The following is a 57,671-nucleotide window of genomic DNA, read 5'->3' as shown; positions in this document are numbered from 1 at the left end:
AGTAGTACGAAAAAGGCGATAATGATAAAGGTAAAGTTTAAAACACTTAAACTCATAACAGAAAATAGTGCGGTTATCATATTTTTAAAGCTTCGTTTATTATCAGCATTGCTGATTGCATAGGAAACAGTAAGTTCTTTCGCGATCGTTTTAGGGTTTCCTAGTTTTCTAGCAATTTCTTCTTCACATATCCCATCTTGTTTACCACTGATAAAATGAGTTTCGTACTCTGAGATAATATCTTTCTTTTCTACATTAGGCATATTCCGCAGAGAAGAACTAAGTTGTTCCAAAAATTCACTTTTGTTCATAACAATCACTTCCTTTATAAAATGATGAATGAAAGCTGAGAATCCTATCTTTTGAAAGGGAGGATACGAAATACAAAACGCGTTCCAATTAATGGGTATTCCAATATTTACTAATATATCATTTGCTAGTGTTCTTTGCAAGGTACTGTGAAGTTTTTAATACTGTGATGAGATGAAAGTTTTCCGTGTATTTTTAGAGTAGATATAAAAATATTATTTTAGGATAAATAAAGGGTTGTAAGCGCATTCCTTATTGTTTGTCAAAATACTGTCAAATTCATATTCTTGGAAAAATAATGCATTTGTACTATAATGATAAACAATACTTCACCACATTAATTAACTAGGTGAAATTAAAAATCTTTATTACACACATTATGAAATAAAGGGATGATTAGTTTGAGTACAGGTGTAAAAGCAAACGACGTGAAGACAAAAACAAAAGGAGCAGATCTTGTTGTTGATTGCTTAATTAAACAAGGTGTTACACATGTTTTCGGTATTCCAGGAGCGAAGATTGACTCTGTATTTGATGTACTGCAAGAAAGAGGACCAGAGTTAATTGTTTGTCGTCATGAACAAAATGCAGCATTTATGGCAGCTGCTATTGGTAGATTAACAGGGAAACCGGGTGTATGTCTTGTAACTTCAGGACCAGGGACATCAAATTTAGCGACAGGTCTTGTTACTGCGAATGCGGAGAGTGATCCCGTTGTTGCTTTAGCTGGTGCAGTTCCGCGTACAGATCGATTAAAACGTACGCATCAATCTATGGATAATGCTGCACTATTCGAACCAATCACAAAATATAGCGTAGAAGTAGAGCATCCTGATAATGTGCCAGAAGCATTAAGTAATGCATTCCGAAGTGCGACTTCCACAAATCCAGGAGCTACTTTAGTAAGTCTTCCGCAAGACGTTATGACTGCGGAAACGACTGTAGAGTCTATCGGTGCGCTTTCTAAGCCACAGCTTGGAATCGCTCCCACACATGAAATTACATATGTAGTAGAAAAAATAAAGTCAGCGAAATTACCGGTTATTTTACTCGGTATGAGAGCGAGCACAAATGAAGTGACGAAAGCTGTTCGTGAATTAATTGCGGATACAGAACTTCCTGTCGTTGAAACATATCAAGCAGCTGGTGCAATTTCGCGTGAGTTAGAAGATCATTTCTTCGGTCGCGTTGGATTATTCCGTAACCAACCAGGTGATATTTTATTAGAAGAAGCAGACCTTGTTATTTCGATCGGTTATGACCCAATTGAGTATGATCCGAAATTCTGGAATAAGCTTGGGGACAGAACGATTATTCATCTTGATGACCATCAAGCAGATATCGACCACGATTACCAACCAGAACGCGAATTAATTGGTGATATTGCTTTAACAGTAAATAGCATCGCGGAGAAATTACCGAAACTTGTATTAAGTACGAAATCAGAAGCAGTGCTGGAACGATTACGCGTGAAATTATCAGAACAAGCAGAAGTTCCGAACCGTGCGTCAGAAGGTGTTACACATCCGCTTCAAGTGATTCGTACACTGCGTTCTTTAATTAGTGACGATACAACCGTTACATGTGACATCGGTTCACATTCTATTTGGATGGCAAGATGTTTCCGTTCTTATGAACCACGTAGATTATTATTTAGTAACGGTATGCAAACGTTAGGTGTTGCACTTCCTTGGGCAATTGCCGCTACTTTAGTTGAACCGGGCAAGAAAGTTGTTTCCGTGTCAGGTGATGGTGGTTTCTTATTCTCTTCGATGGAATTAGAAACAGCGGTACGTTTAAATTCTCCAATCGTCCATCTTGTTTGGAGAGACGGCACATATGATATGGTTGCATTCCAACAAATGATGAAATATGGCAGAACATCAGCTACAGAGTTTGGCGATGTTGATCTTGTGAAATATGCGGAAAGTTTCGGGGCGTTAGGTCTTCGTGTTAACAAGCCTGATGAATTAGAAGGTGTATTAAAAGAAGCACTAGCAGCAGACGGCCCTGTCATCATTGATATTCCAATCGATTACCGTGATAACATTAAATTAAGCGAAAAATTATTACCAAACCAATTAAACTAATGGAGGCAGATTTGAGATGACTGTTGCGCAATTAATCGATATTGATGCAAAAAGAATGAAAACGAGTAATGAAGTATATCAAACATCTACAATGCTTGCGCTATTAGATGGTATATATGATGGTGTGATCAGCTTTGAGGAATTGAAAGAACGTGGTGATTTCGGCATCGGCACATTTGATCAATTAGATGGTGAAATGATTGCATTTGATAACGAATTTTATCATTTACGTTCAGACGGTTCAGCAGAAAAAGTAGAGCCAGAAGAAACAACACCGTTTGCTACAGTAACGTTTTTTGAAAAAGAGATGAGTTATACAGTAGAGCGTCCGATGAACCGTGAAGAAGTTGAGGCGTTATTACATGAATTAATGCCAAGTAAAAACTTATTTTACGCGATTCGAATGGACGGTACATTCCGTGAAGTAAGAACGAGAACGGTTCCAAAACAAGAAAAACCGTATACACCGCTCGTTGAAGTGACGAAATCACAGCCGATTTTTTCATTTAAACATACAGAAGGTACACTCGCTGGATTTTGGACACCAGATTACGCACAAGGCATTGGTGTAGCTGGTTTCCACTTACATTACATTGACGATGCAAGAAGCGGAGGCGGGCATGTTTTCGATTATGTTGTTGAAAACTGTACGATCCAAATTTGCCAAAAAGCTCATATGCATTTAGCACTTCCAGAAACAGCTGACTTTATGACGGCTGAATTATCAAGAGAGAACTTAGAGGATAATATTGCGACTGCGGAAGGTGCGGAGTAAAAGGGAGAGACTGTTCTATTGTGGAACAGTCTTCTTTTATTTGCTGTGTCGTTAGTATCGTTTATTTCTTTGAAACGAACGGATGCCCCTCATAATAAAAACGCCACGGATAATGTACAGCTTCTTCTGCATAGTCGATGTTAATACGAGGTCCTGCTGTTATTTTATATTGTGATGATAGGTGTTCTTCTTCTGGGACGAGTTCAATATGTAATATGTTACTTTGTAAGGATACGCCTCGTTCTTCTAACGTAATTCCGAGTGCACGGCATAGTTTGCCAGGGCCGTTCGTTAAATTTTTATACTGTGGCTTCGTAACGTCTGTTTTGTTGTAGCGCGCGAGCTTTATTTCTTCAATCCCGTCTACCGGTTCAAGTGCTCGAATGAGAACGCCTTGCGGGGTGCCAACTGGTGCTGTAATGACGTTAAAACAATGATACATACCATAAATTAAATATACGTAAGCATGTCCTGGTGCGCCAAACATGACTTCTGTACGGTCTGTTCGTCTCCCGCCGTAACTATGCGCGGCTTTATCATCGGGACCTTTATATGCTTCTACTTCTACAATAATTCCGCTTCGTTTTATTCCATCTACAATATGTACAAGTTTCTGTCCGAGTAATTTCTTTGCGACTTCTAACGTATCGCCTTCATAAAAGGAAGGGGGTGCTTGCATTGTACTATCTCCTTTACTGAGTGTATATGTATATAGTAAACCAAATTTTCAGTAGTAATTCTAACTCGTTCTATTTGCTACATTTATTTCATAAATTATGGATAGAGTACAACAGCGAAGAGGGGGAGTGCGACATGATTTATCGCTTACTAGCTCTTAATATAGATGGGACACTACTATACAACAACGGAAAAATTGCAAAAGGATTACGAGAAACGATTGAATTTGTGAAGAGAAAAGATGTATACGTTACATTATTTACGAGCCGTAATTTTCAATCCGCTTATAAGGTAGCAAAGGCGTTAAAATTAGATTCTATATTAGTAACACATGGCGGTGCTTTCGTTTCAGCAACGTTAGATAAGCCGTACGTTCAAAGAAGATTATCGGAAGAGAAGACGTTTAATATTGTGCAAGTGTTAGAGCACTTCGATTGTAACGTCCGCATTTCTCATGAACGGTTTTCAATCGGAAATCGTGAGAGAAATACACCAAACTTAATTGCGCGTACTGTATTATCAAGTGCAGATCCGTTATTTTATCCGGTTCAGTTTGTAGACTCGTTAGGTGATGCGCTTCGTGATCATCCAGTAGCGGCACCAAAAATTGATGTGATTTTCCAAAGTAAAGGTGAAAAAGAACGAGGGCTAAATACATTACGAAAAGCATTCCAAGATATAGAGTATGTTGAGTGTGATTCAAAACGAATAGAAATTTTGCCGCAAAATGTATCAAAATTACGTGGATTACAATTGCTTGGAGAGCATTTAAATATTTCGCTAAACGAAATGGTTGCGATTGGAGATAGTTTAGAAGACCTAGAAGTAATTGAAAATGTTGGCCTTGGTGTAGCGATGGGGAACTCGCCTGTAGAATTAAAGCAAGCAGCCGATTGGATTACACGTTCAAATAGTGAGAACGGTGTAGAGTATATGATTAAAGAACATTTCCGTAAGCAATTCCCGCTTCCGTTTTTGAAGAATCATAAAAATACACCGAAACGATGAAAGAAAAACGTAGCTTTTTGGCTACGTTTTTTTGTTGAACGTATTAAAAAGAATGAAAACGTTTTAGATTATGAATTGTTTATGAAATCTATACAATTTACTTGAATACTCTGGGAAACTATTGTAGAGTGAGTGATGTTGCCAAAATAGTTACACCATATGAAATATTCTCCAGATTAATGTTATTGAGCTCCGTATGCAAAAAATACTTCCGCATGTTAGTTTCGTTTACGTATTATTTCAAAAATGAATTGTAGTAATTTTATTAAGCGGTTGTAGAGTTTCTTGTTTTTATTTAAATGGATGATTTTAGGTAATTGTGAGTAAGGCTGGGTACATATGAAAGATGCTTTTTGTTTGGTTTTAGGAAGTTTAAAAGGGGGAATGAATTTCTTGAGGAAATCATTTAATCAAAAAATAAAAAAATTTAGTAGTAGTTTTATAGTTGTATTACTAGTATGTATGAATTTTTTAATCCATTTACCGTATAAAGCAGAGGCAGCTACAACAGAATTAAAAGGTTTAGGTGATGTATCTTATTACAATGCAATCATTTTTGGAGATCATAGTGCAACGAGTGCGGATATTGAGGGTGCGATGGCTGTTCAAAAAAATATGAATGCATCAAGTTATACAGTCGTAGCGGCTGCAACTGGAGCGAATAATTTAGCTGGAGCGACATGGGTAGATGAAGGATATCCGTCATTATTACTAGGTGGCCAATTTACGAAAGCGGGAACAGGACAAGTAATTATCCAAGATGGAACAGTGGCTATGACAAAAGATGGTGACCCAGAAGGGGCAATGAAATCATCGTATGACCGTATCTCGTATAAAGAGCAAGCGGAGATTGATGCTAAATTTAAAGAGTTTAGAAAAGACGTTGATAGCGTAATTGAGGATGCGGGTCAATTACACACTGATAAACCAAAATCGGGTATGACCTTTGGAATCGGTGAAGATGTAAATAATCCTAATATTTATGTCTCTTCAGGATTAGAAGGGCAAGAACCATTCAATGTAAAGGATGTTTATCTTCCAAATGTAAGTAACAAAGATTTTATTGTTATTCATTCAGATGCAGAAGAAGTTAATTTTGGTGGCGGTGCAATCCTGTATGATACGACAGATAAGGGCGGGTTCACATTAGTTAATACCTCTCAAGCATATGACCCTAATTCCTTCTTTACTGAGTTAGCTAGTAAAGTCATTTGGGTGTTCCCTAATGCTAAAAAGATAACAACTAAAGGATATGGTGTAGTAGGAAGTGTATTTGCACCTAATGCAGTTGTAGATACAAAGGGTGGCTCTATTAACGGACAAGCCTATGTTGGTGGATTACACCAAAGAGATGGATTTGAGGTTCATAATTTTAAATTTAACTGGCCAAAGTGGAAAAAGCCGGCAGCTGAAAAAGGAAATTTACAAATTAAAAAAGTTGATGAAAACGATGAAAACATTGTTTTAAAAGACGCAAAATTTGATGTTATAGACAAAGATAATCATGTTGTGGCTACTGTTACAACAAACGAAAAGGGTATTGCAGAAGTTAAAGATTTACCATTTGGTGATTATTTTGTAAAAGAAATTAGTGCACCAGAGGGATATATAAAAGTTGATACACCAGTAAAAGTAACAATTGATAATACAAACATAATTGAATTTGTTATGAAGAATACGAAAAAAGTAGAAAATGGTCAATTTAAATTATTGAAAAAAGATAGTGAATCTGGTCAACTTTTACCAGGTGCAAAATTTGATGTTATAGATAAAGATGGGAACGTTGTCGAAACAATTATTACAGATGGTAAAGGTGAAGCTTTATCAAAACAACTTCCAGTTGGAACATATACATTAAAAGAAGTTGAAGCACCAAAAGGTTACGAACTATCATCTAGCTTAGTTCATGTTGATGTAGCTGCTAATAATACAGTGACTATAGATGTGTTGAATAAAAAGATCGTTGAAAAAGTAACAGGTCAATTTGAAATTGTAAAAGTAGATGCAGAAGATAAAGCGAAAGTATTGTCAGACGCAGAATTTGAAGTGTACAAAAATGGTAAAAAAGTAGAGACGTTACGAACAGATAAAACAGGTAAAGTAATCTCTCAGAAATTAGAGCCAGGAACATACACATTAAAAGAAACGAAAGCACCACAAGGATATAAGTTGTTAAAAGAAGAAATTGAAGTCGTTGTGGAAGCAAACAAAGTAGTACAAGTACAAGTAGAAAACGCAAAAGAACTAGGAAGCTTACAAGTAATCAAAAAGGATGCAGAGAGTGGAAAAGTTCTAGAAGGTGCAGAATTTAAGCTGAAAAATGAAACTGGTCAAGTAGTTGGAGAAGCGAAAACAACGAATAAAGATGGCGTAGTAACATTCGAAAACTTAGTGCCAGGAAAGTATACGTTAGAAGAAACGAAAGCGCCGGAAGGTTATAAAGCGTTAGAAGTGACGGTAGAAGTAAATGTTGTTGCAAATACAGTAATAAAGCAAGAAGTATTAAATGAAAAAGTGAAAGAAAAGATTAAAGGTCAAGTAGAAATTACAAAGGTAGATGCTAATGATAAAGATAAAAAATTAGCAGGCGCAGTGTTTGAAATTTTGAAAGATGGAACAAAAATAGACACATTAACATCAGATGAAAATGGTAAAGCAACTTCGAAAGAACTAGAGCCAGGAGATTATATTTTAAAAGAAGTTCAAGCGCCAGAAGGTTATGAGTTATCTGATAAGGAAATTGAATTTACGATTTCTAATCAAAAATTTGAAGTTGTAAAACTTCAAATTACAAATGAAACAGAAACACCAGGTGGAGAAACAGAAACACCAGGTGGAGAGACAGAAACACCAGGTGGAGAGACAGAAACACCAGGTGGAGAGACAGAAACACCAGGTGGAGAGACAGAAACACCAGGTGAAGAAACAGAGAAACCAGGTGAAGAAACAGAAAAGCCAGGCGAAGAAACAGAAAAGCCAGGTGAAGAAGTAGGAGCGCCTAACTTACCAGAAAAAGAGCAAGGTAGTTCCAATAATCAAAAACTTCCAGCTACAGGTCATAATACAAACTACCTTCCATTTATAGGGGTAATTCTTTTGTTAATAGGAATGCGTTTAAGATTTATGACTAAAAATAGCTAATAGGCTTATAAAAGGCAGAAGAGAATGTCATCTTTTCTGCCTTTAAGTTTTTAAATAGAAGAAATAAGGTAAAACCTTCTGTATTGACCTACAAACGCCCTTCAAGTAAACTAAAGAGAGTTTGCAAATGAAAAGGTGATAATGTTGTTAATTTCAATTAAAACGTTACAAGATGATCGTTTTTTACGTCCGCTGCAAAATATTGGCGGCTTATTTTTTGAAGATAGTACGATTGGATTTGAACAAGAGGAAGCAAATCTTATCGTTGATATACACATTGAAGAGAATGTAAAAGCATCTGCTCGTTTAACAGATGTTGCTACTGGAAATGTGTATGAAGAAACATTCGCAAAAGATTTATCTGCTTTCACAGATGAGAAAGAGCGTATGAAGCAAGTGAAGCACGTTGTTTCTTATGTATATCTTTCTGTTCTTCAGCAGTTAACTGGTCTTGAACAAAGCTGGGGCATTTTAACAGGAGTTCGTCCGACGAAACTTCTTCATAAAATGCTTCAAAGTGGTATGTCAAAAGAAGAGGCACACCAAGAACTTCGTGAAAGCTATTTAATTCATGAAGAGAAAATTGAACTTCTTCAGCGTATTGTGGATTGCCAATTAGCGGTAGTTCCGGATTTATACCGTTTGAAAGAGGAAGTAAGTATTTATATCGGTATTCCATTCTGCCCAACAAAATGTGCATATTGTACATTCCCGGCGTATGCAATTAACGGACGTCAAGGCTCTGTTGATTCATTCTTAGGTGGTTTACATTATGAAGTTCGTGAAATTGGTAAGTTTTTAAAAGAAAAAGGTGTAACAGTTACAACGATTTATTACGGCGGCGGTACACCGACAAGTATTACAGCAGAAGAGATGGATATGCTGTATGAAGAAATGTATGAAGCGTTCCCAGATGTGAAAAATGTGCGTGAAGTAACAGTTGAGGCAGGTCGCCCCGATACAATTACGCCAGCTAAGCTAGAAGTGTTAAATAAATGGAATATTGACCGTATTAGTATTAATCCGCAGTCATACCATCAAGAGACATTAAAAGCAATTGGGCGTCATCATACTGTAGAAGAAACAATTGAGAAGTATCACTTAGCTCGTGAAATGGGAATGAACAATATTAATATGGACTTAATTATTGGTCTTCCTGGTGAAGGGCTAGATATTTTCAAGCATACGTTAGATGAAACAGAAAAGTTAATGCCAGAATCATTAACAGTTCATACGTTATCATTTAAACGTGCTTCTGAAATGACGCAAAACAAACGTAAATATAAAGTAGCTGGTCGCGAAGAAATTACAGCGATGATGCACGAAGCAGAAGAGTGGACGCAAAAGCATAATTACGTACCATATTACCTATATCGTCAAAAGAATATTTTAGGTAACTTAGAGAACGTTGGTTATGCAATGCCGACGCAAGAAAGCATTTATAACATTGTTATTATGGAAGAAGTTCAATCAATTATCGGACTTGGCTGTGGTGCATCAAGTAAATTTGTTCATCCGAAGACAGGTGCAATTACGCACTTCGCAAATCCGAAAGATCCAAAATCATATAACGATGGCTTCGTAAAATATACAGAAGATAAACTGAAAATTTTAGAAGAGTTATTTGTATAAGAAGAAAGAGGTTGTTCCGATTTGGAATAGCCTCTTTTTTATTCCGCTATTTGTGGGTTGATTCAAGTTGTGGTTGGTATAATTTCATTTACTGATAAACGGCACTGTTTGTAAAACTATGTCGATAATAATCAGAAAAATTAGTCAAATCATTGGAGGACAATGTCTACTTATGGACGAAATGATAGATTTATGAAAGAGAAAAGGGGGAAATTGTTGGCATGTACATGACGATAGGGAGAATATTTGATTTAGCGGTTGGTAAGTATCCGAATAAAGAGGCGTTAGTAGAACCGGAAAAAAATATTCGCTGGACATATAAACAGTGGGATGAGCAAATAAATAAAACGGCGCAAGCTCTGTTGGAAGAAGGGGTAAGAAAGGGAGATACTGTATCTGTTTACTTATATAATTGCCGTGAATTTGTAAACGTTTACTTAGCCTGTGCGAAAATTGGGGCAATCTTTAACCCGATTAACTTCCGTTTAAAAGCAAAAGAATTATCGTATATCCTCCAAGATGCAGCCTCAAAAGTAGTAGTCTTTGAAAAAGCAGTTGAATCAACTGTTGCTATCATTGAACGAGATTTTCCAAATTCGTCTTTTTGGTATGTAGAAGACGATACACCTTCCTATGCGAGTTCTTACCATGAAAAAGTAAATGAAGCATCAGCTGAAAAAGTAGATATTGAAGTCGATGAAATGGATTATTGTTCTATGTTATATACGAGCGGTACGACTGGTCATCCGAAAGGCGTACTACATCGCCATCGTGAAATGACAGAGCATAGTATGATTTGTACGTATTTTATAAAATATAATAGAGATAGTGCCGGACTTGTTGTAGCACCTTTATACCATTGTGGCGAGTTAAATGCTGGGATTATTCCGCGCATTCAAGTTGGTGGAAAGAATGTAATTTTACATCACTTTGATACGGATAGAGTATTACATACGATTCAAGACGAGAAGATTACGACGTTTTTTGCAGCACCGACGATGTGGAATATGTTACTGCAAAAAGATTTAACACAGTACGATTTAACTTCGATGAAGATTGGTGTTTATGGAGGAGCGGCGATGGCTCCAGCACTAGTGAAGGAATGTAAAGAACGTCTTTATATTGATCTTGTCCAAATTTACGGAATGACAGAAATGGGACCAGTTGTTGCGTTTCTCGTAGAAGAAGATCAAATTACGAAAGCAGGCTCAGCGGGAACACCTTGCTTTAGTCATGAAATCCGCATTGTAAAACCGAACGAAGACGCACCAGCAGAGCCAGATGATGTATTGCCCCCTTATGAAGTTGGGGAGATTATTTTGCGCGGCCCAACTATGATGGCTGGTTATCATAACCGAGAAGAAGCAAATGCAAAATCGATGTATAAAGGATGGTATCACTCTGGTGATTTAGGTTATTTCGATAAAGATGGCTATTTATTCGTCGCAGATCGTGTGGATGATATGGTGATTAGCGGTGGCGTTAATATTTATCCACGTGAAATTGAAGATTTCCTTCATAGTCATCCTGGTGTATTAGATGTTGCGGTGCTTGGTGAACCGGATGAATTATGGGGAGAACGTGTTGTGGCTGTCGTTGTAAAGAAAGATGAAGCGATTACAGAAGAAGACTTAGAAATATATTGTAAAGAAAGTGATGAATTAGCAGATTATAAACGTCCGCGTCATTATTTATTTGTGGATGAACTGCCTCGTAATGCGAGTGGAAAATTACAAAAATTTGTCCTGAGAGAATCGTTGAAAGGCGCGAAAAAATAGGGTGTAGAGCAGTCGTCTATACAAATAAAGCTATCTTTTTTAATAAGAAAAGATAGCTTTATTTTTTTTGAAAACGATTGGAAAAATGGCATGTATTTTCTATGTAAACTCTCTTTTGTTATTATATAAAAATATTTTTTTGGGGATTACATTTTGCTTATTAAGTATTGTTTAATTAATGCGTTTTAAAATCATATGCTTTATGTTTTTACGAAATCGGGTGATTAGCGCAATGATAATTATGCCGAAGAGAATTTTCCATATGTGTTGCCCGAGTATTTGGAAGATCGCATCTAAATTTTCACCTAACCAATAACCGCCGATCAAGAAGAAGGATACCCAAAATAGAGCCCCGGAATAAATTGTCATCGCAAAGCGGCGAAATGGTAAGTTGATAATGCCTGCAAAGTACCCTGTGAAATGACGGACACCTGGGATGAAAAAGGCGATAAAGATTAGAAAGTAGCCGTATTTATCGAACCACATTTTTGTTAAATTAATTTTCTTTTGAGTTAAAAATACATATTTCCCGTACTTCTGAATGAAGGGCATGCCTAGTTTATTTCCTACAAAGTATTGGAAGGTCATACCTACGCTTGTCCCAATAAAAGATAACAGAATTAAAATTGGCAAGCTTAAATCTCCTTGGTGTGATAAAAATCCTGCATAGGCTAATGTAGGCTCCCCTGGAAACGGAAGCGTAATATATTCTAAAAGTAAACCGATAAGTACTACATAATACCCATATTGCTGAAATAATTCTTGAATCCATTCCATATTGTGCGCTCCTTTTTAAGTGATTTTTCTCTATTTGAATCGACTTGAGGCCATACTCAATATAGCTCTTTGCTAAGTAGCAAAGAGCATTGAAGTGTACATGTTACTATGAGTTAAAGTTATAGCGGTACAAAAATACGTTGAAATCTTCTTCTTTTGGACCAAAATTAACGGCTTTTTCTTGTATGCGTTGGAAGTTTTGTCTGTCATAAAATTCATAGTTGCATTCGTTATCGGTATATAAATATAAAGATGTTACGTCTTCTTTTTTCATGTATTGGAATAGATGACTTAGTAAAGACTTTCCAACTCCAAGACCTCTTGATTCTTCGGATACGATGAACAATTGTATGCAGCCTTGAAATTGATCTTCTTTTCCTTGAATGAGTTCTTTATATGTTTTTTGTACTTGTATAAATGCTTTTAAAAATTCTCTATTCTCTTTATTCGTTATGAATAGCTTTAGCGTGTTAAAGGCAAAGCTAATAGTGTTATGGAATCTCTTTAAACGGTTTTTATCTTTTTCAGAATCGCCTAAAATGACACCGATCACTTTATTATCTTTTTCAGCTACTTTACTGAAGGAACTCCCTAAAATGCAACTGTGTAAATAAAAGTTTAATACTGAGTTTAAGAAGTTTTTATCTGTAATGAATTCATTAAATCCAAATGCTTCACCGATTAAATGTTTTATAGGCTCATAGTCTTCCTTAACAAGACTTCTATATTTTACTGTGTTCATAATTGTATACTCCTTTTATTAATGTAAATGACTTATTATAAATAGTAAGGTCTCCTCTAAGGGGAGAGTCAATGGTTGTATGCGAAAAAATATAAGGGAAGAGATACAAATGAAGAAGTTATTTTCTATTGGAGAAGTTGCAAAAATAAAGGATATTACGATAAAAGCGCTAAGATACTATCATAAGATGGGGATTCTTATTCCAAAACATGTTGAGGAATCAACTGGGTATAGATATTATTCGATAGATCAATTTATTCACATTGATATTATAAAAAGCTGTCGAGAGTTGAACACGAGCATAGTAGAGCTGCAAGAGATTTTTAAGGAATGTAACACGGATAAATTGCTACAATTTTTACAATTGAAGAGAGAAGAAGCGGAAGAGCATATAAAGAAAATGAAAGAGGTAATGGAAACGATTGATGACTTACATGCGAAAGTAGTGAGTTCACAGGAAATATTAAAGAATGATGAAATCTCTATTGAATTTTTTGACCAGCGTTATGTCGTTGTTGCGCCTTGTAAAGAAGTAGGGAGTTTACAGGAGTTACTGTATTATTCTGATTTAGAGAAAATCGTGCAAGATTATGAAGAGAAGATGGAAATGGAGATGGGGATTCTCTACAACGTAAATGCAAATTGGGATGTAGAACCGAAGTATGTATTTAATAAGGTACGAGATGGTGTACATATGGAAGAGATGCAAAATATAAAAGTATTACCGGGCGGAAAATATATAACGTTAGCGTATAGTAAAGAGAATGAGGAAGAATGTCGAAATACCATAATGAAATACGTAAAAGAAAATAGTATAGAAGTAGAGAGTTTTATTGAAGTGGAGTTAGTTAGTGATATTTTTAATGCGGAGACGTATAGTTGTCAAATTCAAATTTTGATAGGGGATAGTGAGAATAAGAAGTTTTGATGCTATACATTTAGGGGGACGCCTACTTATTAATAAGAAAGACCATCCCTAAAAAATGGGATGGTCTCCTTAAATCGTATTATTTACGTGAAAATCCTTCTTCATCAAGGTATTCCGCTGCTTCTGGATAAGAGTTGAATGTACCGTCTAAGTTTACACCAGCGTACACGTTCCACATATCATCCTCTTGAATAAGAGTTAGGATATGACCGTCTTCGTTCTTCCATTCTTCTTCAGCAGCAGGTTCCATTGGTGCTACAATTTCCTCTGGCTCTTGTGATAGACGTTCAATTACTTTTTCAATTAATGAACGTAGTTCTTCTTCTGAAAACTCACGGATGTTAATCATACCTTTATCATCTGTTTTATAACCTTTAATGAAGTTTGCATATACAAATCCGTTTCCATTTGGGTGTAAATGATATACAACGTTCTTTTTATCTAAACGACTTTCTTCAAAGTGAAAGTTTACGCGTTTTAGTGATACGTTCTTTCTTTCTAATTCAGGGAAAGATTCAATAATCGATAATTTTTCTTCAAAAGTTAGCATAGTGCCTCCAAATATATAATAAAAGATTTAATTTATCTATTATAGCATAGTTATAATAGTTTCCAAAGATGCGGTGGGAACTTACAATTGAATGCGTTTACGTCACGATACTGTAAAAAGTGGACTAACGAATATATTCTTTTAGGTGTACAATGGAACGTGGACTTAATGTGAAGGTGGTTATTTATATGTTTCAAAAAATAGCAAAGGAATGTTTAGCTGGTTTTACTGTTGCGATTGTTGCGTTGCCACTTGCCATTGCATTTGGTATTGCTGCAACGGGAACGTCTGAGGGAGCACTAGTTGGATTGTATGGTGCGATTTTTGCAGGTTTATTTGCGGCGTTGTTCGGTGGTACACCGGGTCAGGTTACAGGGCCAACTGGACCGATTACTGTTATCGCAACAGGAGTTATTGCGACGCACGGATTAGAGGCGAGTTTTATAGCCTTTATGATAGCGGGACTGTTTCAAATTTTATTCGGTGTATGTAAGCTTGGTTCTTACGTTCGATATATTCCGTATCCTGTCGTTTCAGGATTTATGAACGGAATCGCATTAATTATTATTTTAGGTGAAATGAAGCATGTGCAAAATAGTTTTCTACTTGTAGTATTAACGATTATTGTAATGATTGTTTCTGGAAAATGGATTAAGGCTATTCCATCTAGTTTAGTTGCATTAGTTGGTGTGACTGCTTTGCTTCCTTTATTTTCTTCTGCGTTAGAAGGACTTACAGTGAAGTTACCGATTATCGGCAATCTGTCATTAAATAAGGTGATTGAGAAGATCGGGACGATTCCAGAAGCGATGCCGACGCTTCATATTCCATCTTTAAGTGGAACAGGCATCGCAGAACTTATTTTACCAGCGCTTAGTATTGCTTTATTAGGATCGATTGACTCGTTGTTAACATCGGTTGTAATGGATAATGTGACGGGTACACGTCATAAAAGTAATAAAGAACTGGTCGGACAAGGTATCGGTAATATGATGAGTGGATTGTTTGGCGGATTGGCAGGAGCAGGTGCGACTGTACGGTCTATCGTTAATATAAGAAGCGGTGGTAAAACGGCGCTTTCAGCAAGTATGCATAGTGTTATATTATTTATTTTCATTATGGGACTTGGATCAGTCGTGCAATACATTCCGCTTGCTGTATTATCAGGTATTTTAATTTTAACTGGTATTGGCATGTTTGATTGGGAAAGCATGAAGAAAATGCATGTAGCACCAAAAGGTGATGTCATTGTTATGCTCGTAACAATGGTTGTCACAGTGAAGTTTGATTTAATGATTGCTGTTGCGTTCGGAATTATTCTTTCATTCATTATATACATGGTGAAATGTAAAGAACGTAAAGCTTCTATTGTAAAAGAAAAGGAAGCGACGTATAAAATTAAAGGCCCACTTTCTTTCCTAACAGTGGATCGTATTTTTTATGCTTTACAAGACGTGAAGTCTCCGGTTGTTTTACGTATGAAAGATGTGCGCTATATGGATGTATCAGGAGCTATGGCATTGTTGAACTTTGTTGAGCAATCGGATAAAGTAGGTGCGAGTGTGAAACTAGAACAAGTGCCTGCTCATATTGAAAACACGATAGTAACGATGGCGAGTAATGAGCAGAAAGATAAATTACAGTTTGTAAAAGCTGAGTCTATATAAGAAAATGCTCTCGTATGTGAAGTGACCCCCGAAAATGGGACACCAATCAAAACACCTAAACCACTTTTTCGAAATACATTTCGTACAAAAAAACGACATATTTATTATATATTCTTTTTTATCCCGCGTTAACGGAAAGTAAAACTCCCACCTCAAAATTCAGTTGGAGCAAAGAAGTTAGGTGGGAGATCAAATGTCCGTAAACGTCCGATTGGTGAGGGCTGATAATCAGTGGGGGATGAACAAAACCCCCACTGATTAAAGTTTCACTTTATAATAGCGCTTTTAATATTTTAGCATGTTAATAATTCGATTAAAATAATTATTCCATATGAATAGTTTCTAATTTCATACGTAAAAAAAAGAGGACAATTAAGTGTTGTTTTATGTTGAATGTAGAGGCGGTAAAGGAGTGGGATAGAAAAGAAGCAGCATCCAAATAGATGCTGCTTCTTTTTTATTCTATTTCTAAATCAACAATTAAGTAAGCGAGTATCACAACAAAGAAAATACTAACGGCTGGTGCTGTTAAGACGTGTCCAGACATAAAGCCGATACCGAGCGATAAGACGAGTGTGCTAGCTAGTAGCGTATGTTTTACGCTAAATAGTTTCCTGAAGTTTGTGATCAAGCGAATGAATATTTTTATTCCGAAATAAAGAAGTGGTAATACGTACATAAGGAAGCCGACAATTCCGAATGCAAAGAATAGGTCGTAGAAATCCATTTCGACTAACTTCATATTCGTCGTATAGTTACCAGCATAGCCCATTCCAAATAGGTTTTGAGATAGTGGTGCTTCTTTATAGTATTGTTTATATACTTTTAAAAACTTGTCACGATCACTATAAATTAAACTTTTCATTTCAGAGTCTTTTAGTTCGCCTTGCTTATGTTCTTCTTCTTTAACTACTTTTCCTTCTTTTCGGTCTTTCTCGTCTTGTACTGATTTTTTGTATTCATATATTTGTAAATGGATACTCATATTTTTGGCAATAGGGGTTTGCGGTGTAATAACGATAGCACCATAGCCTACTTTCGTTCCGATCATAATGCTTGCATACATCGCAAGTACAGTTGGAATCCAGTAATATACTTTTGAGAAAGAAGTTGTTTTATGAACCGAGTATAAGACAACGATTGGGAACATAATTGCAAAAATGGAACTTAAATCATTTCCAGCAAAGAACCATCCTCTTGAACCGATCTTTGAGTTCGGATAGCTTTGGAAATCTGTACCAGTTGCCATAGCCGCGATGATTGAAATACTTAAAATTAACGTTGCATATAAGAAATATGTAATGATTTTATGAAATACATATTCGTTATTTTTTAATTCTTTTAGTGCGATGATATATCCAAACATTATTATAATTAGATATACACTTTTCAAAATAAATTCACTTCTTCTCCAAATGAAACTGGAGATTTGACCATTAAATTATTCATAAGGCTGATTGCGAGCACGATGCCAAAGAGACATAAGTAGAGACGCACCTTGTTGTTTATGGTGAAGGAGTAGATAGCCTAATGCAAGAAGCATAAAGGCGAAACGGACTACGATTCCGACTGTTGCACTCATGTGTAATACATAGATTGAAAAAGACGTTAATAAATCTAAGATTGGTTGAAACACAATGAATAGCAGTAGGAAATGCGAGAAGGAATTATCCGTCTGTTTTAACTTAGTAACCATATGTTCCTCCATTTCTTCATTCCTTTATTTCAGAACCTCTATATAAATAGGAAGGAGAATGAATTTCTATATTTAGTTTTTATATCAGACTTAAGGATACACTATTTCATTTTAATGGTAAATAGATGAGAAGAGGCGATAAACCGACTTTAATTGCTATATTTTTTAACGGAATTGTATGTTTTATACGAGGCTATATACAAATTACGAGATTATTAGACAGAAAATTAAGAAAAAAGAAGGGTTTTTCACCTGCTTTCTATAATTATATAAGTATAATCTTTATGTAGAAAAGAGGGGTATATATAATGGAAGTAACAAGTAAAACAGAATCTGTCATTGTGAAATATGAAGGGCACGTTGCAACGGTTATGGTCAATCGCCCAGAGGTGTTAAATGCATTAGATGAGCCAACGTTAAAAGAACTATTACAAAAACTGAAAGAAGTTGCGGAGAGTTCAGCGCATATTGTGGTGCTATGCGGGAACGGCCGCGGTTTTTCTGCGGGTGGAGATATTAAATCGATGCTTTCAAGTAATGATGAAAGCAAGTTTGATGGTATTATGAATACTATCTCTGAAGTTGTCGTGACTTTATATACGATGCCGAAGCTTGTTATTAGTGCGATTCATGGACCAACTGCTGGTCTTGGATTAAGCATTGCATTAACAGCTGACTATGTGATGGCGGATATTTCATCCATTATTGCAATGAACTTTATTGGAATCGCTTTAATTCCAGATGGTGGCGGCCATTTCTTCCTTCAAAAGCGTGTCGGTGAAAATATGACGAAGCAAATTATTTGGGAAGGAAAGAAATTATCAGCAACAGAAGCGCTTGATATTGGCTTAATTGATGAAGTAATCGGCGAGGATTTCCAAACGGCTGTGAAGCAAAAAATTAATGAGTGGTCACAAAAGCCGATCAAAGCGATGGTTCAAACGAAGCAAATTTTATGTGAAGTAAATCGTTCTAATTTAGAACAAACGTTGCAACTTGAAAAACGCGGCCAATATGCGATGAGACAAACAGCGGATCATAAAGAAGGCATTGCTGCATTTTTAGAAAAACGTTTGCCAGCATTTAAAGGGGAATAAAGTGAAATTTGAATAAATGGCGGTTTTACTGCCGGTTAATTTAAGGTAAAGGGGAGAAAGTGCTAACACATTTTAGTATAATTGTGTTAGCACTTTTTTTTAGGAGTAATATATGAAGAAAATTATCGGTGTTGTCGGCATAATTGTAATAGCATATTATGCTTTGCATAGTACACCATCTATGGCGGTGCGAACTGCTTTGTTTTTTGAAGGACATCCAAGCGTTGCGTTTTCTGGCGAGGTGACGAAAGAAAAAGATGTGAAAAAAGAAGCAATTCCTGCTGAGTACCAAACTTTATATAGTAAGGAAGAAGAATCAGAGCACTATTTCTTTCCGCACGTAAGAGCACATGGATCAGGAATTGATATGCTTAGTGCGTGCGTGAAGAAAAAATGGTTTTTCTATAAAGCAGAGCTCGGATGTTATTAAACATAGGAGGATGAATGATGTCAGCATATAACAAGTTAGTAAGAGACCGTGTTCCAGAGAAGATTTTGATGTCTGGAAAAACATATACAGCACAAAAATTAACAGGACACGCATACATACAAGCTTTAGCGAAAATTGGAACGGAAGAAATTCGTGAATTTGCTTCCATGAAAGAGCGTGAACATGCGCTTGATTCTCTTGCGGATGCACTGGAAGTGATCATCTCATTAGCGCGTGCAGAAGGTGCAACAATTGAAGATGTAGAACGTCTTCGTAAGCAAAAAGAAATAGAGCGCGGTGGATTTGAAAGAGGCATTTATTTATTAGATGTTTCAGAAGAATAGTTTGATAGGGAAAGCATAGTGTTTATGAATAACGCTATGTTTTTTTGTTAAAGTGAATTTTAATATAATTTAGAAAATTGAACTATATGAGTAGAGGATTTATAGTAAATTCGGTATACTAAATAATAGGGAAAATGAGGAGGAAACGACAATGGCACATCATGCAAAAGAAACGATGGAATTGATTAAGGAGCTTGTCTCTATTCCAAGTCCGTCTGGAAATACAGAGAAAATCATTCGTTTTATTGAAAACTATGTAAGTGAGTGGAATGTAGAAACGAAGCGTAACAATAAAGGCGCTCTTATTTTAACGGTAAAAGGGAAAAATGATGCACAGCACCGTTTATTAACAGCACACGTTGATACGTTAGGTGCGATGGTGAAAGAAATTAAGCCTGAAGGTCGTCTAAGTCTTTCTATGATTGGTGGATTTCGCTGGAACTCTGTAGAAGGGGAATATTGCGAAATTGAAACATCAAGTGGTAAGACGTATACAGGGACGATTTTAATGCATCAAACATCTGTGCATGTATATAAAGATGCAGGTGAAGCGAAACGCGATGAGAAAAATATTGAGGTTCGTATTGATGAGCGTGTCTCTTCAGCTGATGAAGTACGCGAATTAGGAATTGAAGTAGGAGACTTCGTTTCATTCGATCCGCGCGTTCAAATTACAGAGAGTGGATACATAAAATCACGTCATTTAGATGATAAAGTAAGTGTTGCGATTTTATTAAAATTAATTAAGAGATTACAAGATGAAAACGTAACATTACCATATACAACTCATTTCTTAATTTCTAATAATGAAGAGATTGGATACGGTGGTAACTCTAACATTCCAGAAGAAACGGTTGAGTATTTAGCGGTTGATATGGGAGCGTTAGGTGATGGACAAGCATCTGACGAATATACTGTATCTATTTGTGCAAAAGACTCTAGTGGTCCGTATCATTATGCGCTACGTAAACATTTAGTAGAGCTTGCGAAAACGAACAATATTGAATATAAAGTAGATATTTATCCGTACTATGGATCGGATGCATCAGCTGCGATTCACGCTGGATTTGATGTGAAACATGCATTAATTGGAGCGGGTATTGATTCTTCTCATGCATTTGAGCGTACACATGAAAGTTCGATTGCACATACAGAAGCACTGGTTTATGCATATGTATTATCAGAGATGATTGCGGAATAAGAAAAAATAGGCTGCCAGAGGTAGCCTATTTTTTTGTAGAGAAAGGGACATAGGTGTATGGATTTAAAACTATCTTCAACAAAAAGTAAATGAAATGTATTTTATTCTACAATATTAAGAAAGTAGGTTTACTACATAATTCGAGTATTATGAAATAATAGAGATGCACTAATTTTTTTGTTTGCATTTGTAAGAATTTTTATATTAAGCTTATGTGTTATTTATACGAAACAACGGGTAAAGATGTATCTTCTTTCTGTTAATACATCAAAAGAGATTGTCAATGGTAGTCTCTTTTATTTATTAACGTTTCTCTTTATTTCAAGCATGTGATATCATTTAATTTTATATGAAAAAGTATTGTAATTATAACGATATAGAGGATGATAATAGATTGAATAATCATAGTAAAACACCTGCATGTATATATACGTATGCATTTCGTGAGGAGGAGCGTGCTTTATGTTATTTGGAAATGCGCTCGTTTTTTGGAATGGAGTCTCATGTTAATATTTTGAAAAGTGATGTCAAAATTGACCCAAGTAGAAGTGCGTTTATGAAAGAGCGCGTTGAGGTTATGTATGAAGGGGACGACTTAGAAAGTATTTTAAAACAAGTAGAACAAATTGATTTGGCGGGGGCGTCATTTAAAGTGATCTTCGTTAAAATTAATGATCTTGGGAAAGAAAATAAAATTGAATATGGGGAAAGACGTCTTATTGAACGCGACCTTGGCATGCATATTGAAGGAGAAGCTGATGTTCGTAATCCAGAGCGTGTATTCGGGATTGTTCCTCTTGGAGGACGCTGGTACTTCGGACACTATGTAGAAAGTGAGCCAGTTTGGTATCATCACATAAAAAAACCGCATAGTTATTCGACATCTCTTAGCACACGTGTTGCGAGATCAGTTGCAAATATTGCTGTACCAAATCCAGATGGAGTACGAGCAATTGACCCGTGCTGCGGTATTGGAACAGTAGTAGTAGAAGCACTTTCTATGGGAATTAACATCGTTGGTAGAGATATAAATCCACTTGTAGTTCTTGGAACGAGAAAAAACATCGCACATTTCGGGTTTGAAGGAACAGTAACAAAAGGTCCAATCGAGGAAATTATGGAGAACTACGACGTTGCTATTATCGATATGCCGTACGACCTATTTACGCATGCCACACCAGAAGACCAGTTCTCTATTCTTTCAAGTGCGCGCCGCATCGCTAAAAAGGTAATCGTTGTCACGATGGAAACAATGGACGACATGATCCATGAAGCAGGATTTGAAATTACAGATCGCTGTATTACAAGAAAAGGATCATTTACTAGACAAATTCTTGTTTGTGAATAAGAAAAGAAGGTCACCCGTTTGGGTGACCTTTTTTTCTTTGGATTGGTGTGTGATTGGTTGGTAGTTTAGGTGGAATTTGTCGGTAAGCCGATATCCTATGTCGAATCGTCGATATCGCTACATTAGTATATTACTGTTCTTTTAATTTCTCTTGTTGTGCGATGAGTAAATTGCGTAAGACATGCCCGCGGTAACTTTCTAGTTTTCTTCCTTCATGGTAACGCACGCCTAATTTTTTTAATTCAGCTACGTACCAGCCTTTTGTTCCGTAATACATGGGATCACTTCCTTTTTGCTTTTGAACAGTATATGTGGCGTGGGGAAAGAATTTTCTTTTTTATTCAGCATTAGGGCAACAAAATTGAAAAAACATGTTAGGGGAATATGATATCACTTCTATTTCTAGTTTATTAAAATAGGCTTTATAGTAGGAATTTCGAAAAATATAAAGGGGGAATATGCTTTGTTTCCAGGTACTTTATATGAAACACATGTTAAAACTAGAAATTTAGAAGTAGCAAAAGAGTTTTATACGAAACTTGGATTATTTCATGCTCGTACAATTGAAGAACGCCGTGTCGCATTCTTTTGGTTTGATAAAGATAATAAGAAGGAACAAATGCTAGGCATTTGGGAGGTATCAGAAGAGGCGTTTCATACAAGTCACTTTGCATTCAAGGTTAACTATGAAGAAATCATTCATGCAAGAGAATGGCTTCTTAATAAAGGAATAAAACCAAGGGCCGCTTTCGGTCTTGAACCGTCTGAGCCTATGGTCCAGACGTGGACACCTACTGCAAATCTTTATTTTTATGATCCTGACGGTAATTCTTTAGAATTTCTATGTTTACTTCCTGAAAAGAAAAACGTAAAACAAGATGTCATGCATTTAAGTGAGTGGGAAAAATTGCCGAGTGACATATAAAGTGAAACTTTAATCAGTGGGGGTCTTACTGCCCGTTACATGCGGGATAAATTCGATTTTGGCTCCAATCCCGCAAAATAATTAAAAAAGGAGTCATAACTTTGCTCAAATGGTGAGGTTATGACTTTTTTGTTTTGTGTGGCTAATAATCACCCATTGTCTACTGTATAAAAATATAGACAGTAGTGTATGCTTTTTTACACAATGTATACAAATTTATACCCTATGCGTTGGCATGATATTTGCAATGGAAATAGTATCAACATATAGGGGAGAGATAGAAATGAAGGTTAGTAAGGTGTACACGACAATTGATGCTCACGTAGCTGGGGAGCCGCTTCGAATTATTACAGGCGGCGTGCCAGAAATAAAAGGAGAAACACAGTTAGAAAGACGCGCATACTGCATGGAACATTTGGATCATCTTCGCGAAATTCTTATGTATGAACCGAGAGGACATCACGGCATGTACGGTTGTATCATTACGCCGCCTGCAAGTGCTCATGCTGATTTTGGCGTATTATTTATGCACAATGAAGGCTGGAGTACGATGTGTGGTCATGGTATTATTGCTGTTATTACAGTCGGAATTGAAACAGGTATGTTTGAAGTGACAGGTGGGAAACAAAAGTTCATTATTGATAGCCCTGCCGGGGAAGTTATTGCGTACGCAACCTATAACGGGAGCGAAGTAGAGTCCGTATCATTTGAAAATGTTCCTTCATTTGTGTACAAAAAAGACGTTCCTATTAAAATAGATGACTATGAATTTCAAGTAGATATCGCGTTTGGCGGAGCTTTTTATGCTGTGGTGGATAGTAAAGAATTTGGTTTGAAAGTCGATTTTAAAGACTTAGCTGCTATTCAAACGTGGGGCGGTAAAATTAAGCACTACATCGAGAGCAAAATGGAAGTAAAGCATCCACTTGAAGAAGGGTTAAAAGGAATATACGGCGTTATTTTCTCAGATGAACCGAAAGGGGAAGACGCAACTTTACGAAATGTAACGATTTTCGCTGATGGGCAAGTAGATCGTTCTCCTTGCGGCACAGGAACTTCCGCAAGAATCGCAACGCTTTTTGAAAGAGATGTCCTACAAAAGGGAGAGATTTTCGTCCATGAATGCATTACTGACGGGAAATTCGAGGGGGAAGTATTATCGGTAACCGCAGTAGATACATATGAAGCTGTCGTTCCAAAAGTAACAGGGCATGCCTTTATTACAGGATTCCATCAGTTCGTTGTAGACCCGAGAGATGATTTGAACCGGGGATTTTTGTTAGGATAGAAGATAGAAGGAGGAGATGAACAAATATGCTAGTCATAAGCGCGAACGAACAACGAAACTTAGTAAATATGAACGAAGTCATTGAATACGCGGCGCTTGCTTTAAAAGAATTTTCCGCAGAAAGAACGATCACGCCAATTCGCGGCTCATTACCATTTGCGAACGAGAAAAATACGGCATTAATTATGCCTTCAGTAGCGGAAGGGTTTGAGGCACTTGGCTTAAAAGTAGTAACAGTAGTCCCTGAGAACAAAAAGATAGGAAAGAAAACGATAAACGGGATTGTGATGCTATCAGACTTTCAAACGGGAGAACCGCTCGCACTTTTAGAAGGATCCTACTTAACGATGATTCGAACAGGAGCCTTGTCAGGAGTAGCGACAAAACATTTAGCTCGCCATAACGCAAAAACGTTATGCATCATTGGGACAGGAGAACAGGCGAAGGGAATTGCTGAAGCTGTATTTGCGGTAAGAGATATTGAAAAAGTCATTTTATACAATCGAACAGAAGAAAAAGCATATGCATTCTCGCAATATATACAAGAGAGATTCAATAAACCTGCATATGTTCACACAAATGCAAATGAAGCAATAAGCGAAGCAGACATTATCGTCACAACTACGAACGCATCCACACCAGTCTTCTCAGAAAAACTACAAAAAGGCGTCCACATAAACGCCGTCGGCTCATTCAAACCGAACATGCAAGAACTACCATCCCACGCCATCGCGGGCGCAAATAAAGTAGTAGTCGAATCAAAAGAAGCAGCACTAGAAGAAACAGGTGACCTTCAAGTTCCAGTGCGAGAAGGTTTATTTGAAGCGAGCGACATCCACGCTGAACTTGGACAAATCGTAAGCGGAGAAAAAGTTGGCCGCGAAAACGATGAAGAGATTACTATTTTCAAATCAGTTGGTTTGGCAGTAGTAGATATTATTGTTGCGAAGTATTTGTATGAGAAAGCGGTGGAGCGAGGGGGTGGGAATAGGATTGAGTTTTGAGGGGCTGCCTTTTGGTGGTCTTTTTTTGTTTATAATGCGCGTAGGCATCTTAAATGTGATGTATCATATATTCTGTTAAAATTAAACAAAAATGCAGGTGAGAAACTTTGGATTTCGTTCGAAAATTAACTCATATTTATGGCTTAGGGCTTTGCTGTGGGTTGTGGAGTAAAGCTGAAGTAATTCAATGGTGTGATAAATTGATTGAAGCAAGTGAAAATCCGCCATATGAATTAATTGAGATATCCTTAATGTCTAAAGCAAAGATAGATGATATGGAAGGGAAGTTATTTGAGTTTAGTAGCACGGTTGATGAAGAATACACTGTTAAATTAATTCTTTCCGTCATTCATGAAAAACTAAAAGAACATGAACTGACGATTGAAGAATCAATTAAATGCACCACTAGACTTTTAGTCAACAGGGGGGTGCATTGGGAGGCGGAATACTTTGAATTGTATAGTCTAGACGATAGCTATGACTTAGCTAAAGATGGTGTTCATTTTGATTTAAGTCAAGTCATTCATACATATATTGAAATGTTAAGTATTTATAGTAAGTATTTTAGTGGATTTGAAAAACTGTATTTTAAAGTAATGGGAAATGAGTGGAGATTTTAATATATATCAGTATTTGATTATCTTTGTTTGTCCCTTATTTTCCAATTGGAGAATAAGGGACAAATTTTTATGAAGGAGTAAATGCAGTTTTTTTACCATTCCCGCCATTCTTCTGTTATATCTTCTTCGGATTCTAAGCCAGCTATTCGTGCAGCTGCATCGATAAATTCATAGAGATCTTCTCTTTCCATAGTTTCGATAAAATGGTCATGTTCGATATTTAGTTCATTTAATTTCATAACGACCTCTTTAACAGCTTGCATGACTTCGACTTCGGTTGGGTTCTCCCCTAATTGCTGTAAATTGTTAATGTAAGTGTCAAGAACCGTATTTGTTGCACCCATATTTTCTTCAGTGAAAAATTCCCCATCTTCATCATACTCAACCCATGAGGTTGTTGGTTTGTTTTTTTTCAATTCATCAAATGTCATAATAACCTCCTAAATGTGTTTTTTGTCTTTAATTTCATTCTACATTTTCGATCATATATAACAATCATTTTAGAGGGATTTTCTATAGGCTACTAGTTTTTTAACTCATTTTATGTAAAAATAATTGATTGTTCTTAATTGTTCGACAAGATGCAACAATTTAAGATTATATTTTTTGCTATGATAAGTAAGAAATTTACATATTGTGTTATTGGGGGATAAAAAGAGATGTTGAAAAAATTTACTACATGTATTTTAGGTGGCGCTTTAGTATTCAATTTATCTGGTTGCGGCAATACATCCGACAAAACTTCTTCAGAATCTAAAGAAACCAATTCTAAACAAGAAGAAAAGAAAGTACAAACAACTGATGAGGCGAAAACGAAAGAGAATACAAAGCAGAAAAATACAGAACAAACAAAAGAGAAATCAAAAATAAAAGAAAAAGAGTATGCTGTAAACAAGGATTTTCATACACCTACATTTGATGTAACTGTAAAAAGAGTTGTAGAAAGAGATAAGGTTGGTAAAGAGAGTATAGGATTCCAAAAACCTGAAGATGGACATGTCTTTATTGTTGTAGAAGCAGAAGGGAAAAATATTACAAACGAATCGATGAAATTAGCTATTTTACCATCAGTGGATTTAGTGGATGAAAATGATAATGCTTACCAAAGTGATGTGTGGGCAGCTAGTAGTTATGAGGTTGAAAAAGGTGAGACCTCTAGTATTACTAAGGAATTAAAACCAGGGGAGGTAAGGAGACAAAATAAAGTTTACGTGATTAATAAGGAAAAATTTGATACAGGAAAATGGTATGTAATTGTTAACCGTGAGTATAAGGAACAAATTAAATAGTGATTATTTATGAAGAGGAGATGGCTCCTCTTTTTTTGCATGAAATTTTGTAAAGCAAGAAAAAATAGAATATTAATATTCTAATATTCAATAGAAAGATAAAATGTTTAAAAGTTCAAAATAATACATTATAATATATTTAGTAAAATTAACCAAAATATATTTTGCTTATTATGTATTAAAGGGGAAATGAAAATGGCTGGACAAATTCGTATGTCACCAGAGGAGCTTAAATCGAAAGCGGCTCGATATGGACAAGGTGCAAATCAAATTGAGGACATTTTAAGTCAACTACAAAACTTACAAAATGAATTAAGAGGAGAATGGGAAGGTCGTGCTTTCGAAGGTTTTGATCAACAGTTCAATCAATTAAAGCCAAAAGTACAAAACTTCGCACAGCTATTACAAGAAATTAATATGCAACTTAATAAAACTGCAGAGGCTGTTGCTTCTCATGATGAAGAATTATCACGTAATTTCGGTTTGAAATAAAAATTGTTTTACTCTATATAACAAGCATTTTTAATGAGCCATACAGCTTATAGTGTATGGCTCATTTGATTGAATTCCTAGAGCGAGTGATATTGATAGGGATATATATAATGAGATTTCTTTAATGCATTTGGAAAATTTATAGAAAGGATTTGAAAGAATGGGACAATTTCAAAGTGATTTACAAAAAGCAACGCAAATTGCTACGAAAATGGGATCAGCCTCTGATAGAATTCAAAGTGCAACCAGTCGTTCTATAACAAAGGCGACGCGTACAACGTTGTCTGTTAACTTCAAATCACAAGAAGCGAATCAGCAAGTTTTAGACTTGACGAAACAATTTTCCGCTGCCTTTCAACAAGCGGTTGATAATATTCATTTGGTATCTAACGAGTTTGAGAGAATGGATAATGAACTTCATAATACCTTTCGCTAATGTGACAACCTACGTAAAGTAAAATAGTAGGAGGAATATGATGAGTCAAGATATTGAAAAACAAATTAATCAAGTAAATCAAAAGTTACGAAGTGTATTTGAAGAGCAGGACCGAAATCAATCTGCGATTCAAAAACAGGAAAAAGTAGAAGAAGATTTTCATGCATGGAAGAATCAAAACCATCGTTTGTTTGATCGTATTTTAGGAACTTGGCATAAAGATAGAGAAATGTCATTGTTTTTTATGGATATGCGTCAAGAAGCACAATACATAGAACGAAAACTTACATTTGAATTGGAAAGCCAAAAAGAAACATTGTTTAAAGAGAAACGAGATCTTAGTGACTTAGAAAATGATCTTTCATATCAGCAACAACAATTAGTAAAGGAGGCTAATTCATGAGTTTAAATATGTATTTGGGAGAAGTACAAAACCAAACTCAAAGTATGAATGCTGTATGTACCGCTACCATTCAAGGTATGGAACAAGCCATTCAGTCGATTGATGCTTTTGCAACTGATACTGTGTTACAGGGGCAAACATATAGCAGTGCAAAATCATTTTTTGTACAAACTTTTCGGCCTCTAGCGCAAGGAATTATTTACTTATGTGAAGAACTAATTCGTCAGAATAATGCTTTTCCAAGTGACTTTCAATCACAAGTAGCTTCGACAGATGTAATTGAACATGAGATATTAGAACAAATTCGAGAAATTGACCGAATGAAAACAAGTATGGAAGCTGTCAATCAAGCTATGCCAATGCCAGGTATGGATGCCATGGTAAATCTTTTTATTGTTATGAGGCAAAAACTGCAAGAAAAGCTGGATCATTTGTATCAATTCAATCAGACCTCTAGTAATAATTATAGTACAGCACTTCAATTAGCAGCTAGTATTGCTGCAGGTCTTGCGGAAGTTCAAAGTGGGAAAGGGTTTAGTGTTGTCAGCGGTACATTTAGTACACAAGGATTGAATATGGATTGGACGGGGCCTATTCAAAAAATTACAGCAGATAAAGCTCGTGAAGTTGAAAGGTTAAATAAGGATTCTGAATCTGGTGAAGTAGACAAAAAAGAGTCATTTTTAGGTATGACTGGCTTTGATCCAATGGTACCATTGGATGGAGTGGGGAATACATTTGGAACACTTACAGGTGCAGCTGCAGTAGGGAATACAGTTTATAAAGTAAGGAATGGTTATGAGGTAAAAAAAGAATTTGATAGAAAAAACAAACGAGTTCTTATAAGAGAGAGTTATGATTCTGTTAAAGATAATAAAAAAGTTAATGGGCGGCATAGAGATCATAAGATTTACTATGTAAATGATATCGAAAAGAAAATCGAAAATGGAACTGCTACTCCTAAGATAAAAGAAATAGAAGCTATGATAAAAAAAGGAAGCGCAGCCAAAATGGCCTTAAAGGATAAGCTTGGATGGGCTAGTGTAGCTATAGATTCATATACGGATACGAGTGAGAATATCAAAAATAATGCCTCGAATGATAAAATTGCAGGAGATATTATTGGTAATGTTGTAGTGGGAGGAGCAACAACTGTAGGGGCTGCGGTTCTGACTGTTGCAGTTCTTCCTGCTGCTGCGCCAGTTTTGGCAGTTGCAGCAGCAGGATTCGGTATTTCAGTAGGATTAACATACTTAACAGAAGGTGTAAAATGGGATGTTGATGTAGATGGTGATGGTGAAGATGATAGTATTAAGGATATGGTGAAAACTGGTGCGAAAAAAACTTGGTCAACAGTAGCAGGGTGGTTTAATTAACATGAAAAGAAATACAGATTTTAATAAAAAAGTTTTTGAATATTATATGGCTCTTTATGCTGTAAATGATATAAGGTCGACTATAATTACTCTTGTGATTGGGATAGCAGATATATTTGTGCTTTTACCTGTTTTTGCGAATCCTGTTCAACCGATATATATGTACATAATAGTTCCACCAGTTGCTTTTTTAAATGTATGGGCAATATGGATTGTTATAAATCCTAGGAAACGGCAATTACAATACACTCTATTTCGTGGGGTATTTGGCATCGTATGTTCAGTAGGATTATTAGTTATAACCCAAAAGTTTGCATATGGAATGTTAGGATTACAAACTCCTATCTATTTTATTTTTTCGGTTGGTTTGTATATTTTTGCTTTGAATTATTATTATAAAAATCATATAACAAAACTTCAGGAGCCAATCAAAAAATCAAAATCATCGAAAAAAAACTCTGGTTTTGGAGTAGTGGCTTTTATAGGATTGGGTCAACTCGTTGCTAATATCAGTCTTGGTTTTGCAACACAAAAGATGGTAGCAATTGTATTAATGTGTGTATACTCCATGCTTTCGTTTATTTTGTTTCATTTCATTATGGAACTCCATAGGTATTATTATTTAAGGAAGCATATAGAAGATGGAGGTAGAACACATGAAACCTTTTAAAGAGTCTGTATTGAATATTAAGTATATAATCGCGGTTCTCCTATAGTCAGTAAAGACTATGGAAAAGGGAGAAGTAAGATCATGAATATAGAATTACATTTAGATAAAGGAAGGATGGGGGATTATGCCATTTTCTAAAGAAAAGTTTTTACCAAATGGTTCTATTGTTCTATTAAAAGGTGGGACGAAGAAAATTGTGATTTATGGAAGAAAACAAAAACTTATGGTTAAAGAACCTGTGATGTATGACTATATTGGCTGTTTTTATCCAGAAGGATACATTAATCCTGAGTATACATTTGTATTTAATCATGAGGATATCGAAGAAATTATATTTGTAGGTTTTATAGATGAGGAAGAAGAGGCATTTGTAGGATTGCTTAATTGAATGTGATTTAGAAACAGGTGACCTTCAAATTCCGATAAAACTAGCAATCTCCACGCCGAACTTGGACAAATCATAAGCGGGGAAAAAACCGGACGCGAAAACGACGAAGAGATTACTATTTTCAAATCAGTTGGTTTGGCAGTAGTAGACATTATCGTTGCGAAGTATTTGTATGAAAAAGCGGTGGAGAGTGGAGTTGGGAATAGGATTGAGTTTTGAGAGACTGCCTTTTGGTGGTCTTTTTTTGTTTGGTTTGTCGGTCCATATATTTTGGCACATGAAAGTATATTGAGATTGTGGCGTTCTTTTTGTTTATAATGCCTGTATGCATCTCAAATGTGATGTATCATATATTCTGTTGAAATTAAACAAAAATGCAGGTGAGAAACTTTGGATTTAGTTCGAAAATTAACTCATATTTATGGCTTAGGACTTTGCTGTGGGTTGTGGAGTAAAGCTGAAGTAACACTAAAAGAAGCAGACTTCAAAAAATCTAGACCAACACATGATAGAATATGCAGTAAGGCATTATATGAACAAATAATGAAAGATCCTAAATTGGCTTCAAAATTCACAGAAGAAGAAATAGAATTATTTAAACATGGGGAGGTACCTGATGCATTTACATGGCATCACTACCAAGACACAGGACGAATGCAACTCGTAGATTATGAGTTGCGTAGAAAAACTGGTCATACTAGCGGATATAAAGTTTGGGGCAAAGATAGTGATAAATAAGGGGACTATATATGAATAATGTTACTTGGATTGGGGTAAATAAAAAAGAAATTACAGATGAACATATTCAACAAGTAGAACAATATTTGGGTGTTAAATTTCCTATTGATTTTATTGAATGTGTGAAAAAATATGATGGTGGTTATCCACGCCCTAAAATATTTGATATACCTAATCAAGATGAAAATGTGTTTAGTAAACTTTTAACTTTTGATTTAGAAAGTAGAAATTCCATTATTCAAGTATATGAAGATATAAAAGATAGATTAGTAGATAAGGTATATCCTTTTGGCAAAGATTCGTTTGGAAATCACTTATGCTTTGATTATCGGAATAATTCTCAATCACCAACTATTGTATTTTGGGAACATGAGGAAGAAGAGATAGAAAAAGAAATTTATCCTGTTTGTTCATCTTTTACGGAATTGCTTAATAGCTTACGTGATTATGAAGACGAGGACGAATAATTAATTATGAGTAACAAAGGTAAGACTTATGTGTATTACGCATGAGTCTTTTTAATATTATCTCAAAGTTAAGAAGAAGTTTTTATTGTTTTTATAGTAATTAATATGTACTCTGATTCGTATACAGCATCTAAAGTATTACATGAAGAACTTAAGGATGCAGGGATTGGACCACCCCCATATTCTAATGCAGCACATCATCTAACACCTTGGAACGATAGTAGGGCAGAAAAGGCACAAAAATTATTAAAGGAATTTGGGATAGACCATGATTCGGCGGCTAATGGAGTATTTTTACCTTATAAGGTTAATGAATACGTGACTACTGAAGTCTTACACATAGGAAAGCATAGTTCAGAGTACATACTTGAAGTAGAGAGAGTATTAAGTCTTGTTAAGAAACGGGGCGGTACTCAAGAAGATGCTGTTGACGCCTTACATGATATAAGAGAACGTTTATTGAATGGTGAATTAAAATTAAATAAACCGAAGAAAGAGTAATCTTATAATAGAAAAATAACAAAGGAGAGTAAAAATGAAAATTTGGGAATTAAAGAGTTCATTTGATGACTATGAATCCTTTCAACTATTGAATTTAGAAGAAGATTCTAAAAAGTATTTTAAAGGAAAAATTGACTCGGCAGTAAAAGCATCTGATTCATGGGGAGAAATACGTATTAAATGTGTAGAAGAAGGAAATCAAAGTGATTTGCCTCATTTTTGAGGAGAAGTTGGTACACCGATGGTTAGTGGGAAAGCTAAAAAATTCTTAGAGTCTATACTTGGTGATAATGTAGAATTTCTTCCCCTAATTCATGATGTGACGGGAGAAGTGTATTATATAATTAATGTTTTAAATGTAATAGATGCTATTGACTATGAGAAAGCTATACTAAAGAAACTACGTTCTGGCTTAGTAATAGATTTCAAAAAATACGCATTCTTACCTAATATGGTTAAGAACCAAACGATATTTAAAGTTTACTTAAATGAAATATTACATATTCCTTCCGTTTTTGTATCAGATGAATTTAGAAATACAGTGTTAGAAAGTGATTTAAAAGGTTTTGAATTTATCGAGGTATGGGATTCAGAAGCAAACATGTAAAAGAAAGTCCTAAAATAATTGATAGGAGTTAGTGACATGGATGCAAAGGATTTAGAAATTCTAAGAATGTTAAACAATTATGAGGGAAATGAAAAAGAAATTTTTGAACTGATTCAAGCTGAAGAAATGGTGAAATTTATATGTGGAAAAATATGATTTTGGAAATTGAAAAAATAGAGAAAAGTTTTAATGATAAACTGAATACACCAGCAACAGATAGTGAAGTTAAGAAATTAAGAGAACGCATGAAAGAGAGTTTTAATGTTGACCTACCGAGTGAATATGAGGAGTTTCTTAAAACTGTAAATGGATTAGATTTTAACGGGCTAGTACTTTATGGAGTCGACTCTTATTTGTTAGATACAGAAAGGGACGAATCAATTTGCGGGCTTATAGAAACCAATGAGATTTGGTATGAAAATGAATTTCAAAAAGAGTATCTTTTCCTTGGAGATTCAAATATAGCATGGTTTTGTAAAAACATATCTGAAAGTACTTACTTAGAACTTGATAAACCATCTGGTACAGTGATGGAAACATATAATGATTTCAATACAATGCTTGAGGAAGCATTGAAACCAACTCTTCTTTAGTAAGGAGGTAGTAAAAATTATGTTTAACTTTTTGAAAAAATATGTTGTAGCAGACAAGAGTGTTAAATCTAATCAAACACCTATTTTTTATCCTTTACCAAAAGAAGAGATAGCAGAAGCAGAAGATTTGTTGAAAATGCAGTTTCCAAAAGAACTAAAGCGTTTCTATGAGGAAATTGGCTATGGATTTTTAAAGACTAATAAGACTCTTATTAACAGATTTATGGACCCATTTTCTGTTGTAGATTTTCGTTTAAGACAAGATATTTATGAATATAATCCTAATTTGGACGATGTCGATGATGAAGAATCACTAGTATTTTTTGAAGTATCAGAGATTAGCTTTTTAACAATTAAATTTAAGCAGGAAAATGAATTAGGTCAATGTCCTATTTACTCTGAGGATGAGAAAATAGCGGATTCTTTAGAAGAATTTTTAATAAAAATGGAAGGAAATCCTGATTATTATATTTAATAGATATCAATTCTCTTTTTTAGAGTGGTGCATTATTGGTTTGTCCTTTTGAGAAGTATTTTCTAGCTTATGTGATTACAAAGACAAATAATAATTAATTATGAGTAACAAAAGTAAGACTTATGTGAATTACGCATAAGTCTTTTTAATATTATCTCAAAGTTAAGAAGATTGAGGGGGGAAATTCTCATGAATCTAGGGGGCTAGTTTAAAAGAAATTAAATATACCTAGATTTCAACACCCGATTAGTCAAAAAATGGTACCATTAACAGATAGTAATGGTAAAAGGATATTAAATGATAATAAACAGCCTATTTTAACATTTCGGGGTTAAATAAGGAATGTAAAAAGGCCATCTGAAACGTTGATAGTATTGCAAACATATAAAGCAAAATTAAGATACCTGATTATATACCTGTATTAGGTGATTATGATAGAAGTGTCAAAGGTGAGATTATAATAGGTGGGTATGGTTATAGATTCCGCAGGAGTTTCATTTAAGTTTGAGAAGGAAGCGAGATAATAGAATGCAAAAATTTTCAAAAATAGTTATATGTGTTGGTGCGTTAATAATGATTATACTGGGCATGATTGTACATGATACATGGAAGGATAGGATTTATTTTTCTTTAGCTGTACTTTTTGTTACCGTACTTTCTTTACTATGGAATATAGTTGCTCATAATATTATGGATAAATTTTGAAAAAAGGAGAATAAATAGCTATGAAACTTTTACCGATTGGAACAATAGCGGGGTGGTTTAATTAACATGAAAAAAAATACAGATTTTAATAAGAAAGCTTTTGCACATTATATGGCTCTTTATCCTGTAAATGAAATAAGGGTCCACGTAATTGGTCTTGTCCTTTTGGGGGCAGATGTGTTCGTTCTTTTGCCTGCGTTTGCGAATCCTTTTCGATTACTCTATGTATATATAGTAACTCCTCCAGTTGTTTTTTTAAATTTGTGGGCGATATGGATTGCTATCAACCCTCGGAAACGACAATTACAATATACTCTATTTCGGGGAGTATATGGCATCATATGTTCAGTCGGATTATTGGTTATAACGCAAAAATATGCTTATGAAGTGTTACAATTACAAACTCCCATCTATTTTATTCTTTCATTTGGTTTGTATGGTTTTGCTTTGTATTATTTTTATAAAAATCATATTGAAAAACTTCAGGAACCAAGAAAAAAATCAAAATCATCGAAAGGAACTGGTGGTGTAAAAGTAGTAGCTATTGCAGCGGGATCGGGGCAGTTAATTGCTAATATAATTCTTAGCATTGCAACACAACAGATGGGGGCAATTGTATTTATGTCTGCATGCACAGTGTTTTCGTTTGTTTTGTTTTATATGATTATAGAACTCCATAAGTATTATTATTTACGGAAGCATATAGAAGATGGAGGGAAAATACGTATAGGCTTTTAAAGGGGATTTGTTGTATTTCAAGTATATAATGCATTCTTCTTATGGAAGCCATTCACGAAGCTTATAGCAATAAAAGATGTATAAGTGGAAGATGATATTCTAAGCTTGTTCTTATTAATGATAAAATTATAACTGTTTATCCAATGTATTAAAGAATGTGAGGTACTCAAAATTGAAAGTAACTACTCAGCCCATAGTTAAAAATGCAAGATAATATAGAGGGAATTGTTAAGAAGCACTCCCCCTAAGTTCAGATGAAATGAAATGATTGAATATTTACATTTAAATAATCGACTATTTATGCTTTAATATTTATATGTACATAATTGGGATAATTAGGGATTTATATTTAATATGTTTTAAGAAAGGGGAATGTTTTTTTTATGGAAACTCCAGAAAATCAATTTAAACGTGTACTTAATCCTTGGTTCTCCATTTGGACAAAACCACGTGATACAATGAAAGAAATTTTTATATCCAAACCTAAGAATGTGTTTTTACTCATTTTATTAGGCTCATTCGTACAGACTTTAGATCGAGCATCTTCTAAAAATGTGGGGGATTCAATAAGTAGTCCAGTTTCAATAATCTCAATGGTTATATTTGGTACCTTCGTTGCTTTCTTAATTTATTATTTTTTGCTACCAGCGTTATTTAATTGGGTGGCAAAAAAACTTGGTGGACAAGGTACATTTGAAAAAACACGTTACGCAGTTGCCTATTCTTATATCCCTTACGTTTATTCTCTTATATTAGTTTGGGTGCCTTCATTTTTCTTGTTTGGGATAGAAAACTTTACGAGTGAGACACCGAAAATGGAGAGTAGCATAACTTTAACGATTTTGTTTCTTATTTTTGCCATAATTGATATAGTTATTGGAATTTGGACAATCATTATTTCCTTAAAATGTTTAGGAGAAGCACACCAATTTTCAGCATGGAAAGCATTATTAACAATAATAGTGTCCTTTATGATTATCATTCTTCCATTAGTAATAATAGTATTTCTTATAGTAGGGGTTACAATCTTTTAATCATTAATTTGCTTCTTATTTATCCAAACGTTTTCTACTTGCTGTTAGTAATTGTTACAGGGTGAACAACCACATGATTTGGATGTTCCACTTGGCGAAGCGTATGACCTTTATGATCAAATTGATCGCCCGTTTTACGGCCTGTTTTTCTTATTATCAGTGCTAACAGGAATTTGTAAAGGCAAACTTGAAAATCAAAATATTAAACCATTAAAATCTTAGGGTAGCTGAGTAGTTACAAATGAAAAATATATAAAGTGACAAAAAATGATGATCTAGATTCTTTAAAAATATAATTATCAAAAGAACTAGAAATTGTAGCAACATTTTTAGAAAACGATATCCAAGGGATTCCAGTTAAATGATGGTTACAAAAAATTGATGAAGTATTAAATAATTTAAAAGAATATAATGAATTTCAAGGTACATTATGTGCAATTCAAGTAAAAAAGGATGAAACTATACTTGGAGATTTATATTCTATCCATAATCCTAATATATGTAAGATTGAAATCACGGAACTTAGAAATTTAATTGAGATTTGGGACAAGAACAAAAAATGTATAAAAATGATAACTTAAAAATTAACTTTTATAAAAACATTTAAATTAAAATTCTCCTTAAGCGTGAGCCCAATAGCTCACGCTTTTTATTTTGGGTGACTATAATATTTATTTTTAAAATTTATAATCATACTATTTGTTACGAGCGAACTATCAAAGAATCCATTGGTTTTAGAGCTAATTGAAGGTGCTTTTTCTTTTGCGCGGGAAGGAGTGTGGGATTGTTCTGGTTGCCCGTTCAAAAAGTATTTAAAAGTAAAAAAAGGTCGTCAACCTCATCACAATCGGTATATGAAGAATTAAAAGAAAAACATGGAGTTTGCTCGGAAGAAAGATTATAAATCTAGACCAAGTGAAAATTGAAAAATAACACCCCTCAAAGAGAGAAAATTCTCTTTGAGGGGTGTTATATAAAGAAGTCATCCTGCTCAAGGTGATTTTATTATTTTGAACTAGTCCCATTCTTCAAGCTATCCCCACCACCAAGCTCCGCCTCAATCTGCGAAGTCTTCGATGACTCATCCATACGCCAATACGTGATAAAGCTGATTGCGATACATCCGGCTACGTAGAAGTAGAATAGTGATTCCATTCCGATACTCTTTAGCCATAATGCGATGAATTCTGCTGTTCCACCGAATATCGCAACTGTTAACGCATACGGTAAACCTACGCCAAGTGCGCGAATTTCAGTTGGGAAGAGTTCGGCTTTTACAATCGCGTTAATGGAAGTATAACCGGTAACGATAATGAGACCGACCATCATGAGTAAGAATGCTACCATTGGTTCTGTCGTTTTTTCCATGAAGAAGAAGATTGGTGCTGTTAGTAAGGTTCCGAGAATACCGAAAGCCATTAATAGTGAGCGGCGTCCAATTTTATCGGATAGTAGCCCCGCAATTGGTTGAAGTACGACGAAAATAAGTAGTGCGGCAAAGTTAATCCAGCTTACAACTTCTTTTGGAAGACCGACTGTGTTTACCATGAACTTTTGTAAATATGTTGTGTACGTATAGAATGCAACAGTGCCTCCTAATGTTAGGCCGACTACTGTTAATACTGCTTTCGGATGTTTCATAAGCGCGCGAACGGTTCCTGCATTTTCGCGTTTTTGTGATTTTATGTTTGAGAATTGCTCCGATTCATCCATTGTACGGCGAAGCCATAATACAGCTACTGCGCCCATCGCTCCAATAATGAACGGAATGCGCCAACCCCAAGCTTTCATATCTGGTTCGCTTAGCAATTGCTGAAGAACAATTTGAACGCCTAACGCAACCATTTGCCCAGCAACGAGCGTTACATATTGGAAACTTGAATAAAAGCCTCGGCGACCACTACTAGCCATTTCAGATAAATACGTTGCCGAAGTTCCGTACTCTCCGCCGAGTGATAATCCTTGCAGTAAACGGGCAAGAACTAAAATAATTGGTGCCATAATTCCGATGCTTTCGTAACTCGGTGTACAGGCGATAATTAAAGAACCACCGGCCATAACCGTAATCGAAAGCGTTAATGCTGCCCGGCGTCCGTGCCGATCTGCATAGCGTCCCATTAATAAACTTCCGATAGGGCGCATTAGAAATCCAACTGCGAAAATAGCTGCTGTGTTCAGTAACTGACTCGTTGGATCGCCTTTAGGAAAGAACTCTGCTGAGAAGTAAACAGCGAAAGCAGAGTAAACGTACCAGTCATACCATTCAATTAAATTGCCGACTGAACCTTTGAAAATATTGCTGGCGACTCGATTAGATTTTGCTTGAGCCATAATCATTCCTCCTCTTGCTTAGTAATAAAAGGTATATATGAAAGCGTGTTCATTGTAGTTGAATTGTACTGTCTATAGAATGAAATCTCAATATTATGACAATTTTATTCTTTTTGTACTTTATGTACATGGGGAGTTTTAATAGTTGCTTCATTATTAGTTTTGTCATAATAATAGAAAAAGGAGATTGATAGTTTTGAATATTTTATCAAAGGATATGAAGTATGAAGAAATCACGCAAAGTGTCATTGCAAACGAAAATAGTGAGCTTAATTATCGCGTTAATTGTATTTGTCGTTCTCCTATTAGCGGGAATATTTGTTTACATTCAGTCCGTTGATACGAAGCGCCAAGTGGAGCAGCTAGCACTGCAAACGGCAAAATCTCTTTCTTTTATGCCAGCTATAAAAGATGCTTTTCAAAATAACGAGCATAAAAATACGATTCAATCCATTGCAGAACAAGTTCGTGAGCAAGCTGGCGCAGATACTGTAATTATAGAAGATCGCTTTGGGGTTATGTATTCCCATTCTAATTCGGAGTTAATTGGCACAAAGAGTAACAATCCATATAACTATGAAGCACTCACTTTTGGTGGCTATTATACGCTTGAAGGAAATGGGGAAAGTGGTCCGGCTTTAATGGCGAAGGCGCCCATTATTGTTCATAACGGAGACTACGATCAAGTAGTAGGTGTTGTGACAGTAGAGTTTTTAATAAAAGGTATTGAATCTAACATACTGAGCAGAACGAAAGAAATTATACTCTTTTCCTTAGCTGTATTACTAGCTGGAATTGTTGGCGGTATTCTTTTAGCACGTAGCATTCGTAAAGATACACTCGGTTTGGAACCGAATGAAATCGCGGCGTTATACCGGGAACGAAGTGCGATACTACTATCTATAAAAGAAGGAATTATCGCCATTGATCAAAACGGTTTTATTACGATGATGAATACGTCGGCAGAAGAGATGTTACATGTAAATGGTGATTATATGCAGCAACACATTTCAAATGTTTTACCGGAATTTAATATGGAGAGAGTGCTAGAAAACGATCAAGAAATCGCGTTTCAAGATAAAGTGTTTATTTTAAACATGACACCGATACTTGAAAATAACAGTACGGTAGGAGTTGTATGTAGTTTTAGAGATAAAACAGAACTGCAAAACTTAGTGAATACGATATCTGAGGTAAGAAAGTATTCAGAGGATTTACGCGCTCAAACGCATGAATTTACAAATAAGCTTTTCGTCTTATCGGGATTACTTCAGTTAGGGCATTATAAAGAAGCGATTGAATTTATCCAACAAGAATCTAACATTCATCAAAGCCAAAACCATATTTTATTCCATCAAATTCATGATGCGAAAGTACAAGCAATTTTATTAGGGAAAATCGGAACAGCGTCTGAGAAGAAAATCGATTTTTATATTGAAGGAGATAGTGCACTTCATCCGTTACCAGATCATATAAAAGTATCGCACCTTATTACGATCCTTGGAAACATAATCGACAATGCGTTTGATGCTGTGAGTGGGCAAGAGGAAAAGAATGTTTCCTTCTTCGTTACGGATATTGGGCACGATATTGTGTTTGAAGTGATAGATAGTGGAGTAGGGATACCAGCTGAAAAAATCACGTCCATTTTTCAAAAAGGATTTTCAACGAAAGGAAATAATCGTGGTTATGGGCTAGCAAACGTGAAAGAAATGGTAGATCTACTAGGGGGAACAATTGAGATTCAAAACGAGAAAAATGGGGGAGCTATTTTTACAATTTACCTTCCGAAAACATTGAGAGAAAGTACATGACAAACAGGGGGATGGGCATATGTTGAAGGTTGCAATTGCAGAAGATGATTTCCGCGTCGCGCAAGTTCAGGAAGAGTTTTTATCAAAAATAAAAGACGTAAAAGTGATTGGAAAAGCATTAAACGCGAAAGAAACGATGGAATTACTACAAAAGGGAGAAATCGATTTACTTCTATTAGATAATTATTTACCAGACGGAATTGGAACCGACTTATTACCACAAATCCATGCTGATTTTCCAAACGTTGACGTCATTATGGTTACTGCGGCAAATGAAAACCATATGCTAGAAAAAGCAATTCGAAACGGCGTAAGCAACTACCTTATAAAACCGGTCACGTTAGAAAAATTCGTTCGCACAATTGAAGACTATAAAAGAAAGAAGCAACTATTACATAGTAACAATGAAGTGAATCAAGCACTTATCGATAACTTCTTCGGCACTTCGCAAATACAAGACATGAAAAACTTACCGACAGGTGTAGATCCGTTAACACTGCAAAAAGTGAAAGGGATTATAAAAGGATTCGAAGAGGGAATTACAATAGAAGAAATGGGAGAACAAATGGGGGCCTCCAGAACAACCGCAAGAAGATATTTAGAATACTTAGTAGCGACAAACGAATGCACAGTAGAGTACACATATGGCATTATCGGACGACCAGAACGAAAATATCGCATAGGACGAGGACTATGAAAAAACGATTATTACTATGTATATGGATCATGACAGGAGTAATAGCTGGTTGTTCTGTAGAAAAAACGCACACGAATAAAGTGAACATAGAAGAAGTAGAAATCGTTGCGCCAAACGTTCAAGGAGCAGGATGGGACTTAACAGCACGGGCAATGCAAAAAACGCTAACAGAAGAAAAAATCTTCACAAAACCAATCACTGTCACAAACAAAGTAGGTGGCAGCGGTGACGTCGGATGGAAATATACGAAACAAAAAGGCGGTCACGTACTGGCGATCAACTCAAGCTTACTCATAACGAACAACTTACTAGGCCACAGTAAACTAACATATAAAGACTTCACACCGCTCGCAACACTCGCATCAGATTGGGAAGTCGTTGTCGTATCAAAAGAATCAAACATAGAAAACGCAAAGCAACTAATGGAACAACTAAAACAAGACAAGAAAAACTTCAAAATCGGCGTTGCCCCCGGCCTAGGAAACGACGATCACCTATCCTTCGTACAAGTAAGCAAAGCATTCGGCATAAACCCTGCCGAACTACAATTCTTCGTCTACGAAAACAAAGAAAAAATCATAAACGCCCTAACGAACAAACAAATCAGCGCCGCAACCATGACCCTATCCGAAGCCGAAAAACAATACAAAACCGGCAAAATAAAAATACTAGCCGTATCCGCACCAAAACGGCTAGACCGACTCCCAGAAATCCCAACATGGAAAGAACAAGGAATCAACGTCATCTTCCAGCACTGGAAAGGAATTATGGGCCCGAAAGATATGACGGAGGAAGAGGTTGCTTATTGGGATGGTGTGATTAAGAGGATGGTGGAGAGTGAAAGTTGGAAGGGGATTTTGAGGGAGAGAGGTTGGGAGAGTTTTTATAAGGGGAGTGGGGAGAGTCGGGGGTTTTTGGAGGAGAGTTATGAGTGGTATGGTGGGATGGTTGGTGGAGGTAGAGGAGATAAGTAATTTTAGTGCTTTGTACTTATAAAATATCGATATCATTCTTAGTATATACATTTATATAAATGTTTCCTTTTATAAAGATAATGCGTTATTATAATTTTATAAATTAAGATAGAAAGGGAACTAAAATGGATGTTAATAATATAGAGTTACCAGAATCATTAAAAGAAGTACTTTGGGATGGATGGATGCTCCTTGGTATTATATTTGTTGTATGTACTGTGCTTGTAATTATTAGATCTTATATACCAGATGATATGCTACCTATAATTAAAGGTGCTATAGCATTAGTTATTTTAGGCGGGATATTTTATCTAGGTTATTAAAATAATTATTATAGTTTATGAGTGAAAAGGAGTTAAGATGGCTAAGCGAAAGAAAAAGCAAGATGAATCGATATTGGGATCTTTACTAGTTATGACGTTTTTCGGGGTGTTGTGGAAACCGGAATTTTTAGTACCAATAGTAATGGTATCGGCCGCAATTATATTATTATATATGTATGTGAATGTAAAAAAGCTAAGAGAACTTCGGCAATCAGGAATTTATGATATTGATAAAATGAGCGGACACCAGTTTGAAAAATATTTAGGAAGTCTATTTCCGGCTTTGGGTTATAAAACAGAGATTACTAAAGCATCTAACGATTTTGGTGCAGATTTAATTTTGAGAAAAAATGATAAAAGAATTATTGTACAGGCAAAACGCTATAAGAATAACGTTGGAATTAAATCTGTTCAGGAGATTGTTGGTGCAAAAGAATTTTATAAAGCTGATGAAACATGGGTTGTTACAAATAGTGAATTTACAGCTGCAGCATACAAACTCGCTAAAGTGAATCGAGTTGTATTAATTAATAGAGAGAAACTTATTAAGTTAATTGGTCAGGGCAAACGAGAAAAGAGAAATTAGTGATACAAAAGGTCAGGTATAGACTTATGGAAAAGGCACTATGAAAAGTGTCTTTTTGTTTTGGATATAGAAAAATAATCCAGAAAACTTATATTTTAGTATATAATTTAAAATGAGAATGGCGTGTAATAATATTTTTAATAGTAAAAGAGAACTTTTGATCATTTTTTATTATTGTAACTCGTTTATTTGTATATATTTATATTTAATTTATATAAATGAAATACACGCATAATATGAAAAAAGAGGGGATTCTTGTGGGTTTACACATTATACCGAATGATTTGCCAAGCTTGACTCCAGGTGAAAGAAGAGTGCTTGAAAAGATTCGCTCTTTATATAAAGACGTGGAGCGAGAAGCGTACTTATATATTCAGCCAAGAATTAGACATTTAGAACCTGATTTTATTTTAATTGATTCACAAAGAGGTGTAACAATCTTTGAAGTGAAAGATTGGGAACTTTCTTATATTAATAGAGCAGATAGAAGAAAAATAGATTTAGCAGATGGAAAACAGGTAGATAATCCATTTTGTAAAGCTAACTTATACCATACTGCAGCACAGAGATTATTTAGGTTGCACGATATTTTAAAAAATGAACGGAACGAATTAAAGTTTAAATTACATACTAATGTTATATTTCCGTATCTTCATTCTAATAAGATTGAAGAGAGTGGATTAGATCAAGTATTTAATCAGCCACCAGCGCAGTGTATTTCATCTGACATGTTAAGTACAGTAAATATAAATCAATTATTTAAAAATGAATTTAGTTTCGTAGAAGAAGATGAAATTATTGCAATACGAACACTATTATTTCCAGAAATTAAGGTTAGTTGTAGCGATAATCAAATCAGTACAAAAGAATTAATTACAGCACTAGATGCAGAGCAAGAGCGTTTCGCGAAGCGTGTACCATACGGTCACTATATGGTAACTGGAGTTCCGGGTAGTGGGAAAACGGTTTTATTGCTAGCTCGTGCAATTCATCTAGTACGTGAACATCCAGAATGGAAAATAAAAATATTAACGTATAATAGGTCGTTAAAAACAAAAATTGAAAACAAATTGAATTCTTTAGCAGCTGATCTTGTCTTTATGAATGTGCGCTTGGAGAATATAGATGTTAGCACTTTTCATAAATTTGCGCTAGATACAGCAAGTATATGTGTACCCCAAAAAAATACAGTGAAGTGGTGGAATGAAGAATTGCCGGAAGTAGCTATACAGCGAGCTCAGTCATCATATGATGCTGTTTTAGTGGACGAATACCAAGACTTTCTAGATGATTGGATTCGATTATGTGTGAAGTCTTGTAAAGAACATACGTATGTTAATAATCAAAAGGAAACTGTTACGGGGATAAATTTATTTTTAGCAGGAGATAGACTACAGAGCATCTATAACAACTCAGATCATAGTTGGAAGAGCTTAGGTATTGATATGCGCGGGAGAAGTTCTTTATTAAAGAAATCTTATCGTGCCGGTAGTCAACATATAGATTTAGCCCTTAATTTCTTGAAACAAGAAAAGAAATTGGAAGAGGAAGTAAATAAATTTTATTGTCCAATGAGCGAACTATCTTTTGAGAATGAAATGAAAGATGGAGTTAGTTTTATTGAAGGATCGTATGAAGATATTAGTAATAAAGTCTACGAGCTTATTAAGCGCAAGGGCTATAAGCCAGAAGATATATTAATTTTGTGTAGAGAAGGAAAAGATTGTGAGAATATACAAAAGAAATTAAATCGTGAGATACGTCAAAAAGTAAAAGTTACAAAAAATATTACTGAAGGACATTTAATTATAACAACATATCATTCATCAAAAGGTCTTGAGGCACCAATTGTCTTTTTAGTTGATGTGGACAAGTTTGAAAGAATGGAGCTTGAACAAAATGATATTAAACTACGTAAGCTATTATATGTAGGCATGACAAGATCATCTGAGCATTTATACATTCATGCTGGAAGTTATGATAAACCTTCCTTTGGACAAGTATTAAGGAACGAAATATCTTGAGGATATCCTTGAAAATCTAAAGAGGAGTATAATTGAACTGAATGTTAAAACATTAAAGGTGTAGGACGGGGGAATTATGATGATCCATACTTTAGTAAGGGGACAAAAGATAGATGTTACAAAGAATCATCCAGAGATGAAAGGATTACTGGTAGATTTAACTTGGAATGCCCCGATGAATATAGATGTAGATGCATCAGCTTTTTTAGTAGGTTTTAATGGGGAAATTACTAAAGAAGAGGATTTCGTTTTTTATGGACAACCTTATTCTAGTTGTCGATCTGTTCAATTAAATCAAAATATCGCAAATGGAAGTAAACAAAGATTTTCGATAGATTTTACTCATATAAAAGATGAGGTACAAAAGGTTGTATTTTCGATTACAATTCATAATGCTGAAGAGAAGAAACAGGCGCTACGAGATGTTTCCCATATTCAATTGAAAATAAACAACGCACAATCAGGATTAGAAATTATTCATTTTCCTATCACGTATCCATTTACAGATGAAAGTGCCATTATTGTTGGAGAGCTATATCGACATGGAGGAGGATGGAAGTTCAATCCTATAGGAGCTGGTTATTTTGGTGGGTTAGCTGCATTGTGTACAAATTTTGGAATAGAAATCGCAGAAGATGAAAAACAATTTGCTCCTCCTGTAGAGAAGAAAATAGTTCCTACTCCGCCTCCAGTACAAAAAACTATTAATGCAGTGAAGGTTGAATTGAAGAAAAAACAATCTATAAATATACAAAAATCTAAAATGGTAACAGCTATTTTAGAATGGGAAACAAATAAAGATTTAGACTTATACTGTTTTTACGTAACAACTAATGGAGAAATAGGAAAGGTTTATTATAAAAATCTAGGTTCGTCTAAAGTCTCGCCATATATTGTGTTAGATGGTGATTCGCAAGAGCCAGGAAAAGAAACAATTCGTATTTACCGACCAGAAGCTTTAAAATATGTTTTATTTGCTGCGTATAGTGCTGTCGGCAATGGGGTAGGTAGTTTCTATTCTATGAAAGCTAAAGCAGTTGTCGATAATCATATGGGAAGCGTTGTAACAGCACCGTTATTAGAAATAAATGACCATGCTTATTGGGTATGCATTGCTCATATTGATTTCACGAATTCAAATGAGATGAAAATTTCACATGTAGAAAGCTACTCAAAAGACCATTCAGAGGCTTCACCACTCTTGTACGAGAACGGGAAGTTTCGAATGGATGTCGGACCGATTGAATTTAAAAATGAAGAGGATTATCAGAAGTATTTTAAATAATAGAGTAGAAAATCATACATCATATTGTATGATTTTTCTTTTACACATAGTTTGGTAAAATAGTAGTAATTGTAATTTATTGTAACGGTGGGGATGAAAATGTTAGAGCAACTCATAATTGAATTGGCTAAGTCAATAAAGCAGGTTGGAGATATAAAAGGTGATAAAACTTATCTGGTTATAAATAAAGATGATGAAGGATTATACGTTGAAGCTAAATTTTTACATGAGCAATATGAAGAGGAAGTACCACCTTATTTTAAAGTGAGCTTTGGAATTTTTAAGGATGCTTGGAGAAAATTTATCGCTATGCGTACAGTAAAGAATGAAGATTTTGGACAAGCGAGTGAATGTAATACTTTCTTGGTAGCTTTCTTTTCACAGCTTCCATTTGTGGATGTAAAGGAGTCGGGAGCTCTTACATTTAAAGAATTCAAAACCGATAATCTACCAAGCGAAAAATACGATAAAGTCATGCTCTTTTTAGAAGAGATCATGAATGGTACATATAATCCAAGTACGTTACGTGAACAAACGGATGAAAGTTTATATAGAGTGAAATCTAATGCGCGCCAAGATTTAAGATTGTTGGGCTTTTTGAATGAATCTCATGAAATGAATCAGCTGCTATTAAGCGAATGTGTTCAATCGGAAGATAAGAAAAACTACATGGCACAGTTAGTTTTAAAACAAGAATATTTTCGTCATGCTTTATTTGTTCTTGGATTGTTAGAGAAGTATTCAAAGGATGAAAAGAAAGTAGCTCTAGTTGATTTGGGAATGACAATTGTCCGGAATTCATTAGGGGATAATTTGATGGTTGAATCGGTAGCGAGGCGGCGTACGAATAATTTACTAGATTGGCTTGAACAAGTAGGACTAGTTAATGATGAATGGATTTCTGTTGAACAATATGTAAAAGATGATGGGGAAAAGGGCGGTAGTATGAACAGTAATTTACGTGAAAAGTTTTTAACGGTTATGAATGAGTATTTACAGGCAAGAACAGAAAGATTTGCGGGTCATAAAATGGGATCGGTTGTTAGGAATGAGATGACAACGGAAATAACGAGGTTACCATTTATTGATCATAATCAGTATGTTGTCACAGGATCAATTGGACAAGGAAACTGGGCTGCTGTTCCATGGCTTGCAATTATGAATAAAGATATTACGACATCTACGCAACGAGGATATTATATCGTTTATTTATTTAGTGAAGATATGGAACGATTATATTTAACGTTGGCGCAAGGTGTGACGGAAACGTCTAAAGAAGAGATGCAAAAAATTAAAGAAGAGATTCGTGAGCAAATACATATGTCCCAAAATGTAAAAAAAGATGATGAAATCTTCCTAGGGACAAGCTCAAAAGCGAAAGGATATGCGAATTCAACAGCTGCATATATTGTGTACGATGCTAATAAAATGCCAAGTGAAAAAGAATTAGTAGAGGATCTAGAAGAAATGCTTCGCTATTATGAGGGATTCATAGCTTATAAAGAGGAAGGAACAAAATATGAAGTGATTTATGGGAGGAAAGAAGTCTATTTAGATCAAAAATCCATTATTGATCATGTGTCTTCTTATATTCAAAGTAAAGGTTTCTATTATGAGGAAAAGGATCTTATTAATTTCTTCCTTTCATTAAAGACGAAGCCATTTGTAATTTTATCAGGTATTTCAGGTACAGGGAAAACGAAAATTGTTCAGTGGTTTGCGGAGAGTTTAGGGGCTACGGAAGAGAATGGACAATTTACACTTATTCCGGTTAGACCTGATTGGAGTGATAGTTCTGATTTGCTTGGCTATGTGAATCTTCAAGGCGAGTTTCAAGAAAGACCGTTAATTAAAGTTCTTCAAAATGCAGATGCAAATCCAAATAGGCCGTATTTTGTAGTGTTAGACGAGATGAATTTAGCTCGAGTAGAATACTATTTTAGTGATTTTTTAAGTGTAATTGAGAGTCGTAAATGGAAAGATAGAAAAATTGTTACGTCACCAGTACTTCCAGAATCAATTACGAATAAGCATATTACGATTCCATCAAATGTATATATTATTGGAACTGTAAATATGGACGAAACGACACATCCGTTAAGTAAGAAAGTATTAGATCGTGCGAATACAATTGAGTTTAATACCGTTAACTTAGATTATTTTAATTTCTTAATGGATGTAGAAGAGAAGGAAGCTGAAATTGTTTCTAATAGCTCTTTAGCAACCAAGTATCTTCATTTAAAAGAATGCTTTAAAGAAAGTGAAGATCTTGTGAGAAATATATCGAACGTTTTAATAGGAATAAATAAAATACTTGAATCAGTAGGTGCTCAAGTTGGATACCGTATACGAGATGAAATTTGTTTCTATATGGCATACAACGAACAAGGAAAGTTATTGTCATTTGATGAAGCACTCGATTATCAAATATATCAAAAGATTTTACCGCGTCTTGCGGGGAGCGATGGAAGAATAGAAGAGGTATTGAAGCAGTTGTATGTATTATGTGCAAATGAAGAATATGATAGTGGCAATAATGATGCTTCCTATGCTAAGTATCCTCGTTCGGCTAACAAGCTGTCTCATATGTTAAGGAGGTTCGAGTATGATGGTTTCACCTCTTTCTGGATCTAATAATGAAATAGAGCTAGTTAAGATTGAAACAGAGGAGCTATCATTGACGATTAAAGGAAATCCTTATCATGAAAAATATGAGAGTTTAAAAGAATATCACGCTATGAACGTAGAGGAAATGATGTATTTTCATGTAGATGGGAAGACGGAATCCGTTTCTGTATTTGATGCGAGATTGCAGAGATTAGATGAATGGAACGAACATCCACCAATCTTTTTTGAAAATAGAAGTTATCAGCTTGTTGTTATTCCGAAAAATAACAAGCTGCTCTCTTTTTATCATGAACATCCGGGTTTTCGAAAACAAGTTAGTTCTATTCAAATGGGACCACTTCATGTGTTAATGGGGAATCTTTCATTTCCAAATGAAGTAGGAAATACAACGTTTGAAATTAAAGATGAACAAGACACTTTATTAACTGTTACATTTGAAGTTTTCCCGGCAAAACTTGATTATAAGGATGATTACAGAGCCTTATTAGATGAAGTAAATGATGAAATTTATAATTTAGCGTTTCATTTACTGAAGAGAACATACTTAGGAGCATCTGCAATTTACGCTACAAATCCCTCGAAGAGTGAATTTTATCGTATTTTAAATGATTCCTTTGAGCGATTTATGAGGTCGATCTCTCATATTAAACGGCAACCGCATCATACGCTTATGACTAGACATCAACTTGTAAGAGGAGAAAAAATTCGTAAATTGGATTCTGTCGGAATGAACTATTTGCGAAAGCGACCACACTTGCTGCAAGGAGAAAACAGTTTACCGACTAAAGGTATTACGGCTTATAAGGAAGTTTCTTATGATACGCTGGAAAATCGATTTGTTAAATGGATGATTCAAAGAGTTGTACATAAAATAGATGATTTACTTAAGGCGCTAGAGACAAAATCTAGATATACACGTGGTGAAACTGATGAAGATTTGCTAGAACGTGTAAAAAGTATGAAGTATCGAATGAAAAATGAATTGAACGATCCATTTTGGAGAGGGATCGGAAAATTGGATCGCTCCGTTTTTTCACTCGTCATCCAAATGGCTGCAGGTTATAGGGATGCATATCAAATCTTCTTAATGCTATCGCGAGGTTTAACATTAAGAGGACAAATTTTCAAAATGTCTGTAAAAGATGTCGCAAGGTTATACGAATACTGGACGTATTTAAAACTCGGACAAATTCTATCTAAAAAATATATACCGCTTCATCAAGATGTTATTCAAGTTAAACAAGATGGTTTATACGTAACGCTTGATGAAAGTAAAACTGCAAAAAGAACGTTCAAGCATCCAGTCACTGGTGAAGTAATAGAACTGTATTTCCAGAAAAGGAACGGTAGACTGCCAACAGTTACACAAAAGCCAGATACGATGCTCGCTATTGAGAAAAAGGGAAAGAACTATCAATATCAATACATTTTTGATGCGAAATACCGAATTGATTTTGCTGAAAGGTCTCATTATAAAAAGAAGTATGGTACTCCTGGCCCAATGGAAGAAGACATTAATACAATGCACCGCTACAGAGATGCATTAGTTGTGGAACAAGATGGACCTTTTGAGCGGACAGCTTACGGAGCGTACGTATTATTCCCATGGAACCAAGAGGAAGCGTACGAGAACCATCCATTTTATAAAAGTATCGAAAAAGTAAATATCGGTGGCTTTCCATTCTTACCAAACGCAACAAGACTAGTCGAACAATTTCTAGACCATCTCATTGAAAAAAGCCCAGAAGAAATTATAAGAGAAGGCATCCTTCCAAGAGGCACAAAAGAAGAATGGCACTCTTCACTAGAAGAAAAAGTATTAGTAGGCAGTGTGAAAACTAAAAATGACTATGAAACATATAGAAAGAATGGCTTATACCAGCTACCAGTTACACAACTAAAACCAGGATGGCAAGAGGCAAAGTACATAGCATTATATGCACCGAAAAAATGGCACAGAGAAAAAGGTGGCATTCAACACGTAGCTAAAATCAAACACATTCAAATGCAACAAAACGATGAGTATGTATATTTCGAACTAGAGCCATGGAAAAAACTAGACCACCTCATCCGCCCAGTAGGATATGGCATTCAAACATACACAATAACAACTATGTCGTTATTAAAAGAAGTACAAGAACTCCCAGAACTATTTATGAAATCAAAAGAAGAACGAACTCTTTGGAAAACGCTGCGCCGTTTTACGAAGCAAGTTAAGGTGGAACTGGATCATAACAACTTAGATGAGGCTTCTTCTATTAAGAGTTATTATGTGCAAGATGTTCAGATTTGGGTTGATTATGAGAATGGGGTTGTTATGGTGGGGAGAGATGGGCGAGTTAAGGAAGTTCCTTTGGAGTTGGTCTTTAAGAATTCTTCAATGCTTTTTAAAAGTGTTTTAGAATGCTTATGTTAATAGTATTGTGCATTAGTAAAAATAAGCTAATGTTTTTATAACTTTGGAGATTTATAAAATAGGAGATAGTGATATTTTTATTAAGAAAATGGAGTGAGAATAATGAAAAACGTTTATGAAAAAATTATGGAATTCCGCGATCAAAGGGATTGGAAACAATATCATGATGAAAAAGACTTAGCGATTTCGATTTCATTAGAAGCGAATGAGCTTTTGGAAAACTTTCAATGGAAAAGTAGTGAAGAAGCATTAGCTACCTCTCGCCAAAATATTAAAGAGGAAATGGCTGATGTATTTATATATTTAATTCAAATGGCAGATAAAATGGATGTGAATTTAGAGGAAGAGGTGATTCGAAAGCTAGAGAAAAACGCAAAGAAATACCCAGTATCACAAGAAAGAGAAGGGGATATTAAATGATTATATATAACGAGACATCCAAAGATTTTTTGGAACATATCCGTGATAAACAGATTGGATATGTCTTGAAAAATAATTTGTTAAATAAAATGAATAAAGTTGTTTCGGATAGTGAAATAAGATCTTGGGAGAGGTCTTTGCCGCAAATGGCAAAATTACTCCGTGATGTGGAATTAAAGGATGATACACATGTACTGTTAGAGTATAAACTGCCTTCTACAGAGAAAAGAATCGATTTTCTTATTACTGGTCAGGATGAAACAGGAACAGATAATGCATTGATTGTCGAACTGAAACAGTGGGAAAAAGCAACAATTGCTGAGGGCGATGGAATTGTAAAGACGTTCTTAGGAGGACGTGAGCGCGAAACAGTTCACCCTTCATATCAAGCGTCATCGTATAAAAGATTTCTCCAAAATTTTAATGAGTCTTTATACGATGAGTCAGCTATTAGTTTGCATTCCTGTGCATACTTACACAATTATATTATGGATCGAGATGAGGAACCTTTATTAGATAATAGATACGAAAGGTATCTTCAAGAGTCCCCAATATATTTTCAATTTGACGATAGGGTTTTAGCTGAAAACATAAGCAAACTAGTCTCTAATGGGAATGGTAGGGAAATTGCTGCAGCCATTGAAACAGGGAGAATTCATCCTTCAAAAAAACTTGTAGAAAGAGCTAAGTCTTTAATTGAAGGAAATGAGGAATTTATCTTATTAGATGAGCAAAAGGTTGCTTATGAAAAAATTGTTAATATGTATGATCAAATGAAAACAAAAAAAGATCAGAAGCAAGTGATTTTGATAAAAGGTGGTCCAGGTACCGGAAAATCAGTGATTGGATTACATGTGATGAGTCACATGCTAAAGGAAGAGGCTTATGTAGAATATATTACGCCGAATCAGGCCTTTAGGGAAGTTTTACGAAAAAAAATGATTGGTACATCAGGATTTGTAGAATTAAGAGATTTATTTAAAGGATCTGCTTCTTATGTTGATACGCCAGAAAATTATTTTGATGTATTGATTTGTGATGAAGCACATCGTTTAAAAGAACATGGACATATGAAAAAGAAAATCGTGGGGGAAAATCAAGCTACACAAATTATGCGATCTTCTAAAATAAGTGTTTTCTTTATTGATGACTCCCAAAAAATATCGAAAAAAGATATTGGAAGTGTAGCTCTACTGACAGAAGAAGCAGCAAAAATTGGCGCTGAAGTTCATGTTGTAGAATTGGATTCGCAATATCGCTGCTCTGGATCTGGTAATTATATTGAGTGGCTAGATAGTATTTTTGGTGATGAAAATAATAGTGTAGCAATTGAAGGAGATTTTGATTTTAAAGTTATATTGGATCCTCATACATTAAGAGAGGAGATTATTGAGAAACGTGGTGGTAGGTTATTAGCGGGTTACGCTTGGGAATGGACTAAAAATACTAAGGGAAAAGAATTGGTACATGATGTTGTCATTAAGGAACATAATTTCACTCTACCATGGAATGATCCAAATCGAATTGATTGGGCTATACATCCAGATTGTGCACACCAAATTGGGTGTATACATACTGTACAAGGCCTAGAAATGGACTATGTTGGTGTCATAATCGGTAATGATTTAGGATATGACAAAGAAACTGGCACTCTAATTATTAGAAGAGATGAATTTAAAGATAAAGGGGCGAAACCAGCTAAACCGAAGAAAGGGCAAATTGATCCGTTAATTACTCTTGTTAAAAATACATATAAAACTCTTATGACACGTGGAATGAAAGGGTGTTATGTGTATTGTTGTGATAGAGAGTTAGAAAAATTTTTAGTAGACTGTATTAGTAGATATAGCCATGAGAAATAATCTATATTAGTGAACAATGGATACCTGTTAATCATAAAAATGTTTAGTTTAATGCAACACTTAAGATAACCCTCATACATCAGAGGCTTATGAACATATCAGCGAATTATTGAAAGAGATAGAATTAAAAAAGATTGTTCAAATTGGCTAAATGATATGTTAATTGAAGGTAAGGCAGAGTATGAGTAACATGCAGTTAAACTCTATTAGAACGGAATATTGTCTATCCTGAAAATATTGAAAAAAATAAAAAGTTGTAATATTATAGACGATAAGATATAAATCAAAAAAGATGGATATCCTTTTATTCAGTTTTAGATAAATATATTTAATTTTTAAGATAGGTATGTTTAAGTTTTGAAAAAAGTAAAAACGGGAGGGTTATAAATGGCTATTGAAGTTGTGCTATATAAAAAAGAAGATGTTTCTGAAGAAATTACTTTAGTAGATATTGAAAATAGAAGTGACTATGACATGATAAAAAAGAATTTATTTTGTGCATTTGAAGGTTGCACTGCTAAAATTGAATATGTACCAAAAGGTAAGAGAATAGCGCATTTTAAAACTTGGCCAATGAGTGACCACTCATCTGATTGTATTGATTTTTTTGAAAGGGAACAAAAAAATCGCGGGCGAAAAAATCTTGCTAGTAGTTCAATGGGATTAACTGATAAACATATCAATAATGTTCTGAGAAGTTTAATTAATTCTGTTGATGAAACAGAGGAAGAAAAAGAGTTGAGGCTACAAAAACAGAGGGAAAAGAGAAAGAAAAAAAATCAGACTGTTAATAAAAATAAAGATTCTGATAGAAGTGAGGATATTAGGCCCACAACGGTTAAAGATGCTGATGAAACATTAGAAGGCAAAAGAGCCCCAAGTGTCAAGAGACGTCATAGTATTTCGTTTTTAAGTGAGGAAGATCTAGGGACTGCTATAGCATTGCATGAAAACATAGTTTCAATTAGCATTGAGGAAAAAAGAGTAGTGATTTTACTTAGAAAAAATACGAAAGAAACAAAAGTGTATTTTGAGGAAGCTTTTTTTGCCAAATCGGCTACAAATATTGGTGCGATGTTTGAAGTAGTGAAAAGAAGTTTTGATAATGGTGATGTGCTAGCGTTAGATTGTGTAGGAACGGTTGAAAGAAGAGGCGGAGAGTTAAGTTTAGTTATTGGTGGACAAAGCCATATTAGGATTAACAAAAAGACTATTCAAAATTTTGTTTTTGGAAGTTGAAGTTCTGAATTTATTTATAATATCAATCTAGTTCATAATAGATTGATATAACTTTTGTCTTAGGAAAAGTGAATAATCGGTTTTTTATCGCAATTGATTGTAAAGCGATATAATAAAAATGACTACTTCTTATATCGGAGTAGTTATTTTTATTATTGGAGTATATATTTTATATCCGAATTATAAAATGTAAATTGTTAATTAGACGATGTTTATTTTATGGGGTAACAGTATCTTTACTTGTTATGTTCACATATCCTCTAACAATTATAAGGAATTAGTTAGTCTGTTAACAAAATCCTTATATTATGATAATATAAGGATTTTGTATATTAAGGTAATTATACAATAGAGGAGGAAAGAAAATGACAAATAAAATAAACTTGTTTGAATACCGATTGCCAAAAAGATTAAAAGATTACTTCGGTTTAACCGATGAATTTAAAGATATATTAACGGAGACTAAAATTAAGGATATTTCAGATGCATTTATAGAATATAGTACATTATATTGCATTGAAGATGGTGCTTTTTCTCAAATTGCTATTGAATGTTTGAGACGTTCCCAGAATGATGAGAAATTTGGTTATCACCTAAAGTACCAATTAACAGATAAGAAAGATAGTTTTGTTGTAGAAAGCAATTATAGCGGTTTAACTCATGAGGAAGATAAGATACAGGCATTTTTTAAATTTGGACGAGTAGGGTTTGAGTTGCTCGGTTATAACACATATGATGAAATGAAAGAGGCAGGAAATAGTATTTTGCAGAAATTAACAGAAAAAGAGGCTGTAGTGCTATGTTCCAATTTTTTAATGTGCTGGCATTCCGTCCTGCAAAATTCGGATGATTCTATGAAAGCATACTTATCTTTAAGAGAATTTATAGCAAACCATTCTGCTAAAGAAACAGATGGGGTAATTATAAAGCCAAGAAAAATCAAAAGAAGGAAGATTCAAAAAAGAAGATATAGAAAATAAGGTGTTACTATTTAAAGTAACGCCTTTTTATTTTGAAGATCTATAAAACTGAGATTGATTTTAAGTAATTAGAGTCACTTTAAATGTAAAGAAGTTAAATTATGAAAGTAGAGAGGGAAGAACAACCTAAAAAATGAAAAAGTTAGTGAAGAAGTTGAAGAGGGCAAGAAAAAAATATTATTACAAGAATATAAAGTTCATTCAAGTCATCATTTCAATATTTTAGGTTTTAATAAGTTTGGATATAAGCGTGTTTTTTAGAAATTAAAAATGTTTGAATAGGTATAGAAGGGATTTTTTAGGGGATTTGACTATTTTCTCTATAGAATATAAAAATAAACAAATAAAAAACACATCAGATGTTAATTTGATACGGTTTCTAAGACTATGACCCCGAAGAGACATGAACTCACGAGCGCCTCTGTCAAGGTAAAGGTCTTCTTTTATTTATATTGATGTTATTAAAATTTTTCTATACATTCCCCTTGCACCTCCCCCAACGTCACCCCCTAACCTAAAGAGGACAAATCAAAAAGGGGAGGCAAACCACTCATGAAAACTACCACAAAAGAAAAAAGAAACACCATCATCATGCTACTACTCTCAGCCGCAATAGGAATTTTTTCACCACTAATCATGTACATCACACTGGCACGTAAAAACGAGGTGTACAAATATCATTGCCGAAAGGCGTTCAATTTTCATTTGTTAATCTTTCTTCTATTTAATATTAGTTCGCGTATTAGTGATGTTTTGTTTTGGATTGTGTTTGCCTTCGAGGTCGTTCAAGTGATCATTGTTGCGTGGAAAGTAATACGTGATGAACCATATTGTTATTTGATTCGAATTCCATTATTTAAAGAAGATAAGTATGTCGTGGAAGGAGAATAGGTGATGAAACAAGAAGTGCAGATAAGGGGAAAGCGAATTTTTATCATAATTGCCGTGTTGTTTATTGCGATTTATATTATTTTACGAAAAAGAAAGTATGAGTGCTTTTATGATGGTATTAGCGAGTATGAAAATCGTTATAGGGGGAATGTTCCTTTTTTGTTACTTGCTGTAGGTTTGTTTCAATATTGTAGGCAGAATGAGATGAGTTTTTCTCATATGCTTCAGTATGTGAGAGAGAAGTTAGCGGAGTAGGTGATG

The 57,671-nt window shown here is 34.9% G+C and carries 53 protein-coding genes and 6 pseudogenes (1 of these 59 running past the window's edge); 50 read left to right on the top strand and 9 right to left on the bottom strand.

What is annotated here, in order from left to right; translation table 11 throughout:
* Positions 1-311, bottom strand: the 5' portion of a protein-coding gene (locus MR115_RS19485) for an HAAS signaling domain-containing protein (protein WP_242242411.1). Its footprint begins 247 nt before the window's first position; the window shows 311 of its 558 coding nt (coding positions 1-311); the start codon lies at positions 309-311; the stop codon falls past the left edge of the window.
* Between the two features lie 399 nt (positions 312-710).
* Between MR115_RS19485 and alsS the strand changes: the two genes are divergently transcribed.
* Positions 711-2,399, top strand: coding sequence for an acetolactate synthase AlsS (gene alsS, locus MR115_RS19480; protein ID WP_242242409.1), 1,689 nt, complete (start codon positions 711-713; stop codon positions 2,397-2,399).
* A 16-nt stretch (positions 2,400-2,415) separates the two neighbouring features.
* Positions 2,416-3,174, top strand: coding sequence for an alpha-acetolactate decarboxylase (gene alsD / locus MR115_RS19475; RefSeq protein WP_242242407.1), 759 nt, complete (start codon positions 2,416-2,418; stop codon positions 3,172-3,174).
* A 61-nt stretch (positions 3,175-3,235) separates the two neighbouring features.
* Here the strand turns inward: alsD and MR115_RS19470 are convergent, their stop codons facing one another.
* Positions 3,236-3,853, bottom strand: coding sequence for a DNA-3-methyladenine glycosylase (locus tag MR115_RS19470; RefSeq protein ID WP_242242406.1), 618 nt, complete (start codon positions 3,851-3,853; stop codon positions 3,236-3,238).
* A 134-nt stretch (positions 3,854-3,987) separates the two neighbouring features.
* Here MR115_RS19470 and MR115_RS19465 point away from each other — a divergent pair, with 134 nt between their 5' ends.
* From MR115_RS19465 to MR115_RS19450, 4 genes are all read left to right on the top strand, one after another.
* Positions 3,988-4,860, top strand: coding sequence for a Cof-type HAD-IIB family hydrolase (locus MR115_RS19465; RefSeq protein WP_242242405.1), 873 nt, complete (start codon positions 3,988-3,990; stop codon positions 4,858-4,860).
* A gap of 393 nt (positions 4,861-5,253) precedes the next feature.
* A complete protein-coding gene (locus tag MR115_RS19460; protein ID WP_242242403.1) occupies positions 5,254-8,001 on the top strand; it encodes a SpaA isopeptide-forming pilin-related protein in 2,748 nt (915 codons plus the stop codon).
* A 141-nt stretch (positions 8,002-8,142) separates the two neighbouring features.
* Positions 8,143-9,633: a coproporphyrinogen III oxidase gene (locus tag MR115_RS19455; RefSeq protein WP_002007015.1), complete on the top strand. Its 1,491-nt coding sequence runs from the start codon at positions 8,143-8,145 to the stop codon at positions 9,631-9,633.
* A 221-nt stretch (positions 9,634-9,854) separates the two neighbouring features.
* Complete coding sequence (locus MR115_RS19450; RefSeq protein WP_242242401.1) at positions 9,855-11,411, top strand: fatty acid--CoA ligase; 1,557 nt, start codon at positions 9,855-9,857, stop codon at positions 11,409-11,411.
* 171 nt (positions 11,412-11,582) lie between these two features.
* Here MR115_RS19450 and MR115_RS19445 read toward each other — a convergent pair whose 3' ends face one another.
* Both MR115_RS19445 and MR115_RS19440 read right to left on the bottom strand, forming a co-directional pair.
* Entirely contained in the window at positions 11,583-12,188 is a 606-nt protein-coding gene (locus MR115_RS19445; protein ID WP_242242399.1) for a DedA family protein, read from the bottom strand.
* Positions 12,189-12,294: 106 nt separating this feature from the next.
* Positions 12,295-12,930 carry a GNAT family N-acetyltransferase gene (locus tag MR115_RS19440; protein ID WP_242242398.1) on the bottom strand — a complete coding sequence of 212 codons (636 nt, stop codon included), beginning with the start codon at positions 12,928-12,930 and terminating at the stop codon, positions 12,295-12,297.
* A 79-nt stretch (positions 12,931-13,009) separates the two neighbouring features.
* Between MR115_RS19440 and MR115_RS19435 the strand changes: the two genes are divergently transcribed.
* Complete coding sequence (locus tag MR115_RS19435) at positions 13,010-13,858, top strand: MerR family transcriptional regulator (RefSeq protein ID WP_242242396.1); 849 nt, start codon at positions 13,010-13,012, stop codon at positions 13,856-13,858.
* A gap of 79 nt (positions 13,859-13,937) precedes the next feature.
* Here MR115_RS19435 and MR115_RS19430 read toward each other — a convergent pair whose 3' ends face one another.
* Positions 13,938-14,408, bottom strand: coding sequence for a hypothetical protein (locus MR115_RS19430; RefSeq protein ID WP_061679992.1), 471 nt, complete (start codon positions 14,406-14,408; stop codon positions 13,938-13,940).
* Between the two features lie 152 nt (positions 14,409-14,560).
* Between MR115_RS19430 and MR115_RS19425 the strand changes: the two genes are divergently transcribed.
* The gene (locus MR115_RS19425) at positions 14,561-16,075 is read left to right on the top strand and encodes a SulP family inorganic anion transporter (protein ID WP_242242395.1); all 1,515 of its coding nucleotides are present in this window, start codon (positions 14,561-14,563) and stop codon (positions 16,073-16,075) included.
* A gap of 457 nt (positions 16,076-16,532) precedes the next feature.
* On the opposite strand, the pseudogene MR115_RS19420 reads toward MR115_RS19425, so the two are convergent.
* Positions 16,533-17,771: pseudogene (locus MR115_RS19420) on the bottom strand (O-antigen ligase family protein).
* A 308-nt stretch (positions 17,772-18,079) separates the two neighbouring features.
* On the opposite strand from MR115_RS19420, the gene MR115_RS19415 reads away from it, so the two are divergent.
* The 5 genes from MR115_RS19415 to MR115_RS19395 all read left to right on the top strand — a co-directional run bounded on the left by MR115_RS19415 (position 18,080) and on the right by MR115_RS19395 (position 22,191).
* Positions 18,080-18,868, top strand: coding sequence for an enoyl-CoA hydratase (locus MR115_RS19415; RefSeq protein ID WP_242242393.1), 789 nt, complete (start codon positions 18,080-18,082; stop codon positions 18,866-18,868).
* A gap of 112 nt (positions 18,869-18,980) precedes the next feature.
* Positions 18,981-19,298, top strand: coding sequence for a hypothetical protein (locus MR115_RS19410; RefSeq protein ID WP_242242391.1), 318 nt, complete (start codon positions 18,981-18,983; stop codon positions 19,296-19,298).
* 17 nt (positions 19,299-19,315) lie between these two features.
* Positions 19,316-19,642, top strand: a complete 327-nt coding sequence (locus tag MR115_RS19405; RefSeq protein ID WP_001277346.1) for a nucleoside triphosphate pyrophosphohydrolase — start codon at positions 19,316-19,318, stop codon at positions 19,640-19,642.
* Positions 19,643-19,793: 151 nt separating this feature from the next.
* The gene (locus MR115_RS19400) at positions 19,794-20,843 is read left to right on the top strand and encodes a M42 family metallopeptidase (protein WP_242242390.1); all 1,050 of its coding nucleotides are present in this window, start codon (positions 19,794-19,796) and stop codon (positions 20,841-20,843) included.
* 394 nt (positions 20,844-21,237) lie between these two features.
* Positions 21,238-22,191, top strand: coding sequence for a TRM11 family SAM-dependent methyltransferase (locus MR115_RS19395; RefSeq protein ID WP_242242389.1), 954 nt, complete (start codon positions 21,238-21,240; stop codon positions 22,189-22,191).
* A 130-nt stretch (positions 22,192-22,321) separates the two neighbouring features.
* On the opposite strand, the pseudogene MR115_RS19390 reads toward MR115_RS19395, so the two are convergent.
* Positions 22,322-22,522 (bottom strand): annotated as a pseudogene (locus tag MR115_RS19390) (YflJ family protein); the annotation flags it as partial.
* A gap of 132 nt (positions 22,523-22,654) precedes the next feature.
* Here MR115_RS19390 and MR115_RS19385 point away from each other — a divergent pair.
* The 4 genes from MR115_RS19385 to MR115_RS19370 all read left to right on the top strand — a co-directional run bounded on the left by MR115_RS19385 (position 22,655) and on the right by MR115_RS19370 (position 26,028).
* Positions 22,655-23,116 (top strand): VOC family protein, encoded by a 462-nt coding sequence (locus MR115_RS19385; RefSeq protein ID WP_098091449.1) that lies wholly within the window; start codon positions 22,655-22,657, stop codon positions 23,114-23,116.
* A 283-nt stretch (positions 23,117-23,399) separates the two neighbouring features.
* Entirely contained in the window at positions 23,400-24,404 is a 1,005-nt protein-coding gene (locus MR115_RS19380; protein WP_304657954.1) for a proline racemase family protein, read from the top strand.
* Positions 24,405-24,430: 26 nt separating this feature from the next.
* Positions 24,431-25,408: an ornithine cyclodeaminase family protein gene (locus MR115_RS19375; protein WP_242242386.1), complete on the top strand. Its 978-nt coding sequence runs from the start codon at positions 24,431-24,433 to the stop codon at positions 25,406-25,408.
* A gap of 107 nt (positions 25,409-25,515) precedes the next feature.
* The gene (locus tag MR115_RS19370) at positions 25,516-26,028 is read left to right on the top strand and encodes a protein kinase (protein WP_242242384.1); all 513 of its coding nucleotides are present in this window, start codon (positions 25,516-25,518) and stop codon (positions 26,026-26,028) included.
* Positions 26,029-26,120: 92 nt separating this feature from the next.
* Here the strand turns inward: MR115_RS19370 and MR115_RS19365 are convergent, their stop codons facing one another.
* Positions 26,121-26,459, bottom strand: a complete 339-nt coding sequence (locus MR115_RS19365; RefSeq protein WP_098136844.1) for a hypothetical protein — start codon at positions 26,457-26,459, stop codon at positions 26,121-26,123.
* A gap of 228 nt (positions 26,460-26,687) precedes the next feature.
* Here MR115_RS19365 and MR115_RS19360 point away from each other — a divergent pair, with 228 nt between their 5' ends.
* The 18 genes and pseudogenes from MR115_RS19360 to MR115_RS19275 all read left to right on the top strand — a co-directional run bounded on the left by MR115_RS19360 (position 26,688) and on the right by MR115_RS19275 (position 37,162).
* The gene (locus tag MR115_RS19360) at positions 26,688-27,317 is read left to right on the top strand and encodes a hypothetical protein (protein ID WP_242242383.1); all 630 of its coding nucleotides are present in this window, start codon (positions 26,688-26,690) and stop codon (positions 27,315-27,317) included.
* Positions 27,318-27,512: 195 nt separating this feature from the next.
* Positions 27,513-27,809: a WXG100 family type VII secretion target gene (locus tag MR115_RS19355; RefSeq protein WP_000918591.1), complete on the top strand. Its 297-nt coding sequence runs from the start codon at positions 27,513-27,515 to the stop codon at positions 27,807-27,809.
* Between the two features lie 160 nt (positions 27,810-27,969).
* Positions 27,970-28,245 carry a TIGR04197 family type VII secretion effector gene (locus tag MR115_RS19350; protein ID WP_242242381.1) on the top strand — a complete coding sequence of 92 codons (276 nt, stop codon included), beginning with the start codon at positions 27,970-27,972 and terminating at the stop codon, positions 28,243-28,245.
* Between the two features lie 40 nt (positions 28,246-28,285).
* Positions 28,286-28,648 carry a DUF3958 family protein gene (locus tag MR115_RS19345; RefSeq protein ID WP_048545593.1) on the top strand — a complete coding sequence of 121 codons (363 nt, stop codon included), beginning with the start codon at positions 28,286-28,288 and terminating at the stop codon, positions 28,646-28,648.
* The gene (locus tag MR115_RS19340) at positions 28,645-30,024 is read left to right on the top strand and encodes a T7SS effector LXG polymorphic toxin (protein ID WP_242242380.1); all 1,380 of its coding nucleotides are present in this window, start codon (positions 28,645-28,647) and stop codon (positions 30,022-30,024) included. The genes MR115_RS19345 and MR115_RS19340 overlap by 4 nt, the downstream gene beginning before the upstream one ends.
* Before the next feature lies 1 nt (position 30,025).
* Positions 30,026-30,694 (top strand): hypothetical protein, encoded by a 669-nt coding sequence (locus tag MR115_RS19335; RefSeq protein ID WP_242242379.1) that lies wholly within the window; start codon positions 30,026-30,028, stop codon positions 30,692-30,694.
* A gap of 124 nt (positions 30,695-30,818) precedes the next feature.
* A complete protein-coding gene (locus MR115_RS19330; RefSeq protein WP_001116623.1) occupies positions 30,819-31,082 on the top strand; it encodes a DUF4176 domain-containing protein in 264 nt (87 codons plus the stop codon).
* Between the two features lie 10 nt (positions 31,083-31,092).
* A pseudogene (locus MR115_RS19325) lies at positions 31,093-31,301 on the top strand (ornithine cyclodeaminase family protein); the annotation flags it as partial.
* Between the two features lie 171 nt (positions 31,302-31,472).
* A pseudogene (locus tag MR115_RS19320) lies at positions 31,473-31,547 on the top strand (protein kinase); the annotation flags it as partial.
* Positions 31,539-31,820: pseudogene (locus MR115_RS19315) on the top strand (HNH endonuclease); the annotation flags it as partial. The pseudogenes MR115_RS19320 and MR115_RS19315, both read left to right, overlap by 9 nt.
* 11 nt (positions 31,821-31,831) lie before the next feature.
* The gene (locus MR115_RS19310) at positions 31,832-32,287 is read left to right on the top strand and encodes an SMI1/KNR4 family protein (RefSeq protein ID WP_061680356.1); all 456 of its coding nucleotides are present in this window, start codon (positions 31,832-31,834) and stop codon (positions 32,285-32,287) included.
* Positions 32,288-32,392: 105 nt separating this feature from the next.
* Entirely contained in the window at positions 32,393-32,788 is a 396-nt protein-coding gene (locus tag MR115_RS19305; protein WP_242242377.1) for an AHH domain-containing protein, read from the top strand.
* A 34-nt stretch (positions 32,789-32,822) separates the two neighbouring features.
* Positions 32,823-33,395 (top strand): annotated as a pseudogene (locus tag MR115_RS19300) (imm11 family protein).
* Between the two features lie 140 nt (positions 33,396-33,535).
* Complete coding sequence (locus tag MR115_RS19295) at positions 33,536-33,988, top strand: YrhA family protein (RefSeq protein WP_242242375.1); 453 nt, start codon at positions 33,536-33,538, stop codon at positions 33,986-33,988.
* A 19-nt stretch (positions 33,989-34,007) separates the two neighbouring features.
* Positions 34,008-34,463: an SMI1/KNR4 family protein gene (locus tag MR115_RS19290; protein WP_242242374.1), complete on the top strand. Its 456-nt coding sequence runs from the start codon at positions 34,008-34,010 to the stop codon at positions 34,461-34,463.
* A gap of 771 nt (positions 34,464-35,234) precedes the next feature.
* A complete protein-coding gene (locus tag MR115_RS19285; protein WP_242242372.1) occupies positions 35,235-35,906 on the top strand; it encodes a hypothetical protein in 672 nt (223 codons plus the stop codon).
* Between the two features lie 383 nt (positions 35,907-36,289).
* Positions 36,290-36,940: a Yip1 family protein gene (locus MR115_RS19280; protein WP_098048638.1), complete on the top strand. Its 651-nt coding sequence runs from the start codon at positions 36,290-36,292 to the stop codon at positions 36,938-36,940.
* Between the two features lie 51 nt (positions 36,941-36,991).
* A complete protein-coding gene (locus tag MR115_RS19275) occupies positions 36,992-37,162 on the top strand; it encodes a hypothetical protein (protein ID WP_242242370.1) in 171 nt (56 codons plus the stop codon).
* Between the two features lie 783 nt (positions 37,163-37,945).
* Here the strand turns inward: MR115_RS19275 and MR115_RS19270 are convergent.
* Positions 37,946-39,271 (bottom strand): MFS transporter, encoded by a 1,326-nt coding sequence (locus MR115_RS19270; protein WP_242242368.1) that lies wholly within the window; start codon positions 39,269-39,271, stop codon positions 37,946-37,948.
* Between the two features lie 224 nt (positions 39,272-39,495).
* On the opposite strand from MR115_RS19270, the gene MR115_RS19265 reads away from it, so the two are divergent.
* The 15 genes from MR115_RS19265 to MR115_RS19195 all read left to right on the top strand — a co-directional run bounded on the left by MR115_RS19265 (position 39,496) and on the right by MR115_RS19195 (position 57,665).
* Entirely contained in the window at positions 39,496-41,085 is a 1,590-nt protein-coding gene (locus MR115_RS19265; protein WP_242242367.1) for an ATP-binding protein, read from the top strand.
* A 19-nt stretch (positions 41,086-41,104) separates the two neighbouring features.
* Positions 41,105-41,782 (top strand): response regulator, encoded by a 678-nt coding sequence (locus MR115_RS19260; protein ID WP_242242366.1) that lies wholly within the window; start codon positions 41,105-41,107, stop codon positions 41,780-41,782.
* Positions 41,779-42,756 carry a tripartite tricarboxylate transporter substrate binding protein gene (locus tag MR115_RS19255; protein WP_242242364.1) on the top strand — a complete coding sequence of 326 codons (978 nt, stop codon included), beginning with the start codon at positions 41,779-41,781 and terminating at the stop codon, positions 42,754-42,756. Before MR115_RS19260 ends, MR115_RS19255 begins: the two co-directional genes overlap by 4 nt.
* Positions 42,757-42,881: 125 nt before the next feature.
* On the top strand, positions 42,882-43,079 hold the full coding sequence (locus tag MR115_RS19250; protein WP_098270398.1) for a hypothetical protein: 198 nt from the start codon (positions 42,882-42,884) through the stop codon (positions 43,077-43,079).
* A 37-nt stretch (positions 43,080-43,116) separates the two neighbouring features.
* Positions 43,117-43,665, top strand: a complete 549-nt coding sequence (locus MR115_RS19245) for a restriction endonuclease (protein ID WP_242242363.1) — start codon at positions 43,117-43,119, stop codon at positions 43,663-43,665.
* Positions 43,666-43,922: 257 nt separating this feature from the next.
* Positions 43,923-45,689: a UvrD-helicase domain-containing protein gene (locus MR115_RS19240; protein WP_098229516.1), complete on the top strand. Its 1,767-nt coding sequence runs from the start codon at positions 43,923-43,925 to the stop codon at positions 45,687-45,689.
* A 79-nt stretch (positions 45,690-45,768) separates the two neighbouring features.
* The gene (locus tag MR115_RS19235) at positions 45,769-46,974 is read left to right on the top strand and encodes a TerD family protein (RefSeq protein WP_242242548.1); all 1,206 of its coding nucleotides are present in this window, start codon (positions 45,769-45,771) and stop codon (positions 46,972-46,974) included.
* A gap of 99 nt (positions 46,975-47,073) precedes the next feature.
* Positions 47,074-49,608 carry an MrcB family domain-containing protein gene (locus MR115_RS19230; protein WP_242242360.1) on the top strand — a complete coding sequence of 845 codons (2,535 nt, stop codon included), beginning with the start codon at positions 47,074-47,076 and terminating at the stop codon, positions 49,606-49,608.
* Positions 49,583-52,018, top strand: coding sequence for a restriction endonuclease-like protein (locus tag MR115_RS19225; RefSeq protein ID WP_242242547.1), 2,436 nt, complete (start codon positions 49,583-49,585; stop codon positions 52,016-52,018). The genes MR115_RS19230 and MR115_RS19225 overlap by 26 nt, the downstream gene beginning before the upstream one ends.
* Positions 52,019-52,120: 102 nt before the next feature.
* The gene (locus MR115_RS19220) at positions 52,121-52,438 is read left to right on the top strand and encodes a nucleotide pyrophosphohydrolase (RefSeq protein ID WP_098228903.1); all 318 of its coding nucleotides are present in this window, start codon (positions 52,121-52,123) and stop codon (positions 52,436-52,438) included.
* Positions 52,435-54,300 carry a DUF2075 domain-containing protein gene (locus MR115_RS19215; protein WP_098228904.1) on the top strand — a complete coding sequence of 622 codons (1,866 nt, stop codon included), beginning with the start codon at positions 52,435-52,437 and terminating at the stop codon, positions 54,298-54,300. The genes MR115_RS19220 and MR115_RS19215 overlap by 4 nt, the downstream gene beginning before the upstream one ends.
* 387 nt (positions 54,301-54,687) lie before the next feature.
* Positions 54,688-55,539 (top strand): hypothetical protein, encoded by an 852-nt coding sequence (locus MR115_RS19210; RefSeq protein WP_098920567.1) that lies wholly within the window; start codon positions 54,688-54,690, stop codon positions 55,537-55,539.
* A gap of 365 nt (positions 55,540-55,904) precedes the next feature.
* Positions 55,905-56,519 carry a hypothetical protein gene (locus MR115_RS19205; protein WP_098228905.1) on the top strand — a complete coding sequence of 205 codons (615 nt, stop codon included), beginning with the start codon at positions 55,905-55,907 and terminating at the stop codon, positions 56,517-56,519.
* Between the two features lie 552 nt (positions 56,520-57,071).
* Positions 57,072-57,410 (top strand): magnetosome magnetite crystal formation protein family, encoded by a 339-nt coding sequence (locus MR115_RS19200; protein ID WP_242242359.1) that lies wholly within the window; start codon positions 57,072-57,074, stop codon positions 57,408-57,410.
* A gap of 3 nt (positions 57,411-57,413) precedes the next feature.
* Complete coding sequence (locus MR115_RS19195) at positions 57,414-57,665, top strand: autophagy-related protein 27 (RefSeq protein WP_242242356.1); 252 nt, start codon at positions 57,414-57,416, stop codon at positions 57,663-57,665.
* Positions 57,666-57,671: the final 6 nt, after the last annotated feature.

The organism is Bacillus cereus group sp. BfR-BA-01309, from assembly GCF_022664315.1.
Taxonomy (GTDB): Bacteria; Bacillota; Bacilli; order Bacillales; family Bacillaceae_G; genus Bacillus_A; species Bacillus_A mobilis.
This window is presented reverse-complemented; position numbering and strand designations above follow the sequence as displayed.

What these genes read in the sequence shown, in the direction of transcription:
- MR115_RS19290 (WP_242242374.1), top strand. Translation starts at nt 34,008, where the DNA reads ATGTTTAACTTTTTGAAAAAATATGTTGTAGCAGACAAGAGTGTTAAA.
- MR115_RS19425 (WP_242242395.1), top strand. Translation starts at nt 14,561, where the DNA reads ATGGAACGTGGACTTAATGTGAAGGTGGTTATTTATATGTTTCAAAAA.
- MR115_RS19215 (WP_098228904.1), top strand. Translation starts at nt 52,435, where the DNA reads ATGATTATATATAACGAGACATCCAAAGATTTTTTGGAACATATCCGT.
- MR115_RS19280 (WP_098048638.1), top strand. Translation starts at nt 36,290, where the DNA reads ATGGAAACTCCAGAAAATCAATTTAAACGTGTACTTAATCCTTGGTTC.
- MR115_RS19265 (WP_242242367.1), top strand. Translation starts at nt 39,496, where the DNA reads ATGAAGAAATCACGCAAAGTGTCATTGCAAACGAAAATAGTGAGCTTA.
- MR115_RS19450 (WP_242242401.1), top strand. Translation starts at nt 9,855, where the DNA reads ATGTACATGACGATAGGGAGAATATTTGATTTAGCGGTTGGTAAGTAT.
- MR115_RS19220 (WP_098228903.1), top strand. Translation starts at nt 52,121, where the DNA reads ATGAAAAACGTTTATGAAAAAATTATGGAATTCCGCGATCAAAGGGAT.
- MR115_RS19365 (WP_098136844.1), bottom strand. Translation starts at nt 26,459, where the DNA reads ATGACATTTGATGAATTGAAAAAAAACAAACCAACAACCTCATGGGTT.
- MR115_RS19355 (WP_000918591.1), top strand. Translation starts at nt 27,513, where the DNA reads ATGGCTGGACAAATTCGTATGTCACCAGAGGAGCTTAAATCGAAAGCG.
- MR115_RS19465 (WP_242242405.1), top strand. Translation starts at nt 3,988, where the DNA reads ATGATTTATCGCTTACTAGCTCTTAATATAGATGGGACACTACTATAC.
- MR115_RS19330 (WP_001116623.1), top strand. Translation starts at nt 30,819, where the DNA reads ATGCCATTTTCTAAAGAAAAGTTTTTACCAAATGGTTCTATTGTTCTA.
- MR115_RS19350 (WP_242242381.1), top strand. Translation starts at nt 27,970, where the DNA reads ATGGGACAATTTCAAAGTGATTTACAAAAAGCAACGCAAATTGCTACG.
- MR115_RS19195 (WP_242242356.1), top strand. Translation starts at nt 57,414, where the DNA reads ATGAAACAAGAAGTGCAGATAAGGGGAAAGCGAATTTTTATCATAATT.
- MR115_RS19295 (WP_242242375.1), top strand. Translation starts at nt 33,536, where the DNA reads ATGTGGAAAAATATGATTTTGGAAATTGAAAAAATAGAGAAAAGTTTT.
- MR115_RS19205 (WP_098228905.1), top strand. Translation starts at nt 55,905, where the DNA reads ATGACAAATAAAATAAACTTGTTTGAATACCGATTGCCAAAAAGATTA.
- MR115_RS19400 (WP_242242390.1), top strand. Translation starts at nt 19,794, where the DNA reads ATGGCACATCATGCAAAAGAAACGATGGAATTGATTAAGGAGCTTGTC.
- MR115_RS19415 (WP_242242393.1), top strand. Translation starts at nt 18,080, where the DNA reads ATGGAAGTAACAAGTAAAACAGAATCTGTCATTGTGAAATATGAAGGG.
- MR115_RS19375 (WP_242242386.1), top strand. Translation starts at nt 24,431, where the DNA reads ATGCTAGTCATAAGCGCGAACGAACAACGAAACTTAGTAAATATGAAC.
- MR115_RS19225 (WP_242242547.1), top strand. Translation starts at nt 49,583, where the DNA reads ATGGTTTCACCTCTTTCTGGATCTAATAATGAAATAGAGCTAGTTAAG.
- MR115_RS19335 (WP_242242379.1), top strand. Translation starts at nt 30,026, where the DNA reads ATGAAAAGAAATACAGATTTTAATAAAAAAGTTTTTGAATATTATATG.
- MR115_RS19405 (WP_001277346.1), top strand. Translation starts at nt 19,316, where the DNA reads ATGTCAGCATATAACAAGTTAGTAAGAGACCGTGTTCCAGAGAAGATT.
- MR115_RS19470 (WP_242242406.1), bottom strand. Translation starts at nt 3,853, where the DNA reads ATGCAAGCACCCCCTTCCTTTTATGAAGGCGATACGTTAGAAGTCGCA.
- MR115_RS19200 (WP_242242359.1), top strand. Translation starts at nt 57,072, where the DNA reads ATGAAAACTACCACAAAAGAAAAAAGAAACACCATCATCATGCTACTA.
- alsD (WP_242242407.1), top strand. Translation starts at nt 2,416, where the DNA reads ATGACTGTTGCGCAATTAATCGATATTGATGCAAAAAGAATGAAAACG.
- MR115_RS19440 (WP_242242398.1), bottom strand. Translation starts at nt 12,930, where the DNA reads ATGAACACAGTAAAATATAGAAGTCTTGTTAAGGAAGACTATGAGCCT.
- MR115_RS19360 (WP_242242383.1), top strand. Translation starts at nt 26,688, where the DNA reads ATGTTGAAAAAATTTACTACATGTATTTTAGGTGGCGCTTTAGTATTC.
- MR115_RS19430 (WP_061679992.1), bottom strand. Translation starts at nt 14,408, where the DNA reads ATGCTAACTTTTGAAGAAAAATTATCGATTATTGAATCTTTCCCTGAA.
- MR115_RS19260 (WP_242242366.1), top strand. Translation starts at nt 41,105, where the DNA reads ATGTTGAAGGTTGCAATTGCAGAAGATGATTTCCGCGTCGCGCAAGTT.
- MR115_RS19230 (WP_242242360.1), top strand. Translation starts at nt 47,074, where the DNA reads ATGTTAGAGCAACTCATAATTGAATTGGCTAAGTCAATAAAGCAGGTT.
- MR115_RS19255 (WP_242242364.1), top strand. Translation starts at nt 41,779, where the DNA reads ATGAAAAAACGATTATTACTATGTATATGGATCATGACAGGAGTAATA.
- MR115_RS19445 (WP_242242399.1), bottom strand. Translation starts at nt 12,188, where the DNA reads ATGGAATGGATTCAAGAATTATTTCAGCAATATGGGTATTATGTAGTA.
- MR115_RS19410 (WP_242242391.1), top strand. Translation starts at nt 18,981, where the DNA reads ATGAAGAAAATTATCGGTGTTGTCGGCATAATTGTAATAGCATATTAT.
- MR115_RS19285 (WP_242242372.1), top strand. Translation starts at nt 35,235, where the DNA reads ATGAAAAAAAATACAGATTTTAATAAGAAAGCTTTTGCACATTATATG.
- MR115_RS19250 (WP_098270398.1), top strand. Translation starts at nt 42,882, where the DNA reads ATGGATGTTAATAATATAGAGTTACCAGAATCATTAAAAGAAGTACTT.
- MR115_RS19305 (WP_242242377.1), top strand. Translation starts at nt 32,393, where the DNA reads ATGTACTCTGATTCGTATACAGCATCTAAAGTATTACATGAAGAACTT.
- MR115_RS19435 (WP_242242396.1), top strand. Translation starts at nt 13,010, where the DNA reads ATGCGAAAAAATATAAGGGAAGAGATACAAATGAAGAAGTTATTTTCT.
- MR115_RS19345 (WP_048545593.1), top strand. Translation starts at nt 28,286, where the DNA reads ATGAGTCAAGATATTGAAAAACAAATTAATCAAGTAAATCAAAAGTTA.
- MR115_RS19235 (WP_242242548.1), top strand. Translation starts at nt 45,769, where the DNA reads ATGATCCATACTTTAGTAAGGGGACAAAAGATAGATGTTACAAAGAAT.
- MR115_RS19210 (WP_098920567.1), top strand. Translation starts at nt 54,688, where the DNA reads ATGGCTATTGAAGTTGTGCTATATAAAAAAGAAGATGTTTCTGAAGAA.
- MR115_RS19455 (WP_002007015.1), top strand. Translation starts at nt 8,143, where the DNA reads ATGTTGTTAATTTCAATTAAAACGTTACAAGATGATCGTTTTTTACGT.
- MR115_RS19380 (WP_304657954.1), top strand. Translation starts at nt 23,400, where the DNA reads ATGAAGGTTAGTAAGGTGTACACGACAATTGATGCTCACGTAGCTGGG.
- MR115_RS19245 (WP_242242363.1), top strand. Translation starts at nt 43,117, where the DNA reads ATGGCTAAGCGAAAGAAAAAGCAAGATGAATCGATATTGGGATCTTTA.
- MR115_RS19270 (WP_242242368.1), bottom strand. Translation starts at nt 39,271, where the DNA reads ATGGCTCAAGCAAAATCTAATCGAGTCGCCAGCAATATTTTCAAAGGT.
- MR115_RS19310 (WP_061680356.1), top strand. Translation starts at nt 31,832, where the DNA reads ATGAATAATGTTACTTGGATTGGGGTAAATAAAAAAGAAATTACAGAT.
- MR115_RS19340 (WP_242242380.1), top strand. Translation starts at nt 28,645, where the DNA reads ATGAGTTTAAATATGTATTTGGGAGAAGTACAAAACCAAACTCAAAGT.